Genomic DNA, 54,870 nt, shown 5'->3' with positions numbered 1-54,870 from the left:
CAGCCAGGTGGTGCCGAAGCTGGCGCTGGGGCCGCTGTTCATCGTCTGGTTCGGCTTCGGCATGACCTCCACCGTCGTCATCACGGCTCTGATCTGCTTCTTCCCGCTTCTGGAAAACACCATGACCGGCCTTCAGCAGGTCGATCCCAACAAGCGGGAGCTGTTCCGGATGCTGCGGGCGACGCGCCTGCAAACCCTGCTGCGCCTGAAGATTCCCTCCGGCCTGCCGGTGATCCTGGCGGGCCTGCGCGTCGCCGTGGTGCTGGCGCTGGTCGGCGCCGTCGTCGGTGAGTTCATCGGCGGCCGGCAAGGGCTGGGCGCCTCGATCATCGCGGCGCAGGGGATGATGGATTCGACCATGATGTTCGCCCTGTTCATCGTCATCACGCTGCTGGGCATGATCGTTTATCAGGCCGCCGCCGGGTTTGAGCGGTGGCTGCTGCGCCGTCCGTGGAAAGGATAATCACACGATGTTCGGGTTCCTGCGTACTTTGGGTGCCGTCGCCGTTTCCGCCCTGCTCCTGTCCTCCCCCGCGCTGGCGCTCGACACGGTGACCGTGGCGGGCTGGAGCCAGCCGATCAGCGAGATCACCAACCTGCTGGCCGAGCCGGACAAGGGCTTCTTCAGGGCCAAGGGGATCGATCTCGGCTATGTGCCGGGGACCGGCGGCGGCTCGGCCATCCAGAACATGCTGACCGGTCAGGCCGACGTGGCCTTCACCGACCCGGCCTCCTTCTATCTGGCGCTCGACAAGGGCGAGAAGCTGATCGCCATCTACAACATCTACCCGCAGAACGTCTTCAACGTGGTGTCGCCGAAGGAGCGCAACATCACCAAGCCCGAAGACCTCAAGGGCAAGCGCATCGGCGTCTACAGCCTGTCCAGCGGCACTCGCCAGAACCTCCAGGTGCTGCTGCATCAGGTGGGGCTGAGCGAGAAGGACGTGACCATCGAGGTGACCGGCCTGCTGAACTTCGCCCCCGTCATCCAGGGGCAGGTGGACGCCACCGCGGCGACCGACACCGGCCTGCATGTCGGGATGCAGAAGGGGCTGAAGGACATCAACGTCATCGAGGTCAAGGACACGCTGAACCTGCCCTCCGACATCTTCGTGGTGACGGAGGAGACCTACCGGACGAAGGCCGACGTTCTGAAGCGCTTCCTCGCCGCCTACCGCGACAGCGCCGCCTGGATGATCGCCGAGCCGGAGGAGGCCGCCCGTCTCGCCGTGACCCGCGCCATCAACGGCCGCGACGAGGCCACCAACCTCGCCATCATCAAGCTGCGCAACGCCTCCAGCGTGTCGGAGACGACCAAGGCCAAGGGCCTCGGCCACTTCGACCCGGACCTGATGCAGAAGGGGGCGGACACCTTCAAGCAGCTCGGCCTGATCGGGACGGACCTCGACATGTCCAAGCTGGTCCGGTCCGACCTGATCCCCGAGTGAGGAAGGCTTAAACCCGCCATGGATTTCCGCGACAAGACCGTCCTCGTCACCGGCGCCAGCCGCGGCATCGGCGCCGCCATCGCCAAGGCCTTCGCGGCGGAGGGGGCGGCGGTGGCCGTCAACTACCTGAGCAACGCGGACGCCGCGGAGGCGGTGGCGGCGGCCTGCCGGGAGGCCGGCGGCGACGCCTGGGCGGTGCAGGCCGACGTTACCGACGCCGAGGCGGTGAACCGCATGGTGGAGCGCACGGCGGAGGAGTTCGGCAAGATCGACGTGGTGGTGAACAACGCCTTCCGCCCCTACGCCTTCGACCCGGAGAAGCGCACGCTGTTCTGGGACACCGAGTGGGCGGACTACCGGGGGCAGGTGGATGGGGCGCTGCTCGGCACCTACAACGTCTGCCGGGCGGTGTTGCCGGTGATGCGGCGGCGGCCGGGCGGCAGCATCGTGAACATGGCGACCGACCTCGTCGCCCGGCCAACCGTGCCCTATCACGACTACACGACGGCCAAGGCGGCGCTGGTCGGCTTCAGCCGCAATCTGGCGGCGGAGCTGGGGCCGCTGGGCATCCGCGTCAACTGCGTGGCGCCGGGGCTGGTCTACCCCACCGACGCCAGCCGGACGACGAAGGAGGACGTGAAGGACGCCATCGTCGCCCAGACCCCGCTGCGCCGCATCGCCACGCCGGAGGACGTCACCGGCCCGGTGCTGTTCCTGGCGTCCGGCTGGAGCCGCTTCATGACGGGGCAGGTGCTGTATGTGGATGGCGGGTTGGTGATGGGGTGACCCTTGCCCCCACCCCAACCCTCCCCCGCTGCGCAGGGGAGGGGGATTCTGGCCCTCCCCTGCGCAGCGGGGGAGGGAGGGACCCGCGAAGCGGGAGGGTGGGGGCAAAGCACCAAACCGCCCCACACCGTACGACCCGCCCATGACCGTCCTCGACTTCCCCGTCCGCGACCTGCCGCTGGACCCCAACGTCGCGCAGCGCCTCGCCTCCGACCCGCTGTCGTCGGTGTGGGTGGGCGCCTCCGCCGGGTCCGGCAAGACGAAGGTGCTGACCGACCGCGTGCTGCGGCTGATGCTGTCCGGCACCGCGCCGGCGCGCATCCTTTGCCTGACCTTCACCAAGGCGGCGGCGGCGGAGATGTCCATCCGCATCAACCGCACGCTGGGCATCTGGGCGACCCTGCCCGATGAGGGGCTGGAGGATCGGCTCTACGACCTCTGCGGCGAGCGGCCGAGCGCCGAGACCCGCACCATCGCCCGGCGGCTGTTCGCCCAGGTGGTGGATTGTCCGGGCGGCATGAAGATCCAGACCATCCATGCCTTCTGCCAGTCGCTGCTGCGCCGCTTCCCACTGGAGGCCGGGCTCGCCCCGCATTTCGAGGTGATGGACGAGCGCACCGCCGCCGGCCTGCTGACCGAGGCGCGGGACGAGGTGCTGCACGCCGGACGCGCCGCGCCCGACAGCCCGCTCGGCAAGGCGATGGCCCGCCTGACCGCCGAGCTGAACGCCGAGGAGTTCGCCGACATCCTGGCCGAACTGGCCAGCGAGCGCGGGCGCATCCAGCGCCTGTTCGAGAGCGTCCATGGGCTGGATGGCGCGGTGGACGCGGTTCACGAGGCGCTGGGCGTGCCGCCCGGCATCACCGAGGCCGCCATCCTGCGCGAGGCCTGCGCCGACCACGCCTTCGACGTTCCGGGGCTGCGCGACGCCTGCCGGGCTCTGTCCACCGGCAGCAAGACCGACGAGGAGCGCGGGGTCGGCATCCAGAGCTGGCTCGACGCCGCGGACAGCCGGGTGCGCGCCTTCCAGATCTACGCCCGCCATTTCCTGACGGCGGAGGGCGGGGCCCGCAAGACCCTGATCACCAAGAAGCCGGCAACCGCCTTCCCCGCCGCCCTGACGGCGCTGGAGCGCGAGGCGGAGCGGCTCGTTTCGCTGATGAAACGGGTTCGCTCGGCCGGAGTCGCGGCCTCCACCACCGCGCTGCTGACCCTGGCCGAGTCGCTTCTGAGCGCCTATGAGGCGAAGAAGAAGGCCAAGGCGCTGCTCGACTACGACGACCTGATCCTGTCGGCCAACGCCCTGCTGCGCGGCAAGGACGGCGTGCCCGCCGTTCCCTGGGTGCTGTTCAAGCTGGACGGCGGGCTGGACCACATCCTGATCGACGAGGCGCAGGACACCAACCCGGAGCAGTGGCAGGTCGTCGGCTCCATCGCCGAGGAGTTCTTCGCCGGCCTCAGCGCCCGTGACGGGGGCGAAACGACCCGCACCGTCTTCGCCGTGGGCGACGAGAAGCAGTCGATCTTCAGCTTCCAGCGCGCCGACCCCGCGGAATTCGCCCGGATGCGCCGCCATTTCCAGACCCGCGCCAAGGCGGCCGAGCGCGACTGGCACGCCGTGGCGCTGGACATCTCCTTCCGCTCCACCGCCACCGTGCTGCAAACGGTGGACGCGGTGTTCGGGCTGGACGGCGCCAAGGATGGTGTCGCTTCCGAAACGAACCCGGTGATCCGTCACCGCGCCTTCCGCCGCGGCCATGCCGGTCTGGTCGAGCTGTGGCCCCCGGTGAAGCCGGCGGAGGCCGCCGACCCGCCCGCCTGGGCGCCGCCGGTGGAGCGCGAGGCCACCGATTCGCCGTCGGCCCGGCTGGCCGCGGTCATCGCCGACACCATCCGCGACTGGACCGAACGCGGCGAGTCGCTCGAGTCGCGGGGCCGCCCGATCCAGCCCGGCGACGTCATGGTGCTGGTCCGCCGCCGCACCGCCTTCGTGACGGAGCTGGTGCGCGCCCTCAAGGACCGCGCCGTTCCGGTGGCCGGTGTCGACCGCATGGTGCTGACCGAGCAGCTGGCGGTCATGGATCTGATGGCGCTCTGCGAGTTCCTGCTGCTGCCGGAAGACGACCTGACGCTGGCCACCGTCCTCAAGGGGCCGCTGATCGGGCTGAATGAGGACCAACTGTTCGACCTCGCCAACGGGCGGCGCGGCACGCTGTGGCGGGCGCTGGTGGCGAAGGCGGAGGACGACCCGGCCTACCGCCCGGCCCGCCGCTATCTGGGCGGCCAGCTCGCCCGCACCGACTTCCTGGCGCCCTACGAGCTGCTCGCCGGGCTGCTCGCCGCCCCCTGCCCGGCCGACGAAGGCGGCTCGGGCCGCCGCGCCCTCCTGAAGCGGCTCGGCCCCGACGCCCAGGACCCGCTGGACGAGTTCCTGGCCGTATGCCTGGCCTTCGAGAAGACCGAGCCGCCCTCTCTCCAGAATTTCCTGGCCTGGCTGGCGGCCAGCGAGGCGGAGATCAAGCGCGAGCTGGAGCAGGGCGGCGGACGCGTACGCATCATGACGGTGCACGGGTCGAAGGGGCTCCAGGCCCCCATCGTCTTCCTGCCCGACACGCTGGGCACACCGACCCAGAGTCCGCCGATCCTCTGGCCGGACGAGGGCTGCGCCGTACCGCTCTTCGCCGCCCGCCGCTCGCAGGAGGACGCGCTGTGCGCCGAGGCGCGCGCCCGCGCCAACCGCCGCCGCGACCAGGAGTACAGGCGCCTGCTGTACGTCGCGCTGACCCGCGCGGAGGACCGGCTGTACGTCTGCGGCTACCAGGGCAGGAAGGAGCCGTCGGAGGCCTGCTGGTACAAGCTGGTCGAGGCCGCAATGGGCGAGATCGGCGTGCCGCACCCCTTCGACTTCTCCACCCTCTGCCCGGACGGCTGGAGCGGCGAGGGCTGGCGGCTGGCCGACCCGCAGACCGCCGTTCCCAAGCCGGACGGCGCCGGGGCTGGCCGCGTGCTGGCGGCGCAGGAGGCCCCGCCCTGGCTGACCGCCACCGCGCCGGAGGAGCCGGAGCCGTCGCGCCCCCTCACCCCCTCCCGCCCCGACGGGGACGAGCCGGCGATGCGCTCGCCGCTGGGCGAGGACGACGGGGCGCGCTTCAAGCGCGGCCTGCTGATCCACCGGCTGATGCAGACCCTGCCCGACCTGCCGCCCGACGCGCGGGAGGCCGCCGCCCGCCGCTACCTCGCCCGCCCCGGCCACGATCTGACGGCGGAGCGGCAGGATGAAATCGCATCCGAAACGATGCGCGTCCTGACCGACCCGCGCTTTTCCCGCCTGTTCGGCCCCAATTCCCGCGCCGAGGTGGAGGTGGTCGGTCTGGTGACCGGGCGCGCCCTGTCGGGCCGGGTCGACCGGCTGGTGATCGAGGAGGACGCGGTGTGGATCGTCGACTACAAGACCAACCGCCCGCCGCCGGTCCGGGCGGAGGACGTGCCGCCGGTCTATGTCCGCCAGATGGAGGCCTACCGCGCGGCGCTGCGCGCCATCTATCCGGAGAAGCGGGTGCGCTGCGTCCTGCTGTGGACCGACACCCCGGCCCTGATGGAGCTTCCGGAGTGAGGCGCGCGCGATGGTCCGCCGTTGGAACTTTTCACCCCCGGCCGCGTTGCACGGGGCGGCGGATTGGGTTGACGAGACCGCATTCGCGCCCCGGCTTGACCAGTGAGGGGGCTCGGTCATACATTTTGGCAAATTCCACCGATGAGGGATGGGTCCGCCGCCGGTGGAAAATCGGCGCGGCGGTGCCCCTGAACCCAGGCATAGAGGTCACATGAGCGATCCCATCAAGGTCACCGACGACAGCTTCGAGCAGGACGTGCTGAAGGCCGACGGTCCGGTCCTGGTCGATTTCTGGGCGGAGTGGTGCGGCCCCTGCAAGATGATTGCTCCCGCGCTCGACGACCTCGCCAAGGAATATGGCGGCAAGGTCACCGTCGCCAAGCTGAACATCGACGACAACCCCGGCACCCCGACCAAGTACGGCGTGCGCGGCATCCCGACGCTGATGCTGTTCAAGAACGGCAACGTCGCCGCCACCAAGATCGGCGCCCTGCCGAAGACCGCCCTGTTCACGTGGGTCGACGAGGCTCTCTGAGCCAAGCGGTCCCCGGACGATCGAAAAGCCCCGCCCCTCCGGCGGGGCTTTTTGTTTGCGCGGCCTTGCGGCCTGTCGGAGACTGCGCAGGCCATGGCCTACCGACTGCCGCCCCTCAACACCCTGCGCCTGTTCGAGGCCGCCGGCCGCCACCAGAGCTTCAAGGCGGCGGCGGAAGAGCTGCACCTGACCCCCAGCGCGGTCAGCCACGGCATCCAGACGCTGGAGGACTGGCTGGGGGTGGAGCTGTTCCTGCGCGGCAACCGCAGCCTGTCGCTGACTCCCGCCGGCCACGCCTATCTGCCCCGCGTGCGCGACGCGCTGCAGTCGCTGGCGCTGGCGACGGAGAGCGTGCCGGGCCGCGCCCCCAGCGGGCGGCTGTCGGTCAGCGCCGCCCCGACCTTCGCCCTGCGCTGGCTGATTCCCCGCCTGCCCGCCTTCCAGGAGCGTCACCCGGCGATCACGGTGGCGCTGGACACCGCCCACCGGGTGGTGGAGTTCCCCCGCGACGGCATCGACGCCGGCATCCGGCTGGGCCGCGGCGACTGGCCCGGTCTGGCCGCGCTGAAGCTGATGGAGGAGGACCTCGTCCCGGTGGCCGCCCCCGCCCTGGCGGCGCGCATCGCCTGCCCCGCCGACCTCGCCACCGTCCCGCTGCTCCACGTCGCCGACGTGTCGGAGGACTGGAGCGCCTGGGCCGAGGCGGCGGGCCTGCCGCCGTCGGCGCTGGACGACGGGCTGAGGCGCGGGTTGCGGCTCGACGCGATCCACATGGCGGTGGATGCCGCGGTGCGCGGGCTGGGCGTCATCATCGGGCGGCGTCCGACCGTCGATCCGGAGCTGGAGTCCGGCCGGCTGGTCGAGGTGATGGGGCCGCGCCTGCGCGCGAAAAGCGCCTATTGGCTGGTCACCGCCCAGGACAGCCTGCGCCGCCCGGAGGTCGCCGCCTTCCGCGCCTGGATGCGGGCGGAGTTCGCCACGGGGCGGTGAGCCGCTTCGGGTGAAATCCACTCACCCGACGATGAAAAGGTCCCGTTTGCCGGAGCGGCAGGGACGGCCCGATGCTTGGTGATCACCGCAACCGCCGGAGGCCACCATGACGCTGCACGTCCTCCCCCGCACCGTGCCGCCACCGGCCCGCCGCCTTCGCAGGCTGCTGGCCTGGATCGCCCATCTTCGCGAACAGAGCCGCCAGCGCGACGCCCTGCTGTCCCTGTCCGACCGCGAACTGCGGGACATCGGCATCAGCCGCTACGACGCGGTCACCGAAGCGCGCAAACCGCTGTGGCGGTAAGGTCGCGGTTTACAACCGGTCCCGTCGGATCGTTTCCAACAACCCTTCGGCCCCGGCCTCGCACAGGTCCAGCACCTCGGTGAAATGCAGCCCCTCGCCGTAATAGGGGTCGGGCACCTCGCGCTTCGACGCGTCGGGGGCGTAGTCGAGGAACAGGGCGACCGTCGCCCGACCGTCCGGCGGGGCCATGCGCCGCAACTGCGCCAGATGCCCGCCGTCCATCGCCAGGATGTAATCGAAGTCGGCGAAGTCCGCCGCGGTCACCTTGCGGGCGCGCAGGTCCGACAGGTCCACCCCCCTGGCCTTGGCGGCGCGCTGGCTGCGCGGGTCGGGCGCTTCCCCCACGTGATAGCCGTGGGTGCCCGCCGAGTCGGTGCCGATGCGGCCCGCCAAACCGGCTTGCCGAACCCGGTCGCGGAACACACCTTCCGCGGTGGGCGACCGGCAGATGTTGCCCGTGCACACGAACAGGACCTTGACCATCCCGGCCTCCTCCTCTCTGGTCTCCGCACCCGAGATCTAGCAGCCGTTCCCCGAACCCGCCAGGGCACCATGACTTTTGCCATCACGACCATCGCCAACCATCTGAAGCCGACCGACTCCATCGTCATTCTGACCGGGGCCGGCATTTCCAAGGAATCCGGCCTGGACACCTTCCGCTGCGCCGACGGCATCTGGGCCAAGGTCGATCTGGAGGACGTCGCCACGCCGGAGGGCTTCGCCCGCGACCCGGTGCTGGTCCACCGCTTCTACAACGACCGGCGGCGCGGCCTGCGCGATCCCGCAGTGCAGCCGAACGCCGCCCATCGGGCATTGGCCGAGCTGGAGCGGCGCTGGCGGGGCGAGCTGCTGCTGGTCACCCAGAACATCGACGACCTGCACGAGCGCGCCGGGTCGCAGACGCTGATCCACATGCACGGAGAGCTGAACGCGGTCTTCTGCCGCCACTGCCAGAACAAGGTGGAGCACTGGACCGGCGACCTGTCGGTGACGGACGTCTGCCCGTCCTGCGCCCGCAAGGGCGGGATGCGCCCCGACGTGGTGTGGTTCGGCGAGATGCCCTACCAGATGGAGCGGATTTACCGCGCGCTGGGCGCCTGCGACCTGTTCGTCTCCATCGGCACCTCCGGCAACGTCTACCCCGCCGCCGGCTTCGTGGCCGAGGCGCGCAACGCCGGCGCCCTGACGCTGGAGCTGAACCTGGAGCCGTCGGCGGGGGCCAGCCTGTTCGCGGACTCCGTCAACGGCCCGGCGACCGAGATCGTCCCGGCCTTCGTGACCGAGCTGCTGAGCCTTTGACGGACGATCTGAAGAATCTGTTCGAGCAGGCCCGCGCCTGCCGGCTGTGCGAGGCCGTCCTGCCGCACGGCTGCCGCCCGGTGCTGCGTGGCAGCCCGTCCGCCCGCCTGCTGATCGTCGGGCAGGCGCCGGGCGCGCGGGTGCACGCCAGCGGCATTCCCTGGAACGACCCGTCCGGCGACCGGCTGCGCCAGTGGCTGGCCATGGACCGTGACGCCTTCTACGACGAGAGCCGGATCGCCATCGTCCCCATGGGGCTCTGCTACCCCGGAACGGCGCCGAAGGGCGGCGACTACCCGCCGCGCCCGGAATGCGCCCCGCTCTGGCACCCGCCGCTGCGCGCCGCCCTGACCGGGGTGCGGCTGACCCTGCTGGTCGGCAGCTACGCGCAGGCCCATTACCTGGGAAACCGCCGCCAACGGACGATGACCGACACGGTGGCGGCGTGGCGGGACTACCTGCCGGAGTTCCTGCCCTTGCCCCACCCGAGCTGGCGCAACACCGCCTGGCTGAAGAAGAACCCCTGGTTCGACGCGGAACTGGTGACCGCGCTGCGCCGCCGCGTCACGGCGGCCCTGGACGGGTGACTCACCCCTCCATGGCCTCGATGCGCTCCATGTCCTCGTCCGACATGCCGAAATGGTGGCCGATCTCGTGGATCAGGACGTGGCGGACGATGGCGAACAGGTCCTCGCCGGTCTCGCACCAGTAATCCAGGATCGGGCGGCGGTAGAGGAAGATCATGTCCGGCCCGCTGCGCAGGTCGGCGACGCTCTGCCGCGTCATATCGACGCCCCGGTAAAGGCCGAGCAGGTCGAAGGGGCTCTCCAGCTCCATCTCGCGCTCGGTCTCCTCGTCGGGGAAATCCTCGACATGGATCGACAGATTGGCGATCGGGGCCAGGAGTTCCCGCGGAATCGTCTCCAGCGCGTCCTCGGCCATCCGCTCGAGGTCGGGGGTGGAGGGGGGAACGGTGTGGGTGTGTGCCGGTTTGCGCATCATACCGGTGAAGGTAGCGTTGCTTGCCGCCCAGGCCAAGCGGCGCTAAACCGGAAGACGGACCGGAACACCGATTTGATCCACGATCGATCCGTGTCCGTTACGCCTTGCAGTGGTCAATCAACAAGGGGGGAAGGAATGTCGGACAAGCTGGTGGGCGCCAAGCGGCAGATCGCGCTGAAGGAACTGCACGGCTGGGCGGAGGTGCTGGAGCGCGACGCGATCCGCAAGACCTACCATTTCCCCGACTTCCCCGCCGCCTGGGGGTTCATGAGCCAGGTCGCCCTGCTGGCGGAACGGCTGAACCACCATCCGGAATGGTTCAACGATATGGGCCGTGTGGAAATCATCCTGTGCACCCGCAGCGCCGACGGCCTGACCCAGGCCGACGTCGATTTCGCCCACCGCGTCGACCAGATCGCCCCGAACCGCGACCGCTGAAGACTCCCCTCTCCCGTACCGGGATAGGGAGGACCCGCCGCAGAGCGGCGGGAGGGTGAGGGTATCGCCAAGAATCCGGCATTATGGAGCAAACGCCACCAAAATTTCGCACAATAAGTGTATTATGGAGCGGTAAGATACCCGGAGGTTGACCACTGCACCATAAACGCGCCATGAGCGACACCTACGTTATCAGCGGGCTTACGGCCAAGCGCGCGGAAGTCTCAGGCATCATTGCGGACCTTGAGAAGCGCGTCGCCCAGCACCGGGCCGATCTGGTTCACATCGACGCCGTGTTGCGGCTCTACGCCCCGGAGGTGGAGCCGGAGTTCATCGCGCCCAAGGCCGTCAGGAAGCGCAACGACTGGTTCAAGGCCGGCGAACTGTCCCGCATGGTGCTGGACGTGCTGCGCGTCGCCCCGGCGCCCTTGCAGGTCCGGGAAATCGCCGCGAAGGTCATGGAAGCCCACGGCATCGACGCGACCGACGCACGCACTGTGCAGTTTGTCGGGAAGCTCGTGCACAACGCCGTCACCTGACAGGCCTCCGATCTGGTAGAGCGGGTTAGAGAGGGGAAGGGGACTGCGTGGAGGGTGGGGCCATAAGAACATCAAGGATCCTCCGTGACCGTACCGAACTGGCCAAGTCCTGCCAAACGAAAGGGCCTCAGCGTTACACCTTGACTCGCCGTGCGTCCGCCTGCCTACTCGTATGGGTGGCATGGGCATGCGCCAATGCATGCTGCGTGTATGGGGGCGCAGGAGGGGCAAGGGAATGCAGATCTATTTTATGGATGAAAGCGGCACCGCCCCTCAGCGCCCGACGAAACAGCAACGCTATTTTGTAATCGGCGGCGTAATCATACCGTCAAATCTTTGGCATGAAATTGCTGATGAGATGACGAACCTAAAAAAGAACCGGCGCATTCGCGGGGAGATAAAATGGCGATACTTCGCGCCGAACAACGATGATGCGTCAAACCCACTGAAAGGACGTCCGCAGGCTGAACGTGATGAGTTCAGGGCTGAGCTTTTTGGGCTTATCACCAAGCGCGCATCCGTACGGATCATCTGCACTGTCACATCAATCGAAGCTGCTTTTGAGATGCGCAGCGTTAATAACGCTGATGATCTGTATCATCTCACCTACAAGACCTCGACTGAGCGTTTTCAATACTATTTGCAAGATTTGTCCAAGACGGTCGGTCGCAAGGAAAATGGCATTATCGTCTGCGACCACCGAGGGCCGCGCGACGACAAGCGGTTGCGTCAGCAACACCAGAAGCTCCTTTATTCATCTGGCGAACACATTACGCGGTACAGCAACCTTGTGGAGGGGCTTTTCATCGCCCCATCGCATATGAGCGTTGGCATACAACTCTCAGATTTGGTCGCTGGTGCTGTGTGGCGGCATTACGAGAAGGGGGATGACCGCTGGTTCGGCTTAATCAAAGATTCGCTTCGGCAGGGGCCAAATGGAAATCCTGATGGCTACGGCGTAATAAAAACACCGAAGTCCAACTGGCGGTAAATAATTGGAGACGCCGGGCGGGGGCCTTAACCCCCGACGTGCTAAGTGACGCACTCCCGGCACATTGAAAGTATGCGAATCGCACTCACGTGTCAACCATCCTGAAGCGTTACAGCTTATTGTTAACGCGATACTTTTGATCTTTTCTTGCGCAAAACGCTTTCTGGTGCGGCTGGGCATCATGAGCATCCCTGATGAGCCATTCGCAGGCCCCTTTACAGATCCTCCACCCGCACCGCTGGGCACCCATTCGCCTTCATGCTGCAAGAATCAGCGCCTTAATCCTCGCGCGCCCCTCACCCGGCCCTTCGGGCCACCCTCTCCCGAGACGGGAGAGGGACTGAAACGGCGCTCACGCCGGTTCCAGAATCACCTTCACATCCGCCGGGCGCCCGAAGAAGGGGGCGGTGGTGACCAGCAACGGACAGCCGGCGGCGGCGTAGGCCGCCGCGTTGTCCTCCGTCACGCCACCAGCCGCCGCGACGACCGGCGGGCGCGGCAGGCCGCGCGTCGCCTCGACCACGGCGCGGGCCTCCTCCGGCGTTCGCTTCTCCAACTGCAACACGTCGGCCCCGGCGCGGGCGAAGGCGATGGCGTCCGCCACCGTGTCGACCTCGACCACGATCTTCTTCTCCGGCGCCCGGCGGCGCAGGTCGGCGATCCACGCCTCGGGCGACCCGGACAGGAAGACGCGGTGTTCGGGGAAGACCAGGATGGTTTCCGACAGGCCCAGCCGGTGCATCACCGCTCCGCCGGCCAGCACCGCCTTGACCGACAGGTCCTTCGCGCCGGGAAAATTCTTGCGGGTGCAGGCGACGGTGACGCCGGGCGCGGCCTCGACGATGCGGCGGGCGCGGGTGGCGATGCCGGAGGCGTATTCGACCAGGGTTTGCGCCACCTTCCAGCCGCGGTGCAGGGCGCCCGCCGGGCCGTGCCCATCCAGGAAGGGCGTTCCGGCCTCCACCGCCGTGCCGCTGGGCCGGACGAAGGTCACCGTGCCGCCGGCCTTCTCGATCAGGCGGGCGGCTTCCTCGGTCCCGGCCAGCACCATGGCGCCGCGCGCCGCGAAGCGGATGCGCGCCGGAGCGGCGGCGATGCCCAGCGAGTCGGTGGTCAGGTCGCCGTAGGGAACGTCCTGGGCGAGAAGCGCGTCGAGCGCGGCATCGGACAGGACGATCATCGGCGGTTCCCTTCTTCCGGTCAAAGCCACCCGCGGCGGCGGAAGTACCAGAGCGGCACCACGGCCGACAGCACCATCAGCAGGATCGCCATCGGATAGCCGAAGTCCCAGTCCAGCTCGGGCATGTAATGGAAGTTCATGCCATAGGCGGACGCGATCAGCGTCGGCGGCATCAGCGCCACCGAGACGACCGAGAAGATCTTGATGATCGCGTTCTGCTCGATGTTGATGAGGCCGAGCGTGGCGTCGAGCAGGAAGTTCGCCTCGTGCGCCAGGAATCCGGCATGCTCGTTCAGGGACCGCAGGTCGCGCGTCAGGGTCTTCAGCGCCGCCTTCTGCTCCTTGGTCAGCCGCCCGGCGGCGACGGAGGAGAGGAAGGCGACCAGCCGGTCCAGCCCGGCGAGGCTGTCGCGCACCTTGTGTGTCAGGTCGCCGGCCCGCCCGATGCCGCGCAGCACGTCCTGGAGCTCGTCCGGCTTCTTGGCGGCCCGCCCGCCACCGCCACCGCCGCCGCCGAGCCCGCCGCTGTTCAGCGAGTCGGTGAAGATGCGCGCGGACAGCCCGTCGATGCGGGCGCCGATCAGCTCCAGCACATCGGCCACCCGGTCGATCACCGCGTCCAGGATGCCCAGCAGCGCGTCCTCCGCGCTGGCCAGAAGCTCCGGCTGGCGGATGGTCCGCGCGGCGAAGGTGGCGACGGAGCGCGGCTCTGTGAAGCGCACCGTGATCATGTGGCGGGGGGTCAGCACGAAGGTGACCTCGCCCTGCTCCGGCATCGGCGAATCGGCCCGCGCGATCACCGAGGAGGTGAGGTAGACGGCCTCCCCCTCGGTGTAGAGCTGGCTCGACGCCTCGATTTCCTTCATTTCCTCGCGCGTCGGCAGGTCGCAGCCGGTGACGGCGCCGACATGCGCGCGCTCCGCCTCGTCGGGACGGAGAAGGTCGATCCACACCGTGTTGGGCGGCAGCGGCTCGCCGAGGGCGAGCGGCTGCTCGACCACGCGGCCGCCCACCCGGGCGTGGACCGTGATCATGCAAGGGCCTCGGCGGGGACCGGCGCGCCGGCGGCGCGGCAGGCGGCGGCCAGCGTGTTCAGCATCAGGCAGGCGATGGTCATCGGCCCGACGCCGCCCGGCACCGGGGTGATGGCGCCGGCGACCTTGACCGCCTCGTCGTAGGCGACGTCGCCGACCAGCCTGGTCTTGCCCGGCTCGGTCGGGTGCGGGATGCGGTTGATGCCGACGTCGATGACCACGGCGCCCGGCTTGATCCAGTCGCCGCGCACCATCTCCGGACGGCCCACCGCGGCGACCAGGATGTCGGCGCGCCGGCATTCGCCGGGCAGGTCCTGGGTGCGGGAATGGGCGACGGTGACCGTGCAGTCCTGCTGGAGCAGAAGCTGCGCCATCGGCTTGCCGACGATGTTGGAGCGGCCGAGCACCAGCGCCCGCTTGCCCTTCAGGTCGTTGCCCAGCGTGTCGCGGAGCAGCAGCAGGCTGCCCAGCGGGGTGCAGGGCACGATGGCGCCGGCGCCGCCGGTCGCCAGCAGGCCGGCGTTGACGACGTGGAAGCCGTCCGCGTCCTTTTCCGGGACGATGCGGGCCAGCACGCGGGCCGTGTCGATGTGCCTGGGCAGGGGAAGCTGGACCAGGATGCCGTGCACCGCCGGGTCGGCGTTCAGCCGGTCGATCAGGGCCAGCAGCTCCGCCTCGCCGAGATCGGCCGGCATGTGGTGGTCGAAGCTGTTCATGCCGAGGTCGGCCAGGGCCTTTTCCTTGGACCGGACATAGACCTGGCTCGCCGGGTCCTCGCCCACCAGCACGACGGCGAGGCCGGGGGTGACGCCGTGGCTGCCCTTGAGCGCGGCCACACCCTCGGCCACGCGGGCGCGCAGCCCCGCGGCGAACGCCTTGCCGTCGATGATCTTCGCCTCAGCCATCGCTGTTCCCCGTATCAGGCTTTGCTGTTTCCACCAGCGCCGTCAGCCGGCGCATCAGGTCGGCCGGGTCGCCGGCCACATGGACAATCTTGTTCCGGTCGGTGGCGCCGGCCACCACCGTCAGGCTGGTCTTGGGCAGTTTCCACGCCTTGGCCAGCAGTTTCACCACCGCCTCGTTCGCCTTGCCGTTCTCCGGCACGGCCGTGACGGTCACCTTCAGGGCCGTTCCTCCGGACGCCGTGGCGGCCAGCCCGGCGATGGCGTTGCGCGACGCCTTGGGCGTCACCCGCAGCGCCAGCCGGACGCCGTCCGCCACCGCCTCGAAGGGCACGGCCTCGAAGGGGCTTGCCATCAGAAGCGCGGCCAGTATTCCGCCATCAGGTTGCGGATGAAGAAGATCAGCAGGATCAGCGCGATCGGCGACAGGTCCAGGCCGCCCATGTTCGGCAGGACGCGGCGGATCGGGCGAAGCGCCGGTTCGGTGACGCGGTAGAGGAAGTCGCCGATGACGTAGACCGCGCGGTTGCGGGTGTTGACGACGTTGAAGGCCACCAGCCAGCTCAGCACCGCCGAAGCGATGAGCAGCCAGACATAGAGGCTGAGAACGGTGTCGATCAGCAGGTAGAGCGCAATCATGCCCGGCCCGTCCCTTTATTGTCCGATTTTGCGGGGCACCCTAAGCACAAGCGGCGAGTGCTGTCCAGTGCCGCGCGGCGGGCCGCTATCATGCCCTTGGCCATCCCCTTGCGCGCCACCGCCGATGCTCGCGACCGGGCGCGTTCAGAGGGCTTGACAGGCTTCCTCCGCATCACCATTATCCGCCGCACGCCGGTGACGGTGTGTGGGGCCGTAGCTCAGCTGGGAGAGCGACGCGTTCGCAATGCGTAGGTCGGGAGTTCGATCCTCCTCGGCTCCACCAATCCCCCCCAAGACAGTGATGCGACACAGGAATTCGCTGACGTTCGGCGGAATTCCCCGCGGTGTGACACCGCCCTGTCGCACGACGGTTTTGGCCGAATCGCCTCCCTCCCCCCGACAGCAAGCCTCCTCTACTCGAAGAAGTCCTCGTCCACACGCTTGATGTGCAGGGTCTCTTCGATCCGGCAGCCGACCTCGTGCCGGATCATCAGCTTGGCCAGTTGGATGCCATCGATCAGCACGATGCGGGTGCCCAACCGGTCGGCCGTCTCCCTGGCCGACGTGGTGAAGGCGGAGGTGGTGACGAACAGCCCCTTGGTCGCCTTGAACAGGTTCAGGCTGCCGAAGAAATCACGAATCGCCCCGGCTCCGACGGTGTTCCCGTCGGCGTACCGCTTGGCCTGGACATAGACCCGATCCAGCCCAAGCGGGTCCTGGTCGATGATGCCGTCCACACCATCGTCACCCGATTTGCCGACCAGGGCCTTGTCGAGTTCCGTCACGGACCCGCCGTAGCCCATGGTGATCAGCAGGCGGACCACGGTCTTCTCGAAGAAGGCTGGCGTCCCGGACCGTACGCGCTGGAGGATCTCCTCCGCCAACGACGCCTCGATCCGCAGATGGGCCTGCCGCATCACCTCATCGGGGGTCAAGGGACTCTCGGCAACCGAAAGCACGACTTCGGCCGCCTCGGCTGTCCCAGCTTCGCCGTCGCGGAAACCTTTGAAGCTCGGGAATTGCTCCAGGAATCGAACGGTGATCCGGTCGGGGGGCGAGTTCAGCACCTGCCGGCCGGTCTCGGTGATACAGAAATGTGCCCGTCGGGTCGGTTCGACCAGCCCGGCTTTGCTGAGATAGCTCTTCGCCCAACTCACGCGGTTCCCGAATGTCGTCTGTTGCTTCGACGGCACGAGATGAGCCCGCTCCTCGTCGGTCAGGGCGAACTCATCCGCAAGAATGTCCACCACATCGCGGATGCGGACCTCACCGCCCCCGGCGGCGGTCTTCAGCACGGGGAGCATCAGGGTCTGGAAATCGGGAATGCCCATCGCGAGCCCAACGTCTCTTCAAAAGTGTGCAAGGCGGCGGCACTCTATCAGACCGGGTGCGGCAGGCAACACTTCCGGATCGCAACGGCGCCCCCGTGAGGCGCCGCCTTTACTCCACCGCCTGACGCAGGGCGGCGGCGCTCGCCCAAGGGGCCAGCGGCAGGGCGCCGGCCAGAAGGCCGCCCAGCAGCAGCAGATGCGGGCGCGGGGTCAGGCCGTTCAGCGCGGCGTCGATGGCTCCGGCGCCGAAGATCAGCACGGGGATGTAGAGCGGCAGGATCAGCAGCGACAGCAGCACGCCGCCGCGCCGGGCGCCCAGAGTCAGCGCCGCGCCGATGCTGCCGATCAGGCTGAGGATCGGCGTGCCGACCAGCAGGGTCAAAACCAGAATCCCGAACCCCTCCGCGTCCATGTTCAGCAGCAGGGCCAGCAGCGGGGCGGCGGCGATCAGCGGCAGGCCGGTCACCAGCCAGTGGGCCAGCGTCTTGGCCAGCACCACCGCCTCCATCGGCAGGGTGGACAGCGACAGCAACTCCAGAGAACCGTCCTCGTAATCGTTCTGGAACAGCCGTTCCAGCGACAGCAGCGAGGCGAGCAGGGCCGCCACCCAGATCACCCCGGCGGCGATGCGGGCGAGGATGTTCGGCTCCGGCCCCACCCCGAAGGGGAACAGCACCACGCACAGCACGAAGAACATCACGGCGATGCTGGCGTCCGACCCCTGGCGCAGCGCCAGCCGCAGGTCGCGCCCGATCAGGCGCAGGAAGCGGGTCACGCCGCGTCCTCCTCTTCCAAAACCTCGTCATCCTCGCCGTGCGGGACGGGGGTGAAGTCGTCGAGGTGCAACTCGCCGGCGCCGGGCATGGCGATGTCCACATGGGTGGACACGGCGACCATGCCGCCGCCGGCCCGGTGCTCCGCGATGATCTCCTCGAACAGGGCGATGGCCGCGCGGTCGAGCGCCACGGTCGGCTCGTCGAGCAGCCAGAGGGCGGCGGGGGCGGCGATGATGCGGGCGAGGTTCAGGCGCCGCTTCTGCCCCGCCGACAGGTAGCGCCCCGGCACGTTGGCGATGTGCGGCACGCCCAGCCGGTCCAGCGCCTTCAGCGCGTTGCCCCGCGGGTCGGCGGCGCCGCCCAGCGTGGCCCAGAAGGACAGGTTCTCCACCGCGCTCAGCACCGGCTTCACCGCGTCGAGATGGCCGACGTAATGGATGCGGCCGCGGTGGGCGTCCGGGTCGTCGGTCACGGGAACGTCGTCCCAGGACAGCCGGCCGCGGATCGGCTTGAGCAGCCCGGCCATGACGCGCAGCAGGCTGGACTTGCCGCTGCCGTTGGGGCCGAGCAGGAACAGCGCCTCGCCCGGCGCGATCCGGAAGTCCAGCCCGGTGAAGACCAGCCGGTCGCCACGGAGGCAGGTCAGCGCGGAACCGGCGAAAACGGGCATGGCGGCGGGCAGGGCTCTTGTGGTGGACGGGGCGGGGGGAGCTATAGCACAGCCCGTCCGGGCGCCAAAAAGAAACGCCCTAAAAAAGAAACGGCCATCGCAAGGGGGTTCTTGCGATGGCCGCCGATCCAGCCGGGGCCTGGCTGGGGGCGCCGGAAAACCGGAGCCCTGATCGTCGCTTAGGGGCCGGGCCGCAGGGGTTCACGGGTCCGGCCAGCCACTTCATGCCGTAAGGCTCCGTCCGGTTTAGGGCCAGAAAGTGGCGAAATTTTGATCCGATGAATGTCCCTTTCCATTCCAGGGCATTGCCCGGACGGGACGGAGCGGGCATTCATAGGCGCCTTCGGCCTTCGCCGCTCAACCGGACCGGGTGCCCGCCATGACCCTGCTGATCGACCTGTTCAACGGCCTTCCCGACATCGCCCGCATCATGCTGATGCTCAGCGTGGTGGCGGCGTCGGGGCTGGCGCTGGGGCAGATCAAGCTGCGCGGGGTGGGGCTGGGCATCGGCGGCGTGCTGTTCGCCGGCATCGCCGCCGGGCACGTCGCCAAGGCGCTGGGCCTGACCTTCGACCACCACGTTCTGCATTTCATGCGGGAGTTCGGGCTGATCCTGTTCGTCTACACCATCGGCGTGCAGGTCGGCCCCGGCTTCTTCGCCGCCCTGAAGAGGTCGGGCCTGACGCTGAACCTGCTGGCCGCCTCGCTGGTCGGGCTGGGGGTGCTGGTGGCGGTGGCGATCCACGAGATCGGCGGGGTGCCGCTGCCGGCGGTGCTGGGAATCTTCTCCGGCGCCGTCACCAACACGCCGTCGCTGGGGGCCGCGCAGGAGATGCTGCGCGAGGTCGGGGCCTCGGCGGCGGAGATCAACACGCCCAGCCTCGGCTACGCCGTCGCCTATCCCTTCGGCATCGTCGGCATCCTCATCACCATGGGTCTGATCCGCGTCGTCTTCCGCATCGACCCGGTGGCGGAGGCCGAAGCCTTCGAACGCAAGCGCCGCGCCCAGGTGGAAACCCTGGAGACGCTGGACGTCGCCGTGCGCAACCGGTCGGCGATGGGGCTGCCGCTGCGCGAGATGGAGCTGTTCGGCGACCAGGGGGTGATGATCTCCCGCCTGCTGCGCGAGGGGCGGCTCCAGGTGCCGCACCCGGACACCTGCCTGCGCGCCGGCGACGTGGTGCATCTGGTCGGGCCGCGGGTCAAGCTGGAGGCGACGAAGCGGCTGCTCGGCGAGGCGGCGGAGGTCACCCTGACCACCAAGGGCACCGACATGCGCTGGGACCGTCTGGTCGTCACCAACGAGCATGTTCTGGGCAAGGCCATCGGCCAGCTCGACCTCGCCGACGCCTACGACGTGGTGGTCAGCCGGGTCAACCGGGCGGGCGTGGAACTGGTGCCGAGCCCGGCCCTGCACCTCCAGTTCGGCGACATCCTGACCGCCATCGGCAAGCCGTCGGACCTCCAGCGGGTGGCGGCGCTGATGGGCAACTCGGCGCGGCGGCTCCAGCAGGTGGAGTTCGTGCCGGTCTTCATCGGTATTCTGCTGGGCGTGCTGCTCGGCTCCATCCCCTTCTACATTCCGGGGATGCCGGCGCCGCTGAAGCTGGGTCTGGCCGGCGGGCCGCTGGTGGCGGCGATCCTGCTGGCGCGCATCGGCCACATCGGGCCGCTGGTCTGGTTCATGCCGCCCGCCGCCAACATGGCGCTGCGCGAGATCGGCATCGTCCTGTTCCTGGCGGTGGTCGGGCTGATGTCCGGCGACCGCTTCGTCGAGACGCTGGTGCACGGCGACGGGCTGCTGTGGATCGGCTGCGGCGTGCTGGTGACGCTGATCCCGCTGCTGACCGTCGGCTTCATCGCGCGGGTCTTCGCCCGGCAGAATTACCTGACGATCTGCGGGCTGCTGTCCGGCAGCATGACGGACCCGCCCGCGCTCGCCTTTGCAAACGCAATGAGCGCATCGGAGGCTCCCGCCCTCGCCTATGCCACTGTTTACCCTATGGTTATGTTTCTGCGTATCCTTGCGCCGCAGTTGATCGTCCTGTTTCTCTGGTAAGGAGGCGGCCCAGCGGGGACGCTTCCCACGGGATCGAGGGGCGGTCTGTCCTCGCGTGGGGAGACGCGGCCATGCACGCGCTCATCGACCTCTTCCTGGCCATGCCGCCGATCGCGCGCGTGGTGTTCATGCTGGGCATCACCTCGGCCCTCGGGCTGGCGCTCGGCCACATACGGTTGCGCGGGGTCGGGCTGGGCATCGGCGGCGTGCTGTTCGCGGGCATCGCGGTCGGCCATTTCGCCAAGCAGGCCGGGGTGACGCTGAACGGCGAGATGATGGAGTTCATCCGCGACTTCGGCCTGATCCTGTTCGTCTACACCATCGGCATCCAGGTCGGCCCCGGCTTCTTCGCGGCGCTGAAGAAGTCCGGGCTGGCGCTGAACGGGCTGGCGCTGCTGATGGTCGGGTCGAGCATCCTGCTGACCGCCCTCCTGGTGCTGTTCGACCTCGTGCCGCTGGGCTCCGGCCTCGGCGTCTTCGCGGGCGGGGTGACCAACGCCCCGGCGCTGGCCGCCTCGCAGCAGGTGCTGAAGGAGGTCGGGGCCGACGCCGCGGTGATGGCCCTGCCCGGCCTGGCCTTCGCCGTCACCTACCCCTTCGGCATCGCCGGCAACCTGCTGGCCATGGCGGCGGTGCGGATCGTCTTCCGCATCGACCCGCAGGAGGAGGCCAGGGCCTTCGAGGCCGCCCGGCGCGCCGAGGTCGCGGCGCTCGACACCATGGACATCGCCGTCACCAACCCGGCCCTGCGCGGGGTGCGGCTGGGCGACCTGACCATGCTGCAAAGCCTGGGGGTCTGCGCGTCGCGGCTGCTGCGCGGCGGCCAACTCCGCGTGCCCGGCGAGGACACCCGGCTGGAGGAGGGCGACGTGCTGCACGTGGTCGGCCCGCGCCCGAGGCTGGAGCAGGTCCGCCTGCTGATGGGACGGGAGGCCGACGTCCGGCTGACCACCAAGGGCAGCGACCTGCGCTGGGAGCGCATCGTCGTCACCGCCAACCCGGTGCTGGGCAAGTCCATCGCCGCGCTCAACCTGAAAGGGGCCTGCGACGTGGTGGTCAGCCGCGTCAACCGCGCCGGCGTGGAGCTGGTGCCCAACGCCGCGCTGAAGCTCCAGTTCGGCGACATCCTGACGGTGATCGGCAAGCCCGACGACCTCAAGGCGGCCGGCTGCATCATCGGCAACTCCGAACGGCGGCTGCAGACGGTGGAGATGATCCCGGTCTTCGTCGGCATCACGCTGGGCGCTCTGCTCGGCGCCATCCCGCTGTTCCTGCCGGGCATGCCGGCGCCCTTGCGGCTGGGCATGGCCGGCGGGCCGCTGATCGTCGCCATCGTGCTGGCGCGCATCGGCCACATCGGGCCGCTGGTCTGGTTCATGCCGCCCGCCGCCAACCTCGCCTTGCGCGAGATCGGCATCGTCCTGTTCCTCGCCGTGCTGGGCATCGCGTCGGGCGACCGCTTCGTCGAGACGATGGCGAGCGGCGCCGGGCTGCCCTGGATGGCCTGGGGCGTGCTGGTGACCATCGTGCCGCTGCTGCTGACCGGGCTGCTGGCGCGCGGAATGATGAAGCTGAATTTCCTCAGCATCTGCGGCGTGCTGGCCGGGGCGCAGACCAACCCGCCGGGCCTCGCCTACGCCAACGCGGTGGTCGCGTCGGAGGCGCCGGCGCTGGCCTACGCCACCGTCTACCCGCTGGCCATGTGCCTGCGCATCCTGGCGCCGCAGCTTCTGGTGCTGATGCTGTGGTGAGGGGCGGGACGTCCCGGAGACGGTTGTGAAAATCCGCGTTGCGGGGGATTGTCCGGCGGTCTAGCCTAGCGGCACCGTCCAGGGTTGGGCGGTCCAGACCGTTCCCCGCCAGCAAGCCCCGCATGCACCGACACCCGCCCGCGAATCCCAACGCCCCCGAAGCCGTCCTCGTCGAGAATGTCCACAAGCGCTTCGGTCCGCTGGAGGTGCTGAAGGGCGTCTCCCTGACCGCGCGCGAGGGCGACGTCATCACGCTGATCGGCTCCTCCGGCTCCGGCAAGAGCACGCTCCTGCGCTGCATCAACATGCTGGAGGTGCCGGACGAGGGGCGGATCGTCATCGGCGGCGAGGCCATCGGCCTGAAGAAGGGGCGCGGCGGCCAGACCGTCCCCGCCGATTCCCGTCAGGTGGACCGCATCCGCACCCGGCTCGGCATGGTGTTCCAGAGCTTCAACCTCTGGACCCACATGACCATCCTGGAGAACGTCATCGAGGCGCCGGTCCATGTGCTGGGCGTCCCGAAGGCGGAGGCGGTGGACCGCGCCCGCAAGCTGCTGGACAAGGTGGGCATCCTGGCCAAGGCCGAGTCCTACCCGGTGCAGCTGTCCGGCGGGCAGCAGCAGCGCGCCGCCATCGCCCGCGCGCTGGCCATGCAGCCCAAGGTGATGCTGTTCGACGAGCCGACCTCCGCGCTCGACCCCGAGCTGGTCGGCGAGGTGCTGCTGGTCATCCGCCAGCTCGCCGAGGAGGGCAACACCATGATTCTGGTGACGCACGAGATGGGCTTCGCCCGCGAGGTCGCGTCGGAGGTGGTGTTCCTCCACCAGGGCCGGATCGAGGAGCGGGGACCGCCCGACCGGGTTCTGGTCGATCCGGAATCGGACCGCGTGCGACAGTTCCTGTCGCGCCACCTGTCCGGCGGCGGCTGAATCGGTCGCGCGAAGTCGGCCCGCTCAATTCCCTTGACTGGCGCTGTAAAACCGTAAACCTCAGAGCCTGCCCGAGCATAAGAGCCATCCATAAGGGCATCAGAACAGAGGAGGTTTTCCCGTGAAGAAGATCGTTGCGGCCCTGGCGCTCGGCGCCATCGTTGCGGTCGCCGGCACCGCCGCCGAGGCCAAGGACTGGAAGAAGATCCGCATCGCCACCGAGGGCGCCTACGCCCCGTGGAACGCGACGGACCCGTCGGGCAAGCTGGTCGGCTTCGAGCCGGACCTCGCCATGGAACTCTGCAAGAAGATGAAGGCCGAGTGCGAGATCGTCGCCCAGGATTGGGACGGCATGATCCCGGCCATCCAGCAGGGCAAGTACGACGCCATCATGGCCGCGATGTCGATCACCGACGAGCGTGAGAAGGTCATCGCCTTCGCCGGCCCCTACGGCACCGAGCCGTCGATGTTCGGCACCATGAAGACCTCGCCGCTCGCCAAGGCGACCTTCCCCGGCGAGCGCTACGACCTGTCCAAGGACGACCCGAAGGCCGCCATCGCCGCCCTGGCCGACGCGCTGAAGGGCAAGACGGTCGGCGTGCAGACCTCGACCATCCAGGCGAACTTCATGGAAAAGCTTCTGCCGCAGGTCGCCGTCCGCACCTATGACAAGCTGGACAACGCCGGCATCGACATGGCCGCCGGCCGCGTCGACGCCATCTTCGGCGACCGTTCGGCGGTGGACGCCATCCTCAAGGCCGACGCCGGCAACGGCATGACCCTGTTCGGCCCGGCCTTCGCGCGCGGCGTGCTGGGCAAGGGCGTGGGCGTGGGCCTGCGCAAGGCCGACGGCGACCTGAAGGAGCTGTTCAACAAGGCCATCGCCGAGGCCAACCAGGACGGCACCATCACGAAGCTGAGCACCCAGCACTTCGGCTACGACATCTCGATCAAGTAAGGCCGCCTTCCCTCCGCGGGGCGGCGGTTTTCCGCGAGGCGCCCCCGCGGAGGCTCACGCCGGGAACCCATGCTCGAACTTCTCTCCTTCGGCCCGAACGGGTGGGGCGGCCAGCTTCTCGGCGGGGCCGCGATGACGGTCGCCGTGTCGGTGTCGGCCTTCCTCCTCGGCCTCGTCTTCGGGTCGCTCGGCGCGTCGGCGAAGCTCAGCCGCAGCCTCGCCCTCACCGGCGTGGCGGAGGTCTACACCACCGTCGTCCGCGGCGTGCCCGAACTGCTGGTCATCTATCTGCTGTTCTTCGGCGGCAGCGGCGCGGTCATGGCCGTCGGCCGGGTCTTCGGCTACGAGGGCTACATCGAGCTGAACGCCTTCTCCATCGGCGTCCTGGCGGTCGGTCTGATCTCCGGTGCCTATTCGACGGAGGTGATCCGCGGCGCGGTCCAGGCGGTGCCCCACGGCCAGATCGAGGCGGCGCGCGCCTGCGGCATGTCGCGCTGGCTGATCCTGCGCCGCATCCTGGTGCCGCAGACCCTGCGCTACGCCCTGCCGGGGCTGGGCAACGTCTGGCAGCTCACCCTGAAGGACACGGCGCTGATCTCCGTGACGGCTCTGGCCGAGATCATGCGCGTGTCGCATGTGGCGGCGGGGTCGACCCGCCAGCCGTTCCTGTTCTACACCACCGCGGCGGTGCTCTACCTCCTGCTCACCACCGTCTCCACGGTGGCGTTCGAGCGGGCGGAGCGCTACGCCAATCGCGGCGTGCGGAGGGCCTGACCCCATGAACTGGGAACTGATGTGGGACAGCGTGCCCACCCTCCTGCGCGGCGTTCCGGTGACCCTGCAGCTGGTCGGGCTGGCGCTGCTGTTCGGCGCGGGGGTGGCCTTCGCGGTGGCGCTTCTGCGGCTGTACGGCAACCGCGTGACCGAGCGGCTGATGGCCGCCTACGTCTTCGTCTTCCGCGGCACGCCGCTGCTCGTGCAGATCTTCCTGATCTATTATGGGATGGGCCAGTTCGAGCTGGTGCGCAGCAGCGTCCTGTGGATCTACCTGCGCGAGCCCTTCTGGTGCGCGATCCTGGCGCTGACGCTGAACACCGGCGCCTACACCAGCGAGATCCTGCGCGGCGCCATCCTGTCGGTGCCGCAGGGCCAGATCGAGGCGGCGCGGGCCTGCGGCATGTCGCGCACGCTGCTGTTCCGCCGGATCGTGATGCCGGTGGCGATCCGCCAGATGCTGCCGGCCTACGGCAACGAGGTGATTTTGATGGTGAAGGCCAGCTCGCTCGCCAGCACCATCACGCTGCTGGAGATCACCGGCATCGCCCGCAAGATCATCGCGCAGAGCTTCGCGGTGTTCGAGGTGTTCATCGTCGCCGGCAGCATCTATCTGCTGCTGAACTTCGTCGCCTCGCGCCTGATCCGCTACGCCGAGTGGCGCATGACCCCCTATCTGCGGGCGCGGGGATAGGCGGCTGCCCCCACCCCGGCCCTCCCCCGCTTCGCAGGGGAGGGAGATTTTGCGAAGCGGCGGCAGTTCCCTCCCCTGCGAGAGCGGGGGAGGGTTAGGGTGGGGGCGACACTTCCCCCACTCAACAGGCGTGCGAGGCGCTCATGCCCCGAACCGGCGCGACGACCGCCATCCTGGCCGCGGTCCTTTTCGGCCTCAGCACGCCGCTGGCGAAGCTGCTGGTCCACGACCTGTCCCCCTGGATGCTGGCGGGCCTGCTGTATCTCGGCTCCGGCATCGGGCTGGGATTGCTCCGTCTGCTGACAGGGTCGCGGAAGCGTGGCGAACGCGGCCTCCGCGGCGCCGAATGGCTCTGGCTGATGGCCGCCGTCGCCGCCGGAGGCGTCGCCGGTCCGGTGCTGCTGATGTTCGGCCTGACGGCGACGCCGGCATCGACCGCCTCGCTGCTGCTCAATCTGGAAGGGGTGTTCACCGCCCTGCTGGCGTGGTTCGTCTTCCGCGAGGGCGTCGACCGGCGGCTCGTCGCCGGCATGGTCGCCATCGTGGCGGGAGCGGTCGTGCTGTCCTGGGGCGGACCGGTGAGCCTTTCCGGCGGTTGGGGACCGGCGGCGGTCGCCGCCGCCTGCCTGATGTGGGCGGTGGACAACAACCTGACCCGCAAGGTGTCCCTGGCCGACCCGGCGGACATCGCCACGATCAAGGGGCTGGTGGCCGGCAGCGTCAATGTCGGGATCGCCCTGGCGCTCGGCGACGCCCTGCCCGCCGCGCCAACCGCGGCGGCGGCGATGCTGGTCGGGCTGCTCGGCTACGGCGTCAGCCTCGTGCTGTTCGTGGTCGCCCTGCGCCACATCGGCGCCGCCCGCACCGGGGCCTATTTCTCGACGGCCCCCTTCGTCGGCGGCATCGCCTCCCTGGCGATCTTCGGGGAGCCCGTGACGCTCGGGCTGGCGGCGGCGGCGGTCCTGATGGGGATCGGCGTCTGGCTGCACCTGACCGAGGACCACGACCATGAGCACGACCATGACGAGATGGAGCACGACCACCCGCACGTCCATGACGAGCACCACCGGCACCACCACGACGGCCCGCAAGATGGCCCGGTGACCGAACCGCACAGCCACCGGCATCGCCACGGGCGCCTGCGGCACCGGCACGCCCACTTTCCGGACGCCCACCACGCGCACCGGCACTGAGCGCGGTTTCGACCCCTTATCCGGACCGGCCGGACTTTTTCCCCCGTCCTGCACCAACGTAGCATGGAAAGGCCGCGTCAACCCGTCGTACCGTCAGTGCGACAGGCCGCCGCACCGTCCTGAAAACACCACGGTGTGCGGCCATGTTTCCTGACCAAGATCAAGGCGAAACCCCTCGCGCTGGGGCATCACTGAGCTTATATCGTCCGCAGCACGACCAGAGGCCCATAGGTCCTATGCATCGATTTGCAAATCCTGCCCGCTTCCAGCGCCTGTCGGCGGCGATCCTGCCCTGGACGGCGGGGGCGACCGTGATCCTGCTGATCGTCGGGCTCTACGTCGCGCTGATCGGCTCGCCCCGCGACTACCAGCAGGGCGACACCGTGCGGATCATGTACATCCATGTGCCCGCCGCCTGGATGAGCCTGTTCGTCTACGTCAACATGGCCATCGCCGCCGCCTGCGGATTGGTGTGGAAGCACCCGCTGGCCGACCTGTTCGCCAAGGCCGCCGCTCCGGTCGGCGCCGGCTTCACCTTCATCTGCCTCGTCACCGGCTCGCTGTGGGGCGCGCCGATGTGGGGGACCTGGTGGGTGTGGGACGCGCGGCTGACCAGCGTGCTGATCCTGTTCTTCCTCTATCTCGGCTACATGGCGCTGGTGAACGCCTTCGACGACCCGCAGCGCGGGACGCGGGCGGGCAACGTGCTGCTCCTCGTCGGCATCGTGAACGTGCCGATCATCAAATTCTCGGTGGACTGGTGGAACACCCTGCACCAGCCGGCCAGCGTCATCCGCATGGGCGGACCGACCATCGACGGGTCCATGCTGGTCCCGCTGCTGGTCATGGCGCTGGGCTTCACCGCCTACTTCATCACGGTGGTCCTGCTGCGCCTGCGGGCGGAGATCGTGCAACGCAAGATCCAGACGATGCGCCTGACCGAGGCGCAGGGCTGAGGCACGGGAACAGGCGGGGCCGGAGGCAAGGATGGCAGAGTTTTTCGCGATGGGCGGCTACGCCGCGTATGTCTGGTCGTCCTACGCGCTGGCGGCGCTGGTGATGGTCGGCCTGCTGGTCGCCACGCTGAAGGCGCTGCGCGGCGCCGAGACGACCCTGAAGGCGCTGGAAGGCAGCCGCCCGCCACGGCGGCGCCGGGCGCGCAACGGAGCCGCGGCGTCGCCCGCGGCGGAGGTTGGTGAAGGATGACCCGCAAGAAACGGCGCCTCTACATGCTGGGCCTCGCCCTGCTGGGCCTTGGCGCGGCCACCGCCCTGACGCTGACGGCGTTCGAGGACAACATCGTCTTCTTCTTCAGCCCCACGCAGTTGCAGACCCAGGACATCGGCGACCGCAACTTCCGCCTGGGCGGCCTCGTCGAGGAAGGCAGCGTCAGCAAGATGCCCGACGGAGTGACGACGCAGTTCCGCGTCACCGACACGGTGCACACCGTCGCCGTCAGCTACCGCGGCCAGCTTCCCGACCTGTTCCGCGAGGGCCAGGGCGTCATCACGGAAGGCCGCATGATCAACGGCGTCTTCCAGGCGCGCGAGGTGCTGGCCAAGCACGACGAGAACTACATGCCGCCAGAGGTCGCCGCCGCCCTGAAGGAGGCGGAGCACTTCAAGGCGAACTCGAAGGAGCAGAAGCCCAGCTCGTGACGCTGGCGGCTTCTCCACTCCTCCCCATTCCGTTCTTTCAGGGAGCATCGGGCCCGTGATTCCCGAACTCGGCCATTACGCGCTGGTGCTGGCGCTGTTCGTGGCGCTGGTGCAATCCGGCGTCCCCCTGGTGGGTGCCGCCACCGGCAACGCCGCCTGGATGGGCGTCGCCCGCCCCGCCGCCATCGCCCAGATGCTGCTGGTCCTGGTCGCCTACGGCGCCCTGACCTGGGCGCATGTGGTGTCGGACTTCAGCGTGTCGAACGTGGTCGCCAACAGCCACTCGATGAAGCCGATGCTCTACAAGGTGTCGGGCGTGTGGGGGAACCACGAAGGCTCGATGATGCTGTGGATCGTCATGCTGACGGTGTTCGGCGCGGCGGTCGGCATCTTCGGGCGCAACCTGCCGCCCTCGCTGAAGGCCCGCGTCATCGCCGTCCAGGGCATGATCGGCGTCGGCTTCCTGCTGTTCATCCTGATCACCTCGAACCCCTTCCTGCGCGTGGTTCCGGCGCCGCTCGACGGCAACGACCTGAACCCGCTGCTCCAGGACCCCGGACTCGCCTTCCACCCGCCCTTCCTCTACGCGGGCTATGTCGGCTTCTCCGTCGCCTTCTCCTTCGCGGTCGCCGCGCTCATCGAAGGGCGCGTCGACCCGGCTTGGGCGCGCTGGGTGCGGCCCTGGACGCTGGCCGCCTGGTCGACCCTGACCGCCGGCATCGCGCTCGGCTCCTGGTGGGCCTATTACGAGCTGGGCTGGGGCGGCTGGTGGTACTGGGACCCGGTCGAGAACGCCTCCTTCATGCCCTGGCTGGCCGGCACCGCGCTGCTGCACTCCGCCATCGTGGTGGAAAAGCGCGACGCGCTGAAGACCTGGACCATCCTGCTGGCGATCATCACCTTCTCGCTGTCGCTGATGGGCACCTTCCTGGTGCGGTCGGGCATCCTGACCTCGGTCCACGCCTTCGCGGTGGACCCGGCGCGCGGCGTCTTCATTCTGGTCCTGCTGGCGATCGCCACCGGCGGCTCGCTGCTGCTCTACTCGGTGCGGGCGCCCAGCCTGAAGACCGGCGGCCTGTTCGCCCCGGTCAGCCGCGAGGGCTCGCTGGTGCTGAACAACCTGCTGCTGTCCACCGCGACGGCGACGGTCTTCATCGGCACGCTCTACCCGCTGTTCCTCGACGTGCTCGACCTCGGCAAGGTGTCGGTCGGCCCGCCCTTCTTCAACGCCACCTTCATCCCGGTCGCCATTCCGATGGTGATCGCCATGGTGGTCGGCCCGTTCCTGGCCTGGAAGCGCGCCGACCTGCTGGGCGCCCTGAGCCGGCTGTGGACGGCGGGCGTGGCAACCGTGGCCTGCGTCGCCATCGCCGCCTACGTCACCAACGGCGGCGGCCCGCTGCTGGCTCTGGTCGGCGTCGCGCTTGCCGCCTGGGCCTTCTTCGGTTCGATCGCCGAGTTCGCGGAGCGCATCCGCCTGTTCCGCATCCCGGTGAAGGACAGCTGGAACCGCGCGGTCAACCTGCCGCGCAGCGCCTGGGGCATGACCATCGCCCACGCCTGCATGGGCATCGCCATCGCCGGCATGACCGGCACCTCGGCGTGGCAGAGCGAGACGATCAAGGCGATGAAGCCGGGCGACACCGCCACGGTCGGCGCCTACGCCGTGCATTTCGACCGCGTCGGCACGGTGCAGGGCCCGAACTACAGCGCCGAGCAGGGCGTTTTCACCGTCACCCGCAACGGCAACCACATCGCCACCCTGACGCCGCAGCGCCGCAGCTATCCGGTCACCCGCATGACGACGACCGAGGCGGCGATCCACACCACCTGGCTGTCCGACGTCTATGTGGCGTTGGGCGACCCGACGCAGAACGGCACGGCCTGGACCGTGCGGCTGTACCATCACCCGCTGGTGCCGTGGATCTGGATCGGCTCGCTGGGGATGATGCTGGGCGGGCTGGTCAGCCTGTCCGACCGCCGCTTCCGCGTCGGCGCCCCGGAGCGCCGCCGCGCCGCCAAGGGCAATCTTCAGCCCGCCGAATAAGAACGCCCGCCGAGTAAGGACACGCCTCCGATGCGCCGCCTGATCTATCTGTTGCCGCTGCTGCTGTTCGTCGGTGTCGGCGTGGCCTTCCTGCGCGGGTTCGACCGCGACCCGCGCGACATCCCCTCCGCCCTGATCGACAAGCCGGCGCCGGAATTCTCGCTGCCGCCGCTGCCGGGCCACAAGGAAGGGCTGTCCAACGCGACGCTGAAGGGCGACGTCACGCTGGTGAACGTCTTCGCCTCCTGGTGCATCCCCTGCAAGGCCGAGCACCCGATCATCACCCGGCTGGCCCGCGAGCAGGGCGTGACGGTGCGCGGCATCAACCACAAGGACAAGGCGGAGGACGCCATCGCCTGGCTGAACCGCAACGGCGACCCCTACGCCAGCATCGGTGTCGACCTGGACGGCCGCGTGTCCATCGACTGGGGGGTCTACGGCGTGCCGGAGACCTTCCTGCTCGACCGCCAGGGCCGCATCCGCTTCAAGCATGTCGGCCCCCTGACCCCGCAGGTGGTCGAGGAACAGATCCTGCCCATGGTCAAGCATCTGCGGAGCGCGTCGTGAGAGCCCTCCTTCTCGCCGTCCTTCTGGTGCTGACCCCGGTCGCCGCCTCCGCCGTCCAGCCCGACGAGGTGCTGAAGGATCCGGCGCTGGAAGGCCGCGCCCGGGAGATCAGCAAGGATCTGCGCTGCCTCGTCTGCCAGAACCAGTCGATCGACGACTCCAACGCGCCGCTCGCCCGCGACCTGCGCGTGCTGGTCCGCGAGCGGCTGACCGCCGGCGACAGCAACCAGCAGGTGCTGAGCTTCGTCACCGACCGCTACGGCGACTATGTGCTGCTGCGCCCGCCCTTCAAGGCGACGACGCTGTTCCTATGGATCGGCCCCTTCGTGATCCTGGCCATCGGCGGCGTCGCCACGGCCCTGTACCTGCGCGGGCGTAAGGGTGCCGCTGTTGCCGCGGGCGGCGACACCGCCCCGCTGACCGAGGACGAGCGGCGGCGCCTGGACGCCCTGCTCCGCAAGGACAAAGCCTGATGCTGTTCTGGATCGTCGCCGCCGCCCTGACGGCGGCCGTGGTGCTGCTGATCGTGCCGCCGCTGCTGAGGAAGCCCGAGGGCGCCGCCGAGGAGCGCGCCGCCTACGACCTGGAGGTCTACCGCGACCAGCTCGGCGAGCTGGAGCGCGACCAGGGCCGTGGCCTGATCAGCGAGGCCCAGGCCGCCGCCGCCCGCGCCGAGATCGGCCGCCGCATGCTGGCCATCGCCGACCGCGGCAAGGGTTCTGCGAAGAATGGCGCCAAGGACAAGGCCCCCGCCGCCCGCGCGCCGCGCAGCGCCATGGCGCTGGCCGCCCTGCTGGCCGTCCTGCTGCCGCTCGGCACGCTGGCCGTCTACGGCAAGCTGGGCCGCCCCGAGCTGCCGGCACAGCCGCTGGCCTCGCGCAACCTCGACCATGAGCGCGGCGGGCCGCCGAAGAACGTTCTGGCGGCGATGGACAAGCTGAAGGCCCAGCTCGCCGAGACCCCCGACGACCCGCAGGGCTGGGCCATCCTCGGCCAGGCCTACGCCAAGATGGGCCGCCTGCCCGAGGCCGCCGACGCGCTGGGCAAGGCGGTCGCCCTGGCCGGCGACGACCTGGAACTGCTCGGGAGCTATGGCGAGGTCCTGATCTCGGCCAACGGCGGCACCGTTCCGGACGAGGCCCGTAAGACCTTCGACCGCGTGCTGGCCAAGGACCCGACGGAGCCCCGCGCCCGCTTCTACGCCGCGCTGGCCCGTTTCCAGGCCGGCGACAGCAAGGACGCGCTGGAGCGCTGGGGCGCCCTGCTCGCCGAGTCCCACGCCGACGCGCCCTGGGTGCCGATCGTCCGGACGCAGATCGCGGAGGCCGCCAAGGCGCTGAACCTCGACCCGGCCAAGGTGACGCCGGAGCCCCTGCCCGCCCAGCAACCGCCGCCGGTCGCCCAGAGCGAGGGCCAGAACGAGGTCCAGCACCAGGGCCAGAACCAGGGCCAAGCGCAGGGCGAGGACCAGCAGCAGATGATCCGCGGCATGGTCGACGGGCTGGCCGCCCGGCTGGAGGCCAACCCGGACGACGTGGACGGCTGGCTGCGGCTGTCGCGCTCCTACGGCGTGATGGGCGAATCGGCCAAGGCCATCGACGCCGCCCGCAAGGCGCGGGAGCGGGCGCCCCAGCGGCCCGACGTGCTGGTCGCCTACGCCTCCGCCCTGCTGTCGGCGGAACCGCGGAGCAGCAAGCCCGGCCCGATGCCGGAGGAGGCCGTCGCCGCGCTCCGTCAGGCGCTGGCGGCCGAACCCGACAACCGCGACGCGCTCTGGCTTCTCGGCCTGAACGCCGCGGGCGTCGGCCAGACGGCGGAGGCCACCGACCTGTGGACCCGCCTGCTGGCCCAGTTCAAACCGGAGGAGCCGGAATACACGCTGATTCGCTCCCGCCTCGACTCGCTGAAGGCTGGCGGCTGAGCGTCTTTCGAATGTCCCTTGCAACCCGGCGCGCCTGAAGAGCAGGATGGCGTTGCACGCTGGGGTGGCGCGCCCGAACGGAACGCGCCACCCGCAAGCCGATCCGCCAGGGACGCGACCGATTGCCCACCCATGCGCTCACCGCCAAAGGTCCCGCCTCCGGCCCCGGCATGGCGGGGAAGCCGCTGGAGGCGGCCTTGTGGATGCTGGGGGCGGCTCTGTTCATCGCCATCGGCAACGCGATGATCCGCCACGTCAGCGGCGAGCTTCATCCCTTCGAAATCGTCTTCTTCCGCAACCTGTTCAGCCTGATGTTCATGCTGCCCTGGATCGCGGCGGTCGGGCTGGGGCGGCTGCGCACCGGGCGGGCGGGGCTCTACGCCTCGCGCTCGGCGACCAGTCTGGTGGCGATGCTGTGCTGGTTCTACAGCGTCACCCATATGCCGCTGCCCGACGCCACGGCGCTCAGCTTCACCATCCCGCTGTTCGTCACCGCCGGGGCCGCGCTGTTCCTGAACGAGACGGTGCGGGCGCGGCGCTGGGCCGCCGTTCTGGTCGGGCTGGCCGGGGTGATGATCGTCATCCGCCCCGACGACGCCACCCTGGACCCGACGATCCTGGTCATGCTCCTGCATTGCGTCGCCGCCGCCATCACCACGCTCCAGGTGCGGGCGCTGGCGACCTCGGACGGGGTGATGGTGGTGGTCGCCTACATGGGGCTGTTCCTGACCCCGATGGCGCTGGTGCCGGCGCTGTTCGTGTGGGAGTGGCCGAGCTGGACGGCGCTCGGCTGGCTCGTCCTGCTGGGCGGCGTCCTGACCCTGGGGCAACTGGCGATGACCCGCGCCTTCAAGCTGGCGCCGGCCTCGGCGATGATGCCCTACGACTACGCCCGCCTGCCCTTCACCGCCCTGCTCGCCTGGCCGCTGTTCGGCGAGGCCATGGACCTGTGGGGCTGGGTCGGCGCCGGGGTGATCGCGGCCTCCGCGCTCTACACCGCCCATCGCGACGCCGCGCAGTCCCGCGCGGAGCGGACGGCCTCCGCCAAGGCGTGAGCCGTCAGCCGTTCCCGGCGGGCGTCATCCCGGACGCGTCATCCGGAGGGGGATTCATCCCCTGTTCCTTGCGCAGGGCGGCGCGGGCGCGGTCCTCATGCTCCGGCTTCAGGTTGCTCCGCACCGCATGGACGGCCGTGGCCAGCACCGCCGCGTCGTCCACGAAACCGACCGCGATCAGCCAGTCCGGGATCGAATCCGCGGGCAACACGAAATAGGCCAGAGCCGCCATCAGGATCGCCTTCGCCTTGAAGGGCGTCTGCGGGTCGGTCGCGCAGAAGAAGGCCGCCAACGCCTGCTCCAGGAAGGGAATGCGGTGCAGGTTGGCGCGCAGCGTGTTCCAGAAGCGGCGGCGGACGTAGCGCTCGTTCCGCTCCACGCGGACCGGGTCGATGACGGTGGGCAAGGCGGCGGCGGCTTCGGTGGGTCCGTCGGTGGCGATCGGCATGGCTTTCCCTGGGCTCCCCCTGCACCGGCCGCCCTTCCCGATGGACCGGGCGGGGCGGCCTGTTGCACAGTTGCGTGGAGTGACAACAGCGCAGACGCGCCAACGGTCCCGCCAAGGGTTCGTGTACGGCCAAAGCGTCAAGATTGATGGAGGAAACCGCCATGCCGATGAAGAAGGGCTACAAGGATCTGCTGGCCGAAGCGAACGCCCGCATCCAGGCGATCACGCCGCAGGAGGCGCTGTCCCTGCACGGCGACCCCGACGTGGTCTTCGTGGACATCCGCGACCCGCGCGAGCTGACGCGCGACGGCATGATCCCCGGCGCCTTCCCGGCCACCCGCGGCATGCTGGAATTCTGGGTGGACCCGGACAGCCCCTATCACAAGCCGGTCTTCGCGTCGGGCAAGCGCTTCGTCTTCTACTGCGCCAGCGGCTGGCGCTCGGCGCTCGCCACCGACACCGTGCAGTCGATGGGGCTGGAGAACGTCTGCCACCTCGACGGCGGCTTCAAGGGCTGGAAAGAGGCCGGGCTGCCCGTCGCCATGCCGCCCGCCATGGAACGGAAGGACAGCTGAATGGAACAGAGAGTCAGCCTGATCACGCTGGGCGTCGCCGACCTCGCGCGCAGCCGCCGCTTCTACGAGGAGGGGCTGGGCTGGACCCCCTCCCCGGTCAGCCAGGACGCCATCACCTTCTACCAGCTGGGCGGCGTCGCGCTCGCCCTGTTCGGGCGGGAGGCGCTGGCCGAGGACGCGCATCTGGCGGAATCCGGCCCGACCTCGGGCTTCGGCGGCATCACGTTGGCCCACAATCTGCGCAGCAAGGCGGAGGTGGACGCCGTGATGGCCCAGGCCGAGCGGGCCGGCGGGCGCATCCTGAAGCCGGCGCAGGACGTCTTCTGGGGCGGCTACAGCGGCTATTTCGCCGACCCGGACGGCCACCCCTGGGAGGTCGCCTGGAACCCCTTCGCCGCGCTGGGCGAGGACGGGAGCTTCAAGCTGGAGGGGTGAGCGGCACACCCAAATCCACAATCTTTGACTGAAGATAGGGTGGTGGGGTTTGTCACCATTCGGAGCAGGACACCGTCATGACAGTCATGACGGTGTCGCTCGGGAGCGAGAGTTGTAACCTTCGGGCGTAATATATTTTCGTTAAAATGTAGCTTAATATTAATATGTTTCGCCCACGATGCCATGACCTGCAACGTCAACGCATCGTGGAACGAGCCGATGTCTACGGTCAAAGCACGCCTTCTGGTTGCCCTCTCTGTCCTGTGCTTCTTTCTTTTCGCGATTGCGGCCACCGGCTGGCTGGCCTTGGGGCAGTCGCACCAAGGCATGGAGACGGTGTTCAAGGACCGCGTCGTCCCGTTGCGCGACCTGAAGGTCGTTTCCGACATGTTCGCCGTCAACATCGTCGACACCACGCACAAGGTGCGCGGCGGCGCCGAGACGTGGGAAGGCGGTCTCAAATCCATCGATGCCGCGCTCGGCGAGATCGCGACGCGCTGGTCGGCCTTCACGGCCACCTCGATGAACGCCCGCGAAAAGGAGCTGGCGAACGAGGCCGAGCGCCACATGGGCAAGGCGCGCGCCGCCGCGACCACCGCCCGCGCGCTGATGCAGGCCAAGGATCAGGCCGCGCTGGACACCTTCGCGGTGTCCACGCTCTACCCCAGCATCGACCCGGTGGCGGCCGCCGTCGGCAAGCTGGTCGACCTGCAGTTGAAGGAGGCCGAGGCGGTGTATGAGCGGACCAACGCCGCTTACGACACCTCCCGCTGGATCCTGGGGATCGCCGTGCTGCTCGGCGTGCTGGCCGCCGCCTTCGCGGTGACGACGACGCTGTTCCGCGTGGTCGGCCCGTTGCGCGCCATGGCCGAACTGATGCAGCGCCTCGCCAAGGGCGATCTCGGGATCACCGTCGACGGCACGGACCGGATGGACGAGGTCGGCACGCTCGCCCGCTCGCTGGCGGTGTTCAAGGACTCCGCCGTCGCGAACCGCCGGATGGAGGAGGAGCAGCGCCAGGAGCAGGCCCGCAAGGAGGCCCGGCAGGCGCTCGTGGAAAAATACATCGTCGGCTTCGACAGCACGGTGCACGCGACGCTGAAGATGCTGGCGTCGGCCGCCACCGAGATGCGCGCCACCGCGGAGTCCATGTCGTCCACCGCCGAGGAGACCAGCCGGCAGGCGTCCACGGTTGCCGCCGCGTCGGAGCAGGCGACCACCAACGTCCAGGCGGTCGCCGGCGCCACCGAGGAGCTGTCCGCCTCCATCACCGAGATCGGCCGCCACGTCGCGACCTCCACCACCATCGCCGGCAACGCCGTGGACGAGGCCGCCCGCACCGACCGGACGGTCCAGGGGCTGGCGGAGGCCGGTCAGAAGATCGGCGAGGTGGTCGGGCTCATCAAGGCCATCGCCGACCAGACCAACCTGCTGGCGCTCAACGCCACCATCGAGGCCGCCCGCGCCGGCGAGGCCGGCAAGGGCTTCGCCGTGGTGGCCTCGGAGGTCAAGTCGCTGGCCAACCAGACGGCCAGGGCGACCGAGGAGATCGCCACCCAGATCCAGACGATCCAGGGGGTGACCACCGAAACCGTCCGCGCCATCAAGACCATCGGCGGGACGATCGGCGAGATCAACGGCATCGCCACCACCATCGCCGCCGCGGTGGAGGAGCAGGGTGCGGCCACCGGCGAGATCGCCCGCAACGTCCAGCAGGCCGCCCACGGCACCACGGAGGTGTCGGGCAGCATCGTCCAGGTCCATCAGGCCGCGGTGGAGACCGGGTCGGCGGCTTCCCAGGTGCTGTCGTCGGCCGAGGAGCTGAGCCGGCAGGCGGAAACGCTCCGCCTGGAGGTCGAGCGCTTCCTCGTCAACATCCGGGCGGCGTGAGCGCACCACGCAGCCATTGCAGAAACGAAACGAGGGGGCCGAAGCCCCCTCGTTCCACATCCGAAACAGGTCTCGCGCTTACTTGACGTTGGCGCGGGCCATGGCGCCCAGACGCAGGCGGAGCGCGTTCAGCTTGATGAAGCCTTCCGCGTCCTTCTGGTTGTAGACGCTGTCTTCCTCGAACGTCACATAGTCCATGCGGTAGAGGCTGTTCGGCGACTTGCGGCCGACGACCGTGACGTTGCCCTTGAACAGCTTCAGGCGGACCACGCCGTTCACCGGCTCCTGGGTCTGGTCGATCAGCGCCTGGAGCGCCAGACGCTCCGGGCTGAACCAGTAGCCGCAGTAGATCAGCTCGGCGTAGCGCGGCATCAGCTCATCCTTCAGATGGCCGGCGCCGCGGTCGAGCGTGATGCTCTCCATCGCGCGGTGGGCGGCCAGCAGGATGGTGCCGCCCGGCGTCTCGTACACGCCGCGCGACTTCATGCCGACGTAGCGGTTCTCGACGAGGTCGAGGCGGCCGATGCCGTTCTCGCCGCCCAGGCGGTTCAGCTCGGTCAGCAGGGCCGCCGGGGACAGGGCCTTGCCGTCGATCGCCACGGCGTCGCCGCGCTTGAACTCGACCTCGACGTAGGTCGGGGTGTCCGGGGCCTTCTCCGGGGCGACGGAGCGGGTGTACATGTCCTCGAACGGCTCGACCCACGGGTCCTCAAGCGCCTTCCCCTCGTAGGAGATGTGCAGGAGGTTGGCGTCGGTGGAGTACGGGGCCTCGCCGCGCTTGTCCTTGGCGATCGGAATCTGGTTCTTCTCGGCGTAGTCGATCAGCCGGGTGCGGCTGTTCAGATCCCACTCGCGCCACGGGGCGATGATCTTGATGTCCGGGCGGAGCGCGTAATAGCCCAGCTCGAAGCGGACCTGGTCGTTGCCCTTGCCGGTGGCGCCATGGGCCACGGCGTCGGCGCCGACCTGGTTGGCGATCTCGATCTGGCGCTTGGCGATCAGCGGCCGGGCGATCGAGGTGCCGAGCAGGTAGGTGCCCTCATAGAGGGTGTTGGCGCGGAACATCGGGAACACGAAGTCCCGCACGAATTCCTCGCGCAGGTCGTCGATGAAGATGTTTTCCGGCTTGATGCCCAGAAGCTCGGCCTTCTTGCGCGCCGGCTCCAGCTCCTCGCCCTGGCCGAGGTCGGCGGTGAAGGTCACCACCTCGCATTGATAGGTTTCCTGGAGCCACTTCAGGATCACCGAGGTGTCGAGGCCGCCCGAATAGGCGAGCACCACTTTCTTGATCTGTTTGCCGGACGCACCGCTCATGGGACTACTCACGCGGGTGGGGAAAAATATCGGTGCCGGACAGTAGCCCTACGACCGGTGCGAATCAATCGGTCCCGCTCGGTCCGCCCCAGCAACGACACTTGAAGTCCCCTCTCCCCTCTGGGGAGAGGGTTAGGGTGAGGGGGTTGCGCGTGGCGCCACGTCCGGCACAAGCCCATCCCCCTCACCGGCCCTTCGGGCCACCCTCTCCCCGGAGGGGAGAGGGTTGGAGCACTCAATCCGTCCCGGCGTCGGCCGCAACGGTGCTCTCCGCGGCGGGGCGGGCGGGCGCCCGGTCCACGAAGGGCCAGCGGATGTAGGCGTAGAGCCACATCGCCAGGATGTCCGCCCCGTTGATCAGCAGGACCAGCGCCCACAGCGGGCTGCGCCCGCCCTTGGCCAGCACCCAGCCGCCGAAGATCAGCTTCAGCATCAGCAGGATCGCCATGACGAGGTTGGCGGTCCACGGGTCGGTGGACATGATCGCCGCCCAGGGCTGCCAGTAGACGGCGTTGAGCAGGGCGACGACGGAGTCGAGCATCTCCATCACGCGGCCCTCCGCGCCTTGCGCGGACGCGCCGGCCCGTCGACCAGGACGCGCGCCGGCCAGCGCCGCATCGTCAGCAGCCCCAGCACGCCGACCAGCCCGATCACCGGCACGAAGATCACCAGCGCCCACCAGGGCGAGAAGCCCGCCCGGCGGAAGATGCGCATCAGCGGCCAGACCGCCGCCGCGTTGAACAGGAACAGGATCAGGCCGGGATCGACGGCGAACTCAGGCACGGAGCACTCCCAGGGATGGTTCCGGCCTTATCCGGCCAGCGCCGCGTCCTTCTCGGCCAGCACCTTCTCGATGGCGGCGCGGTCGGCGGCGGACAGGCGGACGGACGCGCTCTTCAACTGGCCGCAGGCGGCCATGATGTCCTCGCCGCGGGTGGTGCGGACGGGGCTGGCGTAGCCGGCGTTGTTGACGATGTCGCCGAAGACCTGGATCGCCCGGTCGGTCGAACGCTCGTAGGGGGCGCCCGGCCAGGGGTTGAAGGGGATCAGGTTGATCTTCGACGGGATGCCCTCCAGCAACTTGACCAGGGCGCGGGCGTCCGCCGGGCTGTCGTTGACGCCCTTCAGCATCACGTATTCGAAGGTGATGCGCCGCGCGTTGTTCAGGCCGGGGTAATTGCGGCAGGCGTCCATCAGCTCCTTCAACGGGTATTTCCGGTTGATGGGCATGATGATGTCGCGCAGCTCGTCGGTCACGGCGTGCAGGCTGACGGCGAGGTTGACGTTCAGCTCCTCGCCGCAGCGCTTCATGGCCGGGACGACGCCGGAGGTCGAGAGCGTGATGCGGCGCTTCGAGATCGAGATCCCGTCGCCGTCCATGACGATCTTCAGCGCCTTGGCGACGTTCTCGTAGTTAAAGAGCGGCTCCCCCATCCCCATCATGACGATGTTGGAGATCATCCGCCCGTCCGGCGGCGCCGGCCATTCGCCGAGCGCGTCGCGGGCCAGCATGACCTGCGCCACGATCTCCGAGGCGTCGAGGTTGCGCACCAGACGCTGCGTGCCGGTGTGGCAGAAGCGGCAGGTCAGCGTGCAGCCGACCTGCGAGGAGACGCAGAGCGTGCCGCGGTCCTCCTCGGGGATGTGGACGCTCTCCACCTCCTGCCCGTCGGGCATCCGCAGCAGCCACTTGCGCGTTCCGTCCACCGACTTCAGGTCGCGCACGACCGTCGGGCGGGCCACGGCGTAGCTCTCGGCCAGCTTCTCGCGCACCGGCTTGGCGAGCGTGGTCATCACCGCGAAGTCGGTCGCTCCGCGGTGGTAGATCCAGTGCCAGAGCTGGCGGGCCCGGAATTTCTCCAGGCCGACGGACAGCATTTCGGCTTCCAGCTCGTCGCGGGACAGGCCAACAAGGTTCTTGCGCCCGTCGGCGTCAACAGCCGGCAGGGCAAAGGCAGCAGCGTGATTGGAGGCGCTCATGGCCCCCTAAATAGGGCCACGAGCGTCCGGAGTCAAAAGACGAAACGAGGAGCGACCAAGTGAAAAGAGCAGCGCTGCTCAGCGCTTCACGCCGCAGGCCTGGTTGATCGCGTCGTAAGCCTGGGCGAAGCCGTCGGTGCTGTAGGTGTCGGTGGTCTTCGTGCCGCGGCCCGAAACACCCTTCACCACCATGGACTTGCCTTTGGCGTCGCGCATCGCGGCGGTGACCGCCTTGTCGGTGTCGGCGTCGCGCGCCCAGGCGGTCTCGCCGTCGGTGAACAGCTTGAAGGACTTGCCGGCCACGTCCACCGTCGACTCGCTGTCCTTCTTGAGGGGATAGCCGACGATGAAGCTCACGACGTCCAGCGCCTTTTCCGCCGGGCGGTGGGTGACCAGCACGTGGATGTCACCGCGCTTGGCCGCCGCGGGCTCCTTCTTCTTGGGCTGGCTGGAGATGTAGCAGACCTTGTGCCCGCCCTCGTCGAAGGCAAAGGCGTTCCAGTCCTTGAAGGTCCCCAGCAAACGCGGGTCGGCGGCGGCCGCCGTGTTGACCGTGGCGACGGCAAGCGTGGCGGCGAGGATCGGACCGGCCAGAAGCAGAGCGGCGCCGGCGGTGCGACGGATGGTGCGGATGGGCAACATCGGTTGGCGAAGGCTCGAATGGTTTCGCGGACGGGTTCGGGAGTGGGGCGGACCCTACCCCAATTCGGAGCGGCTTTCCAGGGCCGCCGCCCCGTCCCGGCGGCAAAGTCACGGGTTGTCCCAAAGGCCGGTCCTGCAATCGATCGCTCGATTTCGCATCGAAAGCCGGTGATCCGGTGGAGCGCCGGGTGCGTAGAAGGCCCATCGAACCCCGATCCAACACCGGACCGAACGCCGCAGCACGCCCATGACACCCTTGGCCGCAAGATCCCATGACGGTGCCCAGGAGGCGGAGAAGCGCCAAACACGCTTTGCAGCGGGGCGCTCCGCGCACCATGTGTTGCGGGGCTTGCCTGCGAACGCGGAGCCCATGCGCGCGGAAACGGCGCTCCCGAAGACGTGCCCGAAGAAGACGTGCCCGAAGAAGACGTGCCCGAAGACGTGGATGCAGGATCTCGGTTCCCCAGCCGCCGGCGCCGACCGGACCTTCGAAGAGCTGCTGACCGCGGTCGGGCGGAACCGCGACCGCGCGGCCTTCGCGGCCCTGTTCGGCCATTTCGCCCCGCGGCTGAAGGCCTATCTGCGCCGCCAGGGCTGTGACGCGGGTGGTGCGGAGGAGTTGGTGCAGGACGTGATGCTGTTGGTGTGGCGCCGCGCGGAGACCTATGACCCGAGCCAGGCATCCGCCGCGACCTGGATGTTCACCATCGCCCGCAACCGGCGGATCGACGCGCTGCGGCGGGAGCAGCGGCCCGAGATCGACCCCGCCGACCCCACCCTGGTGCCCGACCCGGTGGAAAGCGCCGACGATGGGGTGGCGGCGCGCGAGACCGCCGGACGCCTGCGGGCCGCGCTGAGGACCCTGCCGCCGGAACAGGCCGACCTGCTGCGTCTGGCCTATTTCGAAGACAAGCCGCACAGCCTGATCTCCGCCGAACAGGGCATTCCGCTGGGCACCGTCAAGTCGCGCCTGCGGCTGGCCATGGAACGGCTGCGCAAGGCCATGAGGGACTCCCGATGACCGTGCCCACCCACCATCCCGGCGACACCCTGCTGATCGACTATGCCGGCGGCGCTCTGGGCGAGGCGGCGTCGCTGATCGTGGCAACCCATCTGGCGCTGTGCCCCTGCTGCCGCCTGAACGTCGCCGAGATGGAGGCGGTCGGCGGCGCCCTGCTGGAGAGCATCGAGCCGGAGGAGGTCGACCCCGCCTGCCTGGAGACGGTGCTGGCCCGGCTGGACGACCTGCCGCCCCTGCCCCGCGTGCCCCGGCCGAAGCTGGTCTGCCAGCCGGCCGAGGTGCCGCTGCTGCCCGAACCGCTGCGCCGCTATGTCGGCGGCGACCTGTCGCGCCTGCCCTGGAAGCGGCTGATGCGCGGCATGGACTGCTACGACATCCCGCTGGGGTCCGGCTCCGGCTACGACTCGGCACGCCGTGGCAAGGCCCGGCTGATGCGGCTGGCGAGCGGCGTCGGGCCGCCCCACCACACCCACCGCGGGATCGAGTTGACGCTGGTTCTGGACGGCGGCTTCACCGACGATCTCGGCCAGTTCGCCCGCGGCGACCTGTCCGTCGCCGACGACTCCGTGCGCCACCGCCCGGTGGCCGACGAGGAGGGCTGCCTGTGCCTGGCGGTGACCGACGCGCCGCTTCGTTTCACCGGCGCGCTGGGGCTGATCCTCAACCCGTTTGTCAAGTTTTGATGGGCGTGACGTTCTGACCCGGGTCACTCGTCGTCGCGGACGGTATCAGTCATCGTCACGGACGATCACCGGCTTCTGGATGCCGCGCATGCGGCGGCGGCGCTCCGGGTTGCGCATGATCTGGCGGCCGTGCTGGTGATCGCGCAGCGGCTCGGTCGGGCCGCCGACTCGCACCGGGCGCTCGGCGAAGCGGCCCAGGCTGATCATCCGGTCGTACATCACCAGGGCGCCGGCCACCCCGACGTTGATGCAGAACTTCATCGGGATCTTCACCGTGAAGTCGCAGCGCTCCAGCAGCGGTTCGGACAGGCTGCCGCGCTCCGGCCCCAGCACATAGGCGGCGCGCGTCGGATGGCGGAAGCTGGGCAGCTCCACCGCGTCCTCGGTCAGCTCCACGCCCACGAGCTGGCAATCCTTGGGCAGCGCCAGATCGGCCACCCGGTCGTAGACGTACAGCGGCAGATGCTCCGACGCGCCGGAGGTGTCGACGATGTGCGCCTCGTGCAGGTCGGGTTCCGGGTCGATGGCGAAGAAGAAGGAAGCGCCGAAGGCGTGGGCGGAGCGCATCAGGTTGCCGACGTTGCCCGGCTTGCTGATCCGCTCCACCCCGATGGCGAAATATCCACGCATGGCTTGCACAATCACTCGTAGTTTCGGCCCGCACACACCGAGAATCAGCCGCGAATCGGCCATGATCCGGCGGGTCCGACGGTGCGACACCTTGCCTCGCGCCCCGGACAGAGGCAAGCTCTCCACCCATGAGCCACGACCATTCCTCCTGCTGCGGCGGCCACGGTGACCACCACGGCCACGCCGACCATAACCACCCCGCCGAGGGTCACGCCGACCTGTCCGGACCGCCGGAGGCGCCGATCCTCGTCGAGGTGACGCGCGGCGGCATGGTGGAATCCGTCCATCGCGGGCGCGCCTGCATCGTCGACTCCGACGGGCGTGTGCTGGCCCAATGGGGCGACATCCAGGCGCCGGTCTACCCGCGCTCCGCCATCAAGGCGATCCAGGCGATCCCGCTGGTCGAGACGGGCGCGCTCGACGCCTACGAGCTGGGCGACCAGGAGCTGGCTCTGGCCTGCTCCTCCCACCACGGGGAGATCCGCCACACCCGCATCGCGGAGGCCTGGATCAAGCGCATCGGCCTGACCGTGGGCGATTACGAGTGCGGGGCGCATCTGCCCACCGACACCGAGACCGCCCACGAGATGATCCGCAACGGCGAGACGCCGACCGCCCTCCACAACAACTGCTCCGGCAAGCATGCCGGCTTCCTGACCACCGCCCTGCACAAGGGCGAGCCGACCAAGGGCTATGTCCGCTTCGACCACCCGGTGCAGCAGCGCATCCTGGGCGTGATGGAGCAGATGACCGGCCAGGACCTGTCGCAGGCCCCTTGGGGCGTCGACGGCTGCGCCATCCCGACCATCGGCATCCCGCTGGGGGCCATCGCCTACGCCATGGCCCGCATCGGCGACCCCAAGGACCTGCCCGATTCCCGCGCCGAGGCGGTGGCCCGCATCCGCCGCGCCTGGCGGTCGCACCCGCACCTGATCGCCGGCAAGGACAGCTTCGACACCGGCATGATGCAGGCGGCGGGCGGTCTGGTGCTGGTCAAGGGCGGAGCCGAAGGCGTGGGCTGCGCCGTCCTGCCCAAGCAGGGCCTGGGCATCGCCCTGAAGATCGACGACGGCACCCCGCGCGCCCGCGAGGTCGCCCTGGCCGCCCTGATCCGCGCCACCAAGGTCCTGTCCGACGAGCAGTGGGCGCGGGCCGGCCAGCTCATTCACCAGCCGGTGATCAACCGCAACGGCCTGGAGGTCGGCGTGGTCCGCCCGGCGGAGGGCTGAAGGTCCGCAAGCGCGATCAAGCCGCCCTCGGCTAGGGTGCCGGGCATGGAGGAGCCATGACCAAGCCCGACACCCTGCTGGACTACGGCCGCCGCATCGCGCGCGTCGTCGATCACATCGCCGCCCATCTGGACGAGACGCTGGAGCTGGAGCGGCTGGCCGCCGTCGCCTGCTTCTCGCCCTACCACTTCCACCGCATCTACCGCGCCATGGCGGGAGAAACGGTGGCGGACACGCTGCGGCGGCTGCGCCTGCACCGGGCCGCAGGCGACCTCGTGAAGGGCGGAGACGGCATGGCGCAGGTCGCACGGCGCGCCGGCTACGGCAGCGTGGAGGCGTTCACCCGCGCCTTCGGGCAGGTCTACGGCCTGAGCCCCGGCGCCTACCGGCGGCAAGGCCGCCTGGTTCCTCCATCCGACCAACCACCGGACGAGGAGCGAAGCATGCACGACGTCACCATCCGCGACCTCCCGCCGCTGCGCCTTGCGGCCATGGCCCACAGCGGCCCCTACATGGACATCGGCACGGCCTTTGAACGGCTGTACGCCTGGGCCGCCGCCCGCGGGCTGATGGGACCGCGGGTGCGCGCCTTTGCGGTCTATTACGACGACCCGGAATCCGTCCCCGCCGACCGACTCCGCTCCGAAGCGGCCTTGATGCTCGACGGACCGATCCCCGAGGACGGCGCCGTCCATCCCTTGGAGGTCGCCGGCGGCCGGCACGCCGTTCTGATCCACAAGGGTCCCTACGCGGAGCTGGAACGCCCCTACCGCTGGCTCTACCGCGACTGGCTGCCGTCGAGCGGCCACGCGCCGGCCGACCGCCCTTGCGTCGAGGAATATCTGAACAATCCCCGCACCCTTCCCCCCGAGGAGTGGCTGACGGAAATCCGGTTGCCTTTGGCGTGAGAGCAGGCGGAGGGGAGGCGTTCCTCCCCTCCCCATCCCCCAAGCCCGTTCCATTGATGCTATGGTCCGGCACCCGTCCACCTGACCGGTTGCCCGATCCATGAGCATCGACACCCTGCGCGCCCAGTACGAAGCCTTCCCCTATCCCGCGCGCAACCCCGCCGACGAGAAAAAGCGCCTGATCACCGGATCGCCCAGCCATCTGGACGAGGTGAACCACAACGTCTTCGGCGGGCGCCTCGACCACGCCAGCCCCCTCAGGGTGCTGGTGGCCGGCGGCGGCACCGGCGACGGGACGATCATGATCGCCCAGCAACTGGCCGACGCCGGCAATCCGGGCCGCGTCACCTATCTCGACCTCTCCGACGCCGCGCGGGACATCGCCGAGGCGCGGGCCACGGCGCGCGGACTGACCAACATCGACTTCCGCCGCGGCTCGCTGCTCGACCTCGGCGGGTTGTTGGAGGAGGGGGGCCCGTTCGACTACATCGACTGCTGCGGCGTGCTGCACCATCTGGACGAGCCGGCGGCGGGCGTCCGCTCGCTGGCCGGGGCGCTGAAGCCGGGCGGCGGGATCGGGCTGATGGTCTACGCGCCGTACGGGCGCACCGGCGTCTATCCCATGCAGGCGGCGCTGCGCACCATCGCGGCGGACCTGCCGCCGAAGGAGCAGGTGGCGCTGGCCCGCCGGCTGATCGAACGCCTGCCGACGTCCAACTGGCTGCTGCGCAACCCCTTCATCAACGACCACAAACAGGCCGACGCCGACCTCTACGATCTGCTGCTGCATTCCTGCGACCGGCCCTTCACCGTGCCGGAGTTGGCGGAGCTGGCCGCGGCGGGCGGTCTGGCCATCGCCGCGCTGGTCGACCCGTACCGTTACGACCCCGCCGTCTGGGTGAAGGACCCCCGCCTGCTGAAGCGGCTGGACGGGCTGTCCCGGCTGGAGCGCGCCGCCTGGGCCGAGCAGGTCACCGGCAGCATGACCAAGCACATCGCCTATCTCGTCCGTCCCGAGGACGCCGAGGGCGCCATCGCCCGCCCGGACGGGCCGGAGGTGGTCCCGGTGCTGCGCGACCTCGACGGCGCCGCGGTGGCCAAGGGGCTGCCCCCCGGCGGCGTGCTGGAGGCCGAGCTGATGGGGGCCGTCGTCCCCCTGCCCCTGCCCCGTCTGGCCGGGCCGATCCTGGCGCGGGTGGACGGGCGGACCAGCCTGGGCGCCATCCATCAGGCGGTGGCGGAAAAGGCCGGGCCGCTGGCCTGGGACGCCTTCCTGGCGCAGTTCGCGCAGCTTTTCACGGCGCTGAACGGCGTCGGCAAGATGTATCTGCGCCGCTGAGCGCGTCACGGCCTCCGACGACGGGGCCCCAACATGAAAAATCCGCCGCCGGGAGGCCCCGGCGGCGGAAGTTCATGGAGGAAACAACCAGGCTGCAAAGGGTGCTTAGTGGATGCTCTCGCCGTGCAGGGCGAGGTCCAGGCCGTCACGCTCGACGTCCTCGTCCACGCGCAGGCCGATCACCACGTCCACAACCTTCAGCAGGATGAAGGAGCCGATGGCGGTGTACGCGATGGTGGCGAGGATGCCGTAGACCTGCGTCCAGATCTGGCCGATGTTGCCTTCCAGGGCGCCGGCGGTGCCGCCGATGGCTTCCTGGGCGAAGACGCCGGTCAGGATGGCGCCGACGATGCCGCCCACGCCGTGCACGCCGAAGGCGTCCAGCGAGTCGTCATAGCCGAGAGAGCGCTTCAGGCCGGTGGCGCCCCAGTAGCAGATCACGCCGGAGGTGAGACCGATCACCAGCGCGCCGGTCGGGCCGACGAAGCCGGCGGCCGGGGTGATGGCGACCAGACCGCCGACCGCACCGGAGATGATGCCGAGGATCGACGGCTTGCCCTTGGCGGCCCATTCGACCAGCATCCACGCCATGGCGGCGGCGGCGGCGGCGATCTGCGTGACCAGCATGGCCATGCCCGCACGGCCATCGGCGGCGACCGCCGAGCCGGCGTTGAAGCCGAACCAGCCGACCCACAGCAGCGAGGCGCCGATCAGGCTGAGCACGAGGTTGTGCGGGGCGAAGTTCTCGTTCGGGTAGCCCTTGCGCTTGCCCAGGACGATGGCGGCGACGAGACCGGCCACGCCCGCGTTGATGTGCACCACGGTGCCGCCGGCGTAGTCGAGCACGCCGTCACCGCCCAGGAAGCCGCCCGGACCCCAGACCCAGTGGGTGATCGGCGCGTAGATCAGCACCGACCAGAGGGCCGTGAAGATCAGCATGGAGGAGAACTTCATGCGGTCGGCGAAGGCGCCGGCGATCAGGGCCGGGGTGATGATCGCGAAGGTCATCTGGAAGACGACGAACAGCGTCTCCGGAATGGTGCCCTGCAGGCTGTCGACGGCGATGCCCGACAGCATGAACTTCGACAGCGAACCGAAATACGGGGTGCCCTCGGTGAAGGCGATGCTGTAGCCGACGGCGAACCACAGGATGGACACCATGCAGCAGATCGCGAAGCTCTGCATCACCGTGGCCAGCACGTTCATCTTGCGGACCATGCCGCCGTAGAAGAGAGCCAGGCCGGGGATGGTCATCAGCAGGACCAGCGCGGTGGACATCAGCATCCACGCCGTGTCGCCGCTGTTCAGGGTCGGCGCGGCGGCGGCCGCATCCTGGGCCAGGGCGGCGGCGGGCAGACCGGCCAAGCCCAGAATCGCCGCCATCATCGGCGCGGCGGAATGGAAGAGACGGCTCATCGAGGCTCCTCTTTATCGAATGCTTCTGGCCCGTTTCGCCCCGTCCCCGGTACAGACGGGGCGGCGGGAGGGGGCCGTGTGACGTCGATTTGCTTTCAAGAAGCGTGCCAACCCAAAAGGGCTAGGAATCGCGGTGGTTGCGGCCTTTCGGATGACCGCAAAGCAGCATAGGACCCGAGTCGCCACACTGGCTTGCTCAGAAATTGAGCAGAAAATCGGACCACCCAAAGCCTTGCGCCACAGCGTGATTCGCCCATGGATTGCAGGTTGCCTGCCCCCTGTTGAGGCGTCGCGCGCTCGTTTCCCGCGCGCTTGCCTGCTTTTTGCGCACAATGATGCGTCTGAATTCCGCACAACCGTTGGGCAGCCCCTTCTATTTCCGGCCTGTTCCCCTCGGCCTATTGGCCCGCCCCGGTGAAATGTGGCACGGTCACGATCTCAACCGGTGGAGCCGGACGGGGATGGGGACAAGCGGTCCCCGCCCACAGGGGTCCGCCGGTCGCTTCCGGATGGCCGACAGCAAAAAAGAGAACCGAAAGGGGAGACACATGCTCGACAAACGGGATCTGCGGCTGGCGCCGCGCCGCGCCGTGGCCCTCGTCCTGGCTGGCGGCCGGGGCAGCCGGCTGAAGCAGCTGACCGACCGTCGCGCCAAGCCAGCCACCTATTTCGGGGGCAAGTTCCGGATCATCGACTTCGCCCTGTCAAACTGCATCAATTCGGGCTTCCGCCGCATCGGCGTGCTGACGCAGTACAAGTCGCACAGCCTGCTGCGCCACCTGCAGCGCGGCTGGAACTTCTTCCGCGGCGAGATGAACGAGTTCTGCGACCTGCTGCCGGCCCAGCAGCGCATCAGCGAGACCGCCTGGTACCAGGGCACCGCCGACGCGGTGTACCAGAACCTGGACATCCTGCGCGACCACGAGCCGGAATACATCCTGATCCTGGCCGGCGACCACATCTACAAGATGGATTACGGCGCGCTGCTGCTCGACCACATCGCCAAGAAGGCCGACGTGACGATCCCCTGCATCCAGGTGCCGCGCCCCCAGGCGACCGGCTTCGGCGTCATGCATGTGGACGAGACGCAGCGCGTCATCGACTTCGTCGAGAAGCCCGCCGACCCGCCGCCGATGCCGGGCAACCCGGACAAGTCGCTGGCCAGCATGGGCATCTACGTCTTCAACGCGCAGTTCCTCTACGACCAGCTGGAGCGCGACTTCAACGACCCCGGCTCGTCGCGCGACTTCGGCAAGGACATCATCCCCCATCTGGTGACCAGCGGGGCGCGGGTGATGGCCCACGACTTCGCCGATTCCGCCATCCTGAACGGTTACGAGTCCGAGCCCTACTGGCGCGACGTCGGCACCATCGACGCCTATTGGGAGGCCAACCTCGACCTCTGCCACGTCACGCCGCAGCTCAACATGTATGACCGCGAGTGGCCGATCTTCACCTACCAGGAGCAGCTTCCCCCGGCGAAGTTCGTCTTCGACGACGAGAACCGGCGCGGCATGGCGGTGGACAGCCTGGTGTCGGGCGGCTGCATCATCTCCGGCTCGCTGGTGAAGAACTCGCTGCTGTTCAGCGAGGTGCGCGTCAACTCCTTCAGCGAGCTGCACCAGGCGGTGGTCCTGCCGGACGTCGACATCGGCCGCCACTGCCGCCTGACCAAGGTGGTGATCGACCGCGGCGTGGTGATCCCCGAGGGGCTGGTCGTCGGCGAGGACCCGGAGCTGGACGCCAAGCGCTTCCACCGCAGCGAGGGCGGCGTCTGCCTGATCACCCAGGACATGATCGACCGCCTGCCCAAGGACTGACGATAAATCCCCTCTCCCCTCCGCTCACGCGCAAACGAAGTTTGCGCTGACGCGACAGGCGGACCTTTGGTCCGCCGAAAGCGGGGAGGGGGTTAGGGTGAGGGGGGCCTGCGCCGCCTGCGCGTCCGGTCCCTCGACATCCCCCTCACCCCGCCCCTCTCCCCAGAGGGGAGAGGGAGATGAAGCAAGACCAAGAAGAAACCGAAAGACCCCGCCTCCATGCGCGTCCTGTTCGTCACGCCGGAATGCTACCCCCTGGTGAAGACCGGCGGGCTGGCCGATGTCTCCGCCGCCCTGCCCCCCGCCCTGAACCGCGCCGGAGCCGAGGTCCGCCTGCTGCTGCCCGGCTATCCGGCGGTGCTGAACGGGCTGACCGACCTGCAGCCGGTCGGCAAGCCCCTGACCGATCTGCCCGGCGGCGCCCCGGCGACCTTGCGGATCGGACGGATGCCGGACGGGGTGCTGGCCTATGTGCTGGACGCGCCGGCGCTCTACGACCGCCCCGGCAACCCCTATCTGGGGCCGGACGGCAAGGACTGGCCGGACAACGCGGAGCGCTTCGCCGCCCTGTCCTGGTGCGCGGCGGGCTTCGCGGCGGAGGACGGCCTCGACCCGTGGTGGCGTCCCGACGTGCTGCACGGGCACGACTGGCAGACCGGCCTGATCCCGGCCTATCTGGAGCTGCGCCCCGACCGCTTCGCCGGGCCGTTCCGGCCGGGCACGGTGACGACGATCCACAACATCGCCTACCAGGGCCTGTTCGGCGCCTGGATGATGAGCGACCTCGGCCTGCCGTCGGCCGCCTTCCGGATCGACGGGGTGGAGTATTACGGCGGCGTCGGCTTCCTCAAAGCCGGCTGCTTCTACTCCGACCGCCTGACCACGGTCAGCCCGACCTACGCCCACGAGATCCAGACGGCGGAGCACGGTTCGGGCCTGGAAGGGCTGCTCGCCACGCGGGCCGAGGCGCTGACCGGCATCCTCAACGGCGTGGACTACGACATCTGGGACCCCGCGACCGACCCGCACATCGCCGCCCGCTACGGTGCCGCGGACCTCGGCGGCAAAGACCTGTGCAAGGCCGATCTCCAGGCGACCTTCGGCCTGGACCGCCGGGCGGACGCTCCGCTGGCCGCGGTGGTCAGCCGCCTGACCGGTCACAAGGGGCTGGATCTGGTGCTGGAGGCGGCGTCGCAGTGGATCGCCTGGGGCGGCCAGCTCGCCGTTCTCGGCAACGGCGAACCGGCGCTGGAGGCCGGCTTCCGCCATCTCGCCACGTGGTACCCGAAGTCGGTCGGCGTGCGCATCGGCTACGACGAGGCGCTGTCCCACCGCATCCAGGCCGGCGCCGACCTGTTCCTGGTGCCTTCGCGGTCGGAGCCCTGCGGCCTGACCCAGATGTACGCTCTGAAGTACGGCACCCTGCCGCTGGTCCGCCGCACCGGGGGCTTGGCCGACACCATCGTGGACGCCAACCCGGCGGCGGTGAACGACGGCAGCGCGACGGGCTTCCAGTTCGTCAACGCCAACGCCCAGGAACTGACCTGGGCGCTGCGCCGCGCCGCCGCCCTCTACCGCAAGCCGGAGCGCTGGCACGTCCTGCAGCAGCACGCGATGACCCGCGACTTCGGCTGGCACGGCCCGGCGGAGGATTACATGGAGCTATACCGCGCGGTGGCGCCGGTGTTGGTGGCGTAAGCGCGCGCGGGGCCGCCCCCCGCGTTTCCCGCGAAAGGAGTGGAACGGGGATGGGGCCTTTCCATAGGGCCTGTCCACGCCGCCATTGCGCGCATCGTCCGTCCGCCCTATGTTCCGCCCCAAACCAGGGCTCCGGGCACCGATGACTGACCTTTCGCACATCCGCAATTTCTCGATCATCGCGCACATCGACCACGGCAAGTCGACCCTTGCCGACCGTCTGATCCAGCAGTGCGGCGGCCTCGATTCGCGCGAGATGCGCGAACAGGTGCTCGACAGCATGGACATCGAGCGCGAGCGCGGCATCACCATCAAGGCGCAGACCGTCCGCCTGCTCTACAAGGCCAAGGACGGGCAGCAGTACACGCTGAACCTGATGGACACGCCGGGCCACGTCGACTTCGCCTACGAGGTCAGCCGCAGCCTCGCCGCCTGCGAGGGCTCGATCCTGGTGGTGGACGCCTCGCAGGGGGTGGAGGCGCAGACGCTCGCCAACGTCTATCAGGCGATCGACAACAACCACGAGATCATCCCGGTCCTCAACAAGATCGATCTGCCGGCGGCGGAGCCCGACCGCGTGAAGCAGCAGATCGAGGACGTGATCGGCCTGGACGCCACCGACGCCGTGGAAATCTCGGCCAAGACCGGCCTGAACATCGACGCCGTGCTGGAAGCCGTGGTGCAGCGCCTGCCCGCGCCCAAGGGCAACGCCGACGGCGAGTTGAAGGCCCTGCTGGTCGATTCCTGGTACGACCCGTATCTCGGCGTGGTCATCCTGGTGCGCGTGGTGGACGGGCGGCTGAAGGTCGGCCAGAAGGTCCGCTTCATGTCCACCGGCAGCGCCCACGAGGTCGACCGCGTCGGCGTCTTCACCCCGAAGGCGCTGCTGACCGGCGAGCTGGGGCCGGGCGAGATGGGCTTCATCACCGCCGCCATCAAGGACATCACGCTGACCAAGGTCGGCGACACCATCACCGAGGACCGCCGCCCGGCGGCGGAGCCGCTGGCCGGCTTCAAGCCCTCCATCCCTGTGGTGTGGTGCGGCCTGTTCCCGGTGGACGCCGCCGACTTCGAGCGGCTGCGCGATTCCTTGGGCAAGCTGAAGCTGAACGACGCCAGCTTCCATTACGAGGCCGAGACGTCGGCGGCGCTGGGCTTCGGCTTCCGCTGCGGCTTCCTCGGCCTGCTGCATCTGGAGATCATCCAGGAGCGGCTGGAGCGCGAGTTCAACCTGGACCTGATCACCACGGCGCCGTCGGTGGTCTACAAGCTGTACATGACCGACGGCACGGTGATGGATCTGCACAACCCGGCCGACATGCCGGACGTGATGAAGATCGACCGCATCGACGAGCCGTGGATCAAGGCCACCATCATGCTGCCCGACGAGTATCTGGGCGGCATCCTCCAGCTCTGCACCGAGCGGCGCGGCCAGCAGATCGAGCTGACCTACGCCGGCGCCCGCGCCATGCTGGTCTACCGGCTGCCGCTGAACGAGGTGGTCTTCGACTTCTACGACCGTCTGAAGTCGATCAGCCGCGGCTACGCCAGCTTCGACTACCAGATGGACAGCTACGAGGAAGGCGACCTCGTGAAGATGTCGATCCTGGTGAACGCCGAGCCGGTGGACGCCCTGTCGATGATCGTCCACCGCTCCCAGTCGGAGCGGCGCGGCCGCCAGCTCTGCGAGCGGCTGAAGGAGCTGATCCCGCGCCAGCTCTTCAAGATCGCCGTCCAGGCGGCCATCGGCGGCAAGATCATCGCCCGCGAGAGCATCGGCGCGCTGCGCAAGGACGTGACGGCCAAGTGCTACGGCGGCGACATCAGCCGCAAGCGCAAGCTGCTGGACAAGCAGAAGGAAGGCAAGAAGCGCATGCGGCAGTTCGGCCAGGTCGAAATCCCGCAGAGCGCCTTCATCGCCGCCCTCAAGATGGGCGACGAATAAGCGCCGGTCTCGCGGTGATGTGATGGAAAGCGGGTCCGGCAAGGCCCGCTTTCTTTTTGTCCGCCCGGCGCAGCAGCCCAGAGCCCACAAAAAGTCGAATGACTCCCCGCATGGAATCGCCTATCACCCGGACAGGCTTCCAAACGGATGATGTCCCGTGACGCGCACTGTCATGTTTGGCCTGCCAGCCGCGGCCCTGGTCGTCGGCATCCTCGCAGGCTGCACCCCGAACTACTCCCCGAACACCTACGCCGCCACCGCGACCCAGCAGGCGAACAAGGTGGAGCGGGCGGTCGTCATCGGATTCCGTCAGGTCAAGATCAGCACCAGCGGCACCGTCGGCGCCGTCACCGGCGGGGCCGCGGGCGGCGTGCTCGGCTCGCAGTCCGGCACCTTCGGCATCAACTCGGCGCTGGGCGCGGTCGGCGGCACGGCCATCGGCGGGCTGATCGGCACCTCGATCGAGCATGTGACCGGCGACACCACGGGCTGGGAATACATCGTCCGCAAGCCGGACGGCGAGCTGCTGTCGGTCACCCAGCGGGAGGAGAAGCCCATCGAGATCGGGCAGAAGGTGCTGGTCATCGCCGGTAGCCAGGCCCGCATCGTCGCCGACTATTCCACGGACCCGGAGCCGGCTCCCGCGGTGAAGGAGGCGGCCAAGGACGCCCCGAAGGAAGCGGTCAAGGACGAGGCCAAGCCCGCCGCGGCGATCGAGGCGGAGGAACTTCCCGCCCCAGCCCCGACGGAGACTCCCGCGGAAGCCCCGGCTTCGGCCCCCTCGACTCCGGACAGCGCCCCCTTGCGCATCACC

General features: G+C 69.1%; 57 protein-coding genes and 1 tRNA gene (1 of these 58 only partly in view). 40 read left to right on the top strand and 18 right to left on the bottom strand.

Annotated features, from left to right (window positions below):
- From DXK32_RS07305 to DXK32_RS07275, 7 genes are all read left to right on the top strand, one after another.
- On the top strand, positions 1-463 hold the 3' portion of the coding sequence (locus DXK32_RS07305) for an ABC transporter permease (RefSeq protein WP_114857902.1). It extends 284 nt beyond the left edge of the window; the window shows 463 of its 747 coding nt (coding positions 285-747); the start codon falls outside the window, past its left edge; its stop codon occupies positions 461-463.
- Between the two features lie 7 nt (positions 464-470).
- Positions 471-1,448, top strand: coding sequence for an ABC transporter substrate-binding protein (locus DXK32_RS07300; RefSeq protein WP_114857901.1), 978 nt, complete (start codon positions 471-473; stop codon positions 1,446-1,448).
- Positions 1,449-1,466: 18 nt separating this feature from the next.
- Positions 1,467-2,234 (top strand): 3-oxoacyl-ACP reductase, encoded by a 768-nt coding sequence (locus DXK32_RS07295; RefSeq protein ID WP_114857900.1) that lies wholly within the window; start codon positions 1,467-1,469, stop codon positions 2,232-2,234.
- Positions 2,235-2,376: 142 nt separating this feature from the next.
- A complete protein-coding gene (addA, locus tag DXK32_RS07290; protein WP_114857899.1) occupies positions 2,377-5,847 on the top strand; it encodes a double-strand break repair helicase AddA in 3,471 nt (1,156 codons plus the stop codon).
- Positions 5,848-6,058: 211 nt separating this feature from the next.
- Positions 6,059-6,382 (top strand): thioredoxin TrxA, encoded by a 324-nt coding sequence (gene trxA / locus DXK32_RS07285; RefSeq protein WP_014238663.1) that lies wholly within the window; start codon positions 6,059-6,061, stop codon positions 6,380-6,382.
- 93 nt (positions 6,383-6,475) lie between these two features.
- Complete coding sequence (gene gcvA / locus DXK32_RS07280; RefSeq protein ID WP_114857898.1) at positions 6,476-7,372, top strand: transcriptional regulator GcvA; 897 nt, start codon at positions 6,476-6,478, stop codon at positions 7,370-7,372.
- Positions 7,373-7,478: 106 nt separating this feature from the next.
- A complete protein-coding gene (locus DXK32_RS07275) occupies positions 7,479-7,676 on the top strand; it encodes a DUF1127 domain-containing protein (protein ID WP_114857897.1) in 198 nt (65 codons plus the stop codon).
- Between the two features lie 9 nt (positions 7,677-7,685).
- Here DXK32_RS07275 and DXK32_RS07270 read toward each other — a convergent pair whose 3' ends face one another.
- Positions 7,686-8,159: a low molecular weight protein-tyrosine-phosphatase gene (locus DXK32_RS07270; RefSeq protein ID WP_114857896.1), complete on the bottom strand. Its 474-nt coding sequence runs from the start codon at positions 8,157-8,159 to the stop codon at positions 7,686-7,688.
- A 69-nt stretch (positions 8,160-8,228) separates the two neighbouring features.
- Between DXK32_RS07270 and cobB the strand changes: the two genes are divergently transcribed.
- The gene (gene cobB, locus DXK32_RS07265; protein WP_114857895.1) at positions 8,229-8,975 is read left to right on the top strand and encodes a Sir2 family NAD+-dependent deacetylase; all 747 of its coding nucleotides are present in this window, start codon (positions 8,229-8,231) and stop codon (positions 8,973-8,975) included.
- A complete protein-coding gene (locus tag DXK32_RS07260; protein ID WP_114857894.1) occupies positions 8,972-9,562 on the top strand; it encodes a uracil-DNA glycosylase family protein in 591 nt (196 codons plus the stop codon). Before cobB ends, DXK32_RS07260 begins: the two co-directional genes overlap by 4 nt.
- Position 9,563: 1 nt before the next feature.
- Here DXK32_RS07260 and DXK32_RS07255 read toward each other — a convergent pair whose 3' ends face one another.
- Complete coding sequence (locus DXK32_RS07255) at positions 9,564-9,977, bottom strand: metallopeptidase family protein (protein ID WP_247877020.1); 414 nt, start codon at positions 9,975-9,977, stop codon at positions 9,564-9,566.
- A 135-nt stretch (positions 9,978-10,112) separates the two neighbouring features.
- Between DXK32_RS07255 and DXK32_RS07250 the strand changes: the two genes are divergently transcribed.
- From DXK32_RS07250 to DXK32_RS07240, 3 genes are all read left to right on the top strand, one after another.
- The gene (locus DXK32_RS07250) at positions 10,113-10,415 is read left to right on the top strand and encodes a 4a-hydroxytetrahydrobiopterin dehydratase (protein WP_114857892.1); all 303 of its coding nucleotides are present in this window, start codon (positions 10,113-10,115) and stop codon (positions 10,413-10,415) included.
- A 173-nt stretch (positions 10,416-10,588) separates the two neighbouring features.
- Entirely contained in the window at positions 10,589-10,954 is a 366-nt protein-coding gene (locus DXK32_RS07245; RefSeq protein WP_114857891.1) for a hypothetical protein, read from the top strand.
- 235 nt (positions 10,955-11,189) lie between these two features.
- On the top strand, positions 11,190-11,945 hold the full coding sequence (locus tag DXK32_RS07240) for a DUF3800 domain-containing protein (RefSeq protein ID WP_162801111.1): 756 nt from the start codon (positions 11,190-11,192) through the stop codon (positions 11,943-11,945).
- 352 nt (positions 11,946-12,297) lie between these two features.
- Here DXK32_RS07240 and modD read toward each other — a convergent pair whose 3' ends face one another.
- Genes modD through DXK32_RS07215 form a run of 5 tightly spaced genes read right to left on the bottom strand, consistent with a single transcriptional unit; the run spans position 12,298 to position 15,700 of the window.
- Positions 12,298-13,125, bottom strand: a complete 828-nt coding sequence (gene modD / locus DXK32_RS07235) for a ModD protein (protein ID WP_114857889.1) — start codon at positions 13,123-13,125, stop codon at positions 12,298-12,300.
- 20 nt (positions 13,126-13,145) lie between these two features.
- Positions 13,146-14,159 carry a magnesium transporter CorA family protein gene (locus DXK32_RS07230; protein ID WP_114857888.1) on the bottom strand — a complete coding sequence of 338 codons (1,014 nt, stop codon included), beginning with the start codon at positions 14,157-14,159 and terminating at the stop codon, positions 13,146-13,148.
- Positions 14,156-15,064 carry a bifunctional methylenetetrahydrofolate dehydrogenase/methenyltetrahydrofolate cyclohydrolase FolD gene (folD, locus tag DXK32_RS07225; protein WP_114857887.1) on the bottom strand — a complete coding sequence of 303 codons (909 nt, stop codon included), beginning with the start codon at positions 15,062-15,064 and terminating at the stop codon, positions 14,156-14,158. The genes DXK32_RS07230 and folD overlap by 4 nt, the downstream gene beginning before the upstream one ends.
- Complete coding sequence (locus DXK32_RS07220) at positions 15,057-15,416, bottom strand: DUF167 family protein (protein ID WP_114857886.1); 360 nt, start codon at positions 15,414-15,416, stop codon at positions 15,057-15,059. Before DXK32_RS07220 ends, folD begins: the two co-directional genes overlap by 8 nt.
- The gene (locus DXK32_RS07215; protein WP_114857885.1) at positions 15,416-15,700 is read right to left on the bottom strand and encodes a YggT family protein; all 285 of its coding nucleotides are present in this window, start codon (positions 15,698-15,700) and stop codon (positions 15,416-15,418) included. The genes DXK32_RS07220 and DXK32_RS07215 overlap by 1 nt, the downstream gene beginning before the upstream one ends.
- Before the next feature lie 207 nt (positions 15,701-15,907).
- On the opposite strand from DXK32_RS07215, the gene DXK32_RS07210 reads away from it, so the two are divergent.
- A tRNA-Ala gene (locus DXK32_RS07210) sits at positions 15,908-15,983 on the top strand.
- A gap of 130 nt (positions 15,984-16,113) precedes the next feature.
- Here the strand turns inward: DXK32_RS07210 and DXK32_RS07205 are convergent.
- The 3 genes from DXK32_RS07205 to ccmA all read right to left on the bottom strand — a co-directional run bounded on the left by DXK32_RS07205 (position 16,114) and on the right by ccmA (position 18,477).
- Complete coding sequence (locus tag DXK32_RS07205; RefSeq protein WP_114857884.1) at positions 16,114-17,031, bottom strand: restriction endonuclease; 918 nt, start codon at positions 17,029-17,031, stop codon at positions 16,114-16,116.
- A gap of 109 nt (positions 17,032-17,140) precedes the next feature.
- Complete coding sequence (gene ccmB / locus DXK32_RS07200) at positions 17,141-17,806, bottom strand: heme exporter protein CcmB (protein WP_114857883.1); 666 nt, start codon at positions 17,804-17,806, stop codon at positions 17,141-17,143.
- Positions 17,803-18,477, bottom strand: a complete 675-nt coding sequence (ccmA, locus tag DXK32_RS07195) for a heme ABC exporter ATP-binding protein CcmA (RefSeq protein WP_114857882.1) — start codon at positions 18,475-18,477, stop codon at positions 17,803-17,805. Before ccmA ends, ccmB begins: the two co-directional genes overlap by 4 nt.
- Positions 18,478-18,856: 379 nt before the next feature.
- Between ccmA and DXK32_RS07190 the strand changes: the two genes are divergently transcribed.
- The 15 genes from DXK32_RS07190 to DXK32_RS07120 all read left to right on the top strand — a co-directional run bounded on the left by DXK32_RS07190 (position 18,857) and on the right by DXK32_RS07120 (position 34,083).
- On the top strand, positions 18,857-20,536 hold the full coding sequence (locus DXK32_RS07190; RefSeq protein ID WP_114857881.1) for a putative transporter: 1,680 nt from the start codon (positions 18,857-18,859) through the stop codon (positions 20,534-20,536).
- Positions 20,537-20,607: 71 nt separating this feature from the next.
- Positions 20,608-22,287: a putative transporter gene (locus DXK32_RS07185; RefSeq protein WP_114857880.1), complete on the top strand. Its 1,680-nt coding sequence runs from the start codon at positions 20,608-20,610 to the stop codon at positions 22,285-22,287.
- Positions 22,288-22,409: 122 nt separating this feature from the next.
- Positions 22,410-23,216 (top strand): ABC transporter ATP-binding protein, encoded by an 807-nt coding sequence (locus DXK32_RS07180; RefSeq protein ID WP_114857879.1) that lies wholly within the window; start codon positions 22,410-22,412, stop codon positions 23,214-23,216.
- Positions 23,217-23,337: 121 nt separating this feature from the next.
- The gene (locus DXK32_RS07175) at positions 23,338-24,174 is read left to right on the top strand and encodes a transporter substrate-binding domain-containing protein (protein WP_114857878.1); all 837 of its coding nucleotides are present in this window, start codon (positions 23,338-23,340) and stop codon (positions 24,172-24,174) included.
- Between the two features lie 69 nt (positions 24,175-24,243).
- Positions 24,244-24,948 (top strand): ABC transporter permease, encoded by a 705-nt coding sequence (locus tag DXK32_RS07170; RefSeq protein ID WP_114857877.1) that lies wholly within the window; start codon positions 24,244-24,246, stop codon positions 24,946-24,948.
- A 4-nt stretch (positions 24,949-24,952) separates the two neighbouring features.
- Positions 24,953-25,642, top strand: a complete 690-nt coding sequence (locus DXK32_RS07165) for an ABC transporter permease (RefSeq protein ID WP_114857876.1) — start codon at positions 24,953-24,955, stop codon at positions 25,640-25,642.
- 143 nt (positions 25,643-25,785) lie between these two features.
- A complete protein-coding gene (locus DXK32_RS07160; RefSeq protein ID WP_114857875.1) occupies positions 25,786-26,835 on the top strand; it encodes a DMT family transporter in 1,050 nt (349 codons plus the stop codon).
- A 236-nt stretch (positions 26,836-27,071) separates the two neighbouring features.
- Complete coding sequence (locus DXK32_RS07155) at positions 27,072-27,791, top strand: heme ABC transporter permease (protein WP_014238690.1); 720 nt, start codon at positions 27,072-27,074, stop codon at positions 27,789-27,791.
- 31 nt (positions 27,792-27,822) lie between these two features.
- Positions 27,823-28,041: a heme exporter protein CcmD gene (ccmD, locus tag DXK32_RS07150; RefSeq protein ID WP_035669739.1), complete on the top strand. Its 219-nt coding sequence runs from the start codon at positions 27,823-27,825 to the stop codon at positions 28,039-28,041.
- On the top strand, positions 28,038-28,493 hold the full coding sequence (ccmE, locus tag DXK32_RS07145; RefSeq protein ID WP_038525715.1) for a cytochrome c maturation protein CcmE: 456 nt from the start codon (positions 28,038-28,040) through the stop codon (positions 28,491-28,493). The genes ccmD and ccmE overlap by 4 nt, the downstream gene beginning before the upstream one ends.
- A 55-nt stretch (positions 28,494-28,548) precedes the next feature.
- Complete coding sequence (locus DXK32_RS07140) at positions 28,549-30,540, top strand: heme lyase CcmF/NrfE family subunit (RefSeq protein WP_114857874.1); 1,992 nt, start codon at positions 28,549-28,551, stop codon at positions 30,538-30,540.
- 30 nt (positions 30,541-30,570) lie between these two features.
- Entirely contained in the window at positions 30,571-31,107 is a 537-nt protein-coding gene (locus DXK32_RS07135; RefSeq protein ID WP_014238694.1) for a DsbE family thiol:disulfide interchange protein, read from the top strand.
- Positions 31,104-31,580 carry a cytochrome c-type biogenesis protein gene (locus DXK32_RS07130; RefSeq protein WP_114857873.1) on the top strand — a complete coding sequence of 159 codons (477 nt, stop codon included), beginning with the start codon at positions 31,104-31,106 and terminating at the stop codon, positions 31,578-31,580. The genes DXK32_RS07135 and DXK32_RS07130 overlap by 4 nt, the downstream gene beginning before the upstream one ends.
- Entirely contained in the window at positions 31,580-33,028 is a 1,449-nt protein-coding gene (gene ccmI / locus DXK32_RS07125; protein ID WP_114857872.1) for a c-type cytochrome biogenesis protein CcmI, read from the top strand. Before DXK32_RS07130 ends, ccmI begins: the two co-directional genes overlap by 1 nt.
- Before the next feature lie 122 nt (positions 33,029-33,150).
- Positions 33,151-34,083, top strand: coding sequence for a DMT family transporter (locus DXK32_RS07120; protein WP_114857871.1), 933 nt, complete (start codon positions 33,151-33,153; stop codon positions 34,081-34,083).
- Between the two features lie 4 nt (positions 34,084-34,087).
- On the opposite strand, the gene DXK32_RS07115 is transcribed toward DXK32_RS07120, so the two are convergent.
- Positions 34,088-34,531: a YkvA family protein gene (locus DXK32_RS07115; protein ID WP_114857870.1), complete on the bottom strand. Its 444-nt coding sequence runs from the start codon at positions 34,529-34,531 to the stop codon at positions 34,088-34,090.
- 161 nt (positions 34,532-34,692) lie between these two features.
- Here DXK32_RS07115 and DXK32_RS07110 point away from each other — a divergent pair, with 161 nt between their 5' ends.
- From DXK32_RS07110 to DXK32_RS07100, 3 genes are all read left to right on the top strand, one after another.
- Positions 34,693-35,106: a rhodanese-like domain-containing protein gene (locus DXK32_RS07110; RefSeq protein ID WP_205215663.1), complete on the top strand. Its 414-nt coding sequence runs from the start codon at positions 34,693-34,695 to the stop codon at positions 35,104-35,106.
- Positions 35,107-35,541, top strand: a complete 435-nt coding sequence (locus DXK32_RS07105; RefSeq protein WP_035669751.1) for a VOC family protein — start codon at positions 35,107-35,109, stop codon at positions 35,539-35,541.
- 219 nt (positions 35,542-35,760) lie between these two features.
- The gene (locus tag DXK32_RS07100) at positions 35,761-37,431 is read left to right on the top strand and encodes a methyl-accepting chemotaxis protein (RefSeq protein ID WP_162801110.1); all 1,671 of its coding nucleotides are present in this window, start codon (positions 35,761-35,763) and stop codon (positions 37,429-37,431) included.
- 78 nt (positions 37,432-37,509) lie between these two features.
- Here DXK32_RS07100 and DXK32_RS07095 read toward each other — a convergent pair whose 3' ends face one another.
- The 5 genes from DXK32_RS07095 to DXK32_RS07075 form a co-directional block, all read right to left on the bottom strand.
- On the bottom strand, positions 37,510-38,745 hold the full coding sequence (locus tag DXK32_RS07095; RefSeq protein ID WP_035669763.1) for an argininosuccinate synthase: 1,236 nt from the start codon (positions 38,743-38,745) through the stop codon (positions 37,510-37,512).
- A gap of 235 nt (positions 38,746-38,980) precedes the next feature.
- Complete coding sequence (locus DXK32_RS07090; protein WP_114857868.1) at positions 38,981-39,292, bottom strand: hypothetical protein; 312 nt, start codon at positions 39,290-39,292, stop codon at positions 38,981-38,983.
- Positions 39,292-39,528, bottom strand: coding sequence for a hypothetical protein (locus DXK32_RS07085; protein ID WP_094301545.1), 237 nt, complete (start codon positions 39,526-39,528; stop codon positions 39,292-39,294). Before DXK32_RS07085 ends, DXK32_RS07090 begins: the two co-directional genes overlap by 1 nt.
- Before the next feature lie 27 nt (positions 39,529-39,555).
- Positions 39,556-40,725, bottom strand: coding sequence for a 23S rRNA (adenine(2503)-C(2))-methyltransferase RlmN (gene rlmN, locus DXK32_RS07080; RefSeq protein ID WP_114857867.1), 1,170 nt, complete (start codon positions 40,723-40,725; stop codon positions 39,556-39,558).
- Between the two features lie 78 nt (positions 40,726-40,803).
- The gene (locus DXK32_RS07075) at positions 40,804-41,367 is read right to left on the bottom strand and encodes an invasion associated locus B family protein (protein WP_114857866.1); all 564 of its coding nucleotides are present in this window, start codon (positions 41,365-41,367) and stop codon (positions 40,804-40,806) included.
- 445 nt (positions 41,368-41,812) lie between these two features.
- Between DXK32_RS07075 and DXK32_RS07070 the strand changes: the two genes are divergently transcribed.
- Both DXK32_RS07070 and DXK32_RS07065 read left to right on the top strand, forming a co-directional pair.
- Positions 41,813-42,388, top strand: a complete 576-nt coding sequence (locus tag DXK32_RS07070) for a sigma-70 family RNA polymerase sigma factor (RefSeq protein ID WP_114857865.1) — start codon at positions 41,813-41,815, stop codon at positions 42,386-42,388.
- On the top strand, positions 42,385-43,071 hold the full coding sequence (locus DXK32_RS07065; RefSeq protein ID WP_114857864.1) for a ChrR family anti-sigma-E factor: 687 nt from the start codon (positions 42,385-42,387) through the stop codon (positions 43,069-43,071). Before DXK32_RS07070 ends, DXK32_RS07065 begins: the two co-directional genes overlap by 4 nt.
- Before the next feature lie 45 nt (positions 43,072-43,116).
- Here the strand turns inward: DXK32_RS07065 and DXK32_RS07060 are convergent, their stop codons facing one another.
- A complete protein-coding gene (locus DXK32_RS07060) occupies positions 43,117-43,701 on the bottom strand; it encodes an RNA methyltransferase (protein WP_114857863.1) in 585 nt (194 codons plus the stop codon).
- Between the two features lie 128 nt (positions 43,702-43,829).
- On the opposite strand from DXK32_RS07060, the gene DXK32_RS07055 reads away from it, so the two are divergent.
- The 3 genes from DXK32_RS07055 to DXK32_RS07045 all read left to right on the top strand — a co-directional run bounded on the left by DXK32_RS07055 (position 43,830) and on the right by DXK32_RS07045 (position 47,177).
- Positions 43,830-44,930: an asparaginase gene (locus DXK32_RS07055; protein ID WP_114857862.1), complete on the top strand. Its 1,101-nt coding sequence runs from the start codon at positions 43,830-43,832 to the stop codon at positions 44,928-44,930.
- A gap of 56 nt (positions 44,931-44,986) precedes the next feature.
- Positions 44,987-45,838 (top strand): AraC family transcriptional regulator, encoded by an 852-nt coding sequence (locus tag DXK32_RS07050; RefSeq protein WP_114857861.1) that lies wholly within the window; start codon positions 44,987-44,989, stop codon positions 45,836-45,838.
- Between the two features lie 100 nt (positions 45,839-45,938).
- Positions 45,939-47,177 carry a class I SAM-dependent methyltransferase gene (locus DXK32_RS07045; RefSeq protein ID WP_114857860.1) on the top strand — a complete coding sequence of 413 codons (1,239 nt, stop codon included), beginning with the start codon at positions 45,939-45,941 and terminating at the stop codon, positions 47,175-47,177.
- A 105-nt stretch (positions 47,178-47,282) separates the two neighbouring features.
- Here DXK32_RS07045 and DXK32_RS07040 read toward each other — a convergent pair whose 3' ends face one another.
- Complete coding sequence (locus tag DXK32_RS07040; RefSeq protein ID WP_114857859.1) at positions 47,283-48,593, bottom strand: ammonium transporter; 1,311 nt, start codon at positions 48,591-48,593, stop codon at positions 47,283-47,285.
- A 548-nt stretch (positions 48,594-49,141) separates the two neighbouring features.
- Between DXK32_RS07040 and glgC the strand changes: the two genes are divergently transcribed.
- From glgC to DXK32_RS07015, 4 genes are all read left to right on the top strand, one after another.
- Positions 49,142-50,413: a glucose-1-phosphate adenylyltransferase gene (gene glgC, locus DXK32_RS07035; RefSeq protein ID WP_114857858.1), complete on the top strand. Its 1,272-nt coding sequence runs from the start codon at positions 49,142-49,144 to the stop codon at positions 50,411-50,413.
- A gap of 219 nt (positions 50,414-50,632) precedes the next feature.
- Positions 50,633-52,111: a glycogen synthase GlgA gene (glgA, locus tag DXK32_RS07025; RefSeq protein WP_114857857.1), complete on the top strand. Its 1,479-nt coding sequence runs from the start codon at positions 50,633-50,635 to the stop codon at positions 52,109-52,111.
- Positions 52,112-52,253: 142 nt separating this feature from the next.
- Positions 52,254-54,056, top strand: coding sequence for a translation elongation factor 4 (gene lepA, locus DXK32_RS07020; RefSeq protein WP_094301531.1), 1,803 nt, complete (start codon positions 52,254-52,256; stop codon positions 54,054-54,056).
- Between the two features lie 157 nt (positions 54,057-54,213).
- Positions 54,214-54,870, top strand: a 657-nt coding sequence (locus DXK32_RS07015) for a hypothetical protein (RefSeq protein ID WP_247877019.1), incomplete at its 3' end; no start/stop codon positions are given.

Source organism: Azospirillum brasilense, assembly GCF_003349955.1.
GTDB classification, from domain to species: domain Bacteria; phylum Pseudomonadota; class Alphaproteobacteria; order Azospirillales; family Azospirillaceae; genus Azospirillum; species Azospirillum brasilense_B.
The sequence above is the reverse complement of the archived record's forward strand: the minus strand, read 5'-3'. Positions and strand labels throughout refer to the sequence as shown.

Excerpts from the sequence above, each read along its gene's own strand:
- DXK32_RS07050 (WP_114857861.1), top strand. The coding sequence starts at position 44,987 with ATGACCAAGCCCGACACCCTGCTGGACTACGGCCGCCGCATCGCGCGC.
- DXK32_RS07065 (WP_114857864.1), top strand. The coding sequence starts at position 42,385 with ATGACCGTGCCCACCCACCATCCCGGCGACACCCTGCTGATCGACTAT.
- DXK32_RS07155 (WP_014238690.1), top strand. The coding sequence starts at position 27,072 with ATGCATCGATTTGCAAATCCTGCCCGCTTCCAGCGCCTGTCGGCGGCG.
- DXK32_RS07275 (WP_114857897.1), top strand. The coding sequence starts at position 7,479 with ATGACGCTGCACGTCCTCCCCCGCACCGTGCCGCCACCGGCCCGCCGC.
- DXK32_RS07045 (WP_114857860.1), top strand. The coding sequence starts at position 45,939 with ATGAGCATCGACACCCTGCGCGCCCAGTACGAAGCCTTCCCCTATCCC.
- DXK32_RS07255 (WP_247877020.1), bottom strand. The coding sequence starts at position 9,977 with ATGATGCGCAAACCGGCACACACCCACACCGTTCCCCCCTCCACCCCC.
- DXK32_RS07190 (WP_114857881.1), top strand. The coding sequence starts at position 18,857 with ATGACCCTGCTGATCGACCTGTTCAACGGCCTTCCCGACATCGCCCGC.
- DXK32_RS07105 (WP_035669751.1), top strand. The coding sequence starts at position 35,107 with ATGGAACAGAGAGTCAGCCTGATCACGCTGGGCGTCGCCGACCTCGCG.
- lepA (WP_094301531.1), top strand. The coding sequence starts at position 52,254 with ATGACTGACCTTTCGCACATCCGCAATTTCTCGATCATCGCGCACATC.
- DXK32_RS07060 (WP_114857863.1), bottom strand. The coding sequence starts at position 43,701 with ATGCGTGGATATTTCGCCATCGGGGTGGAGCGGATCAGCAAGCCGGGC.
- DXK32_RS07095 (WP_035669763.1), bottom strand. The coding sequence starts at position 38,745 with ATGAGCGGTGCGTCCGGCAAACAGATCAAGAAAGTGGTGCTCGCCTAT.
- DXK32_RS07075 (WP_114857866.1), bottom strand. The coding sequence starts at position 41,367 with ATGTTGCCCATCCGCACCATCCGTCGCACCGCCGGCGCCGCTCTGCTT.
- DXK32_RS07270 (WP_114857896.1), bottom strand. The coding sequence starts at position 8,159 with ATGGTCAAGGTCCTGTTCGTGTGCACGGGCAACATCTGCCGGTCGCCC.
- DXK32_RS07250 (WP_114857892.1), top strand. The coding sequence starts at position 10,113 with ATGTCGGACAAGCTGGTGGGCGCCAAGCGGCAGATCGCGCTGAAGGAA.
- DXK32_RS07170 (WP_114857877.1), top strand. The coding sequence starts at position 24,244 with ATGCTCGAACTTCTCTCCTTCGGCCCGAACGGGTGGGGCGGCCAGCTT.
- DXK32_RS07055 (WP_114857862.1), top strand. The coding sequence starts at position 43,830 with ATGAGCCACGACCATTCCTCCTGCTGCGGCGGCCACGGTGACCACCAC.
- ccmI (WP_114857872.1), top strand. The coding sequence starts at position 31,580 with ATGCTGTTCTGGATCGTCGCCGCCGCCCTGACGGCGGCCGTGGTGCTG.
- DXK32_RS07205 (WP_114857884.1), bottom strand. The coding sequence starts at position 17,031 with ATGGGCATTCCCGATTTCCAGACCCTGATGCTCCCCGTGCTGAAGACC.
- trxA (WP_014238663.1), top strand. The coding sequence starts at position 6,059 with ATGAGCGATCCCATCAAGGTCACCGACGACAGCTTCGAGCAGGACGTG.
- DXK32_RS07295 (WP_114857900.1), top strand. The coding sequence starts at position 1,467 with ATGGATTTCCGCGACAAGACCGTCCTCGTCACCGGCGCCAGCCGCGGC.
- DXK32_RS07165 (WP_114857876.1), top strand. The coding sequence starts at position 24,953 with ATGAACTGGGAACTGATGTGGGACAGCGTGCCCACCCTCCTGCGCGGC.
- DXK32_RS07110 (WP_205215663.1), top strand. The coding sequence starts at position 34,693 with ATGCCGATGAAGAAGGGCTACAAGGATCTGCTGGCCGAAGCGAACGCC.
- DXK32_RS07040 (WP_114857859.1), bottom strand. The coding sequence starts at position 48,593 with ATGAGCCGTCTCTTCCATTCCGCCGCGCCGATGATGGCGGCGATTCTG.
- ccmE (WP_038525715.1), top strand. The coding sequence starts at position 28,038 with ATGACCCGCAAGAAACGGCGCCTCTACATGCTGGGCCTCGCCCTGCTG.
- cobB (WP_114857895.1), top strand. The coding sequence starts at position 8,229 with ATGACTTTTGCCATCACGACCATCGCCAACCATCTGAAGCCGACCGAC.
- DXK32_RS07160 (WP_114857875.1), top strand. The coding sequence starts at position 25,786 with ATGCCCCGAACCGGCGCGACGACCGCCATCCTGGCCGCGGTCCTTTTC.
- DXK32_RS07230 (WP_114857888.1), bottom strand. The coding sequence starts at position 14,159 with ATGATCACGGTCCACGCCCGGGTGGGCGGCCGCGTGGTCGAGCAGCCG.
- DXK32_RS07115 (WP_114857870.1), bottom strand. The coding sequence starts at position 34,531 with ATGCCGATCGCCACCGACGGACCCACCGAAGCCGCCGCCGCCTTGCCC.
- glgC (WP_114857858.1), top strand. The coding sequence starts at position 49,142 with ATGCTCGACAAACGGGATCTGCGGCTGGCGCCGCGCCGCGCCGTGGCC.
- gcvA (WP_114857898.1), top strand. The coding sequence starts at position 6,476 with ATGGCCTACCGACTGCCGCCCCTCAACACCCTGCGCCTGTTCGAGGCC.
- DXK32_RS07070 (WP_114857865.1), top strand. The coding sequence starts at position 41,813 with ATGCAGGATCTCGGTTCCCCAGCCGCCGGCGCCGACCGGACCTTCGAA.
- DXK32_RS07215 (WP_114857885.1), bottom strand. The coding sequence starts at position 15,700 with ATGATTGCGCTCTACCTGCTGATCGACACCGTTCTCAGCCTCTATGTC.
- ccmA (WP_114857882.1), bottom strand. The coding sequence starts at position 18,477 with ATGCCCGTTTTCGCCGGTTCCGCGCTGACCTGCCTCCGTGGCGACCGG.
- DXK32_RS07090 (WP_114857868.1), bottom strand. The coding sequence starts at position 39,292 with ATGGAGATGCTCGACTCCGTCGTCGCCCTGCTCAACGCCGTCTACTGG.
- folD (WP_114857887.1), bottom strand. The coding sequence starts at position 15,064 with ATGGCTGAGGCGAAGATCATCGACGGCAAGGCGTTCGCCGCGGGGCTG.
- DXK32_RS07185 (WP_114857880.1), top strand. The coding sequence starts at position 20,608 with ATGCACGCGCTCATCGACCTCTTCCTGGCCATGCCGCCGATCGCGCGC.
- DXK32_RS07240 (WP_162801111.1), top strand. The coding sequence starts at position 11,190 with ATGCAGATCTATTTTATGGATGAAAGCGGCACCGCCCCTCAGCGCCCG.
- rlmN (WP_114857867.1), bottom strand. The coding sequence starts at position 40,725 with ATGAGCGCCTCCAATCACGCTGCTGCCTTTGCCCTGCCGGCTGTTGAC.
- ccmD (WP_035669739.1), top strand. The coding sequence starts at position 27,823 with ATGGCAGAGTTTTTCGCGATGGGCGGCTACGCCGCGTATGTCTGGTCG.
- modD (WP_114857889.1), bottom strand. The coding sequence starts at position 13,125 with ATGATCGTCCTGTCCGATGCCGCGCTCGACGCGCTTCTCGCCCAGGAC.
- DXK32_RS07245 (WP_114857891.1), top strand. The coding sequence starts at position 10,589 with ATGAGCGACACCTACGTTATCAGCGGGCTTACGGCCAAGCGCGCGGAA.
- glgA (WP_114857857.1), top strand. The coding sequence starts at position 50,633 with ATGCGCGTCCTGTTCGTCACGCCGGAATGCTACCCCCTGGTGAAGACC.
- addA (WP_114857899.1), top strand. The coding sequence starts at position 2,377 with ATGACCGTCCTCGACTTCCCCGTCCGCGACCTGCCGCTGGACCCCAAC.
- DXK32_RS07180 (WP_114857879.1), top strand. The coding sequence starts at position 22,410 with ATGCACCGACACCCGCCCGCGAATCCCAACGCCCCCGAAGCCGTCCTC.
- DXK32_RS07220 (WP_114857886.1), bottom strand. The coding sequence starts at position 15,416 with ATGGCAAGCCCCTTCGAGGCCGTGCCCTTCGAGGCGGTGGCGGACGGC.
- DXK32_RS07135 (WP_014238694.1), top strand. The coding sequence starts at position 30,571 with ATGCGCCGCCTGATCTATCTGTTGCCGCTGCTGCTGTTCGTCGGTGTC.
- DXK32_RS07300 (WP_114857901.1), top strand. The coding sequence starts at position 471 with ATGTTCGGGTTCCTGCGTACTTTGGGTGCCGTCGCCGTTTCCGCCCTG.
- DXK32_RS07100 (WP_162801110.1), top strand. The coding sequence starts at position 35,761 with ATGTCTACGGTCAAAGCACGCCTTCTGGTTGCCCTCTCTGTCCTGTGC.